The sequence below is a fragment of the Sphingobium psychrophilum genome, assembly GCF_012927105.1.
Lineage (GTDB): Bacteria > Pseudomonadota > Alphaproteobacteria > Sphingomonadales > Sphingomonadaceae > Sphingobium > Sphingobium psychrophilum.
Genome location: NZ_JABBFV010000023.1, coordinates 1 through 57,671, shown reverse-complemented (window position 1 = coordinate 57,671; position 57,671 = coordinate 1). Strand labels below are relative to the sequence as shown.

Sequence of the window (57,671 nt, the reverse complement as noted above, 5' to 3'; positions counted from 1 at the left end):
GAGGTGGAAGCCGATGAACAGCGCCAGCGCCGACATGGCGAGCAGGACGGTCAGTTCGCGGCCCTCTACGCCGATATTGCCGACATACATCATCAGCAACACGAGCGTCGCCAGCAGCGCCGAGGCGTTGAGGACGTGGCCGCCGGGCAGCTTTTTCGCCTTGCCGTCCAGCTTGCCCGCGAGCTTGCCGAAGGCGACGATCGACCCGGTGAAGGTCACCGCGCCGATGAAGATGCCCAGAAATTCCTCGACCTTGAGGATGTTGATTTCCACCGGCGTCTTGTGCGCAAGCAGGCCGGCAAAGCCGGTCAGCGATTCGCGGGCGGCAGGATCGAGCGCGTTCACCGTTTCCAGTTCGAAATGCGCGTTGAAGCCGATGAACACGGCCGCAAGCCCGACGAAGCTGTGTAGCGCGGCGACAAGCTGGGGCATTTCGGTCATCTGGACGCGCATCGCCACGATCCAGCCAATGACGGCGGCGACGGCGAAGGTGCCGGCCACGATCGGCAGATTGGCAACGCCAGGGCCAACGAGGGTCGCCAGCACGGCCAGGGCCATGCCGGCAATGCCGTACCATACGGCGCGCTTGGCGCTTTCCTGATTGGAAAGGCCGCCCAGCGACAGAATGAAAAGGACCGCGGCCGAGAGATAGGCTGCGGACACCACACCGGTATCGAACATGAAATCTACCCCCTTAGGACCGCTGGAACATGGCCAGCATCCGGCGCGTGACCAGGAAGCCGCCAACGATGTTGATCGACGCGATCAGGATCGAGATCGTCGCCAGAACCATCACGATGGTGCTGGACGACCCGACCTGGAGCATTGCGCCCACAACGACGATCCCCGAAATCGCGTTCGTCACCGCCATCAACGGCGTATGCAGCGAATGGCTGACATTCCAGATCACCTGGAAACCTATGAAACAGGCCAGCACGAAGACCGTGAAATGGGCCATGAAGCTGGCGGGCGCCACGGCGCCGACGGCGATCAGCACGACCGCGGCGACGATCAAATTCGTGACCTGCGACCGGGTCTGCGCCTTGAAGGTGGCGACGTCCTTCGCTCGCTTCTGTTCGGGCGTAAGTTCCTCCGCCTTGGGCTTGGGCTTTTGTGCCGCGATCGCCTTGATCTTGGGCGGGGGCGGCGGGAAGCTAACCTGGCCTTCAAAGGCGATGGTCGCGCCGCGGATCACGTCATCCTCCATATTATGGACGATCACGCCATCCTTGCCCGGCGTCAGGTCGAACAGCATGTGGCGGATATTGCTGGCATAAAGCGAACTGGACTGCGCCGCCATCCGGCTGGGAAAATCGGTATAGCCGATGATCGTGACGCCACCCGGCGAAACGATCTTCTCGTCCGTGACCGTCTGCTCGCAATTGCCGCCGCGTTCCGCCGCCAGATCGACGATGACCGATCCGGGGCGCATCGCCTCGACCATGTCCTTGGTCCACAGAACCGGGGCGTCGCGCCCCGGAATGAGCGCGGTGGAAATGACGATATCGACGGTAGGCGCCAGTTCGCGAAACTTCTTGAGCTGCGCGTCGCGAAATTCCGGGCTGGACGGGGCGGCATATCCGCCGGTCGCCGCGCCATCCTGCTGTTCCTCGGAAAAGTCGAGATAGACGAACTGCGCGCCCATCGATTCGATCTGTTCGGCGACTTCCGGCCGCACGTCGAAGGCCAGCGTGATCGCCCCCAGAGAGGTCGCCGCGCCGATCGCCGCCAGACCGGCGACACCCGCGCCGATTACCAGTACACGGGCCGGCGGCACCTTGCCCGCCGCGGTCACTTGGCCCGTGAAGAAACGGCCGAAATTGGCACCGGCTTCGATCACGGCGCGATAGCCGGCGATATTCGCCATGGACGACAGAGCGTCCATTTTCTGCGCGCGCGAGATACGGGGCACCATATCCATCGCGATGACATTGGCACCGGTCGCGCTGATCGCGGCCAACTCTTCGCCACGCTGGCCAGGATAGAAGAAGGAAATCAGCGTCTTGCCTGGCTTCAGCTGGGCGGCCTCGTCCGCTTCGGGTGGACGCACCTTGACGATGACGTCTAAAGCAGCCCACAATTCGGCAGCGGTTGGGACCACCGTCACGCCGGCCGCGCGATAGCTGTCATCGTCGAAGCCGGCCGCTTTGCCCGCGCCGCTTTCGACAAGACATATATGGCCCAGCTTCTGCAATTGCAGCGCGCTGTCGGGCGTCAGCGCAACGCGCGCTTCCCCCTGTGCCACTTCTCTGGGTGCACCGATCTTCAAATCTTCCTCCCCCCGGTTTATTTTTGCGTGGCATATGCATGCCGCAACGCCCTATTGATCGTTGCGGCGCGATAAATCTATCGCGAAAGACTTGTCGGGCGAAAAGCGTATATTTATGCTAGGCTGACAGCATGTCGCGCGCCATGGTAGGTTGATATCAACAACAATGAACGGCGACGCGCTTGTTCCCTGCGGTTTCCCGTGATGATGTTGCCTCGTCCGACCATCCCGGTTGGCCTGCGTTCCTAGCCTGCTTTAGGAAACGTCGCCGCTCACCGCCGGCGCAAGGCGATCGACCAGGATAGCGCTGGCCTGATTGAGGCCGATCACCTCAACCGATATGCCATGACGGCGCATCTTGCCGACCACTTCTTCCAACGCGCCAACGGCAGTAACGTCCCACAAGTGGCTCGCGGTGAGATCGATGCGAACATGCCCGGCTGTATCGCGCAAGTCGAACCGGTCCGCGAAAATATCCGCGCTGGCGAAGAATATCTGGCCGGAGATCGTATAGATTCGGGTGTCTGTCGCATCGTCATAGTCGGCGCTGATATGCATCAGGCGCGTCACTTTGAATGCGAAGAAGACGCCGCTCAACATGACGCCCACCGCGACCCCCGCCGACAGATCATGCGTGGCGACGGTGACGACGACAGTGGCGACCATGACGACGCCGGACATTTTGGGATGGCGCGCCAGGTCGCGGATCGATCCCCAGGAGAAAGTACTGATCGACACCATGATCATGATCGCGACGAGTGCGGCCACCGGCACTTGGCTGACCCATGGCCGCAGCGGCACCATGACGACAAGCAGGAACAGGCCCGCGACCAGGGTCGAGAGGCGCCCGCGCCCGCCATAGCGCACATTGCCGACCGTCTGGCCGATCATGCCGCAACCCGCGATACCGCCGAAAAGCCCCGCGGCGACATTGGCCAAGCCCAGGCCTGTACATTCGCGCGCCTTCGAACTGGTCGTGTCGGTCAGGTCGTCCACCACACTGGCCGTCATCATCGATTCAAGCAGGCCCACCATCGCCATGGCCAGCGCGTAAGGTGCCACGATGCGTAGGGTCTGCCAGACGAGCGGCACAGCGGGAAACGTCAAGGACGGTAGCGCGGAGGGCAGCCGGCCAAGGTCTGCGACGATAGGGATGGGCATGGGAAAGGCCATGCTGATCGCTGTCAGGACCAGGATGCAAATCAGCGGCGATGGAATGGCGGTCGTGATCCGCGGCATCAGGTAGATGATGGCGAGGCCACCGGCGATCATGGCGTAGCTGTGCCATGTCACCCCCAGCATCTGCGGCAATTGTGCCGAGAAGATCAAGATGGCGAGCGCATTGACGAAGCCCGTTCGCACGGATCGCGATACGAAACGCATCAATAGATGGAGTTTCATCAGGCCGAATGCGATCTGGAAAAGTCCGGCCAGGAGCGTGGCGGCGAGAAGATATTGCAGCCCATGCGCATGGACGAGTGCCGCGGCGACCAACGCGACCGATCCTGCCGCACCGGATATCATCGCGGGACGACCGCCGGCGAAGGCAATGACGATGCCGATCACGAAGGACGCGAAGAGGCCCACTTCCGGGTCGATGCCAGCCACGAAGGAGAAGGCGATGACTTCGGGGATCAAAGCGAAGGTGCCGACCATGCCGGCCATTATATCGCGCCGGGCACTGGCCGCGTCATGGAACCATTCGGCGCGGTAGCGCGAAAGACGGGTGCTGTTCATGAACAAAACCGACGTAAATCGCACAGGGGTATGAGCAAGCAGCGTAGGCCGGTCGCCATGCGATATGCGTTGTCCGGCGGATCGGCGGCCGGAATAGCCACCCGGAATTGCACCGGGTCCATGCGAATGTGGCCTCCTAACCCAACGGATCGCAGGCGGCAAGACGCGCGGGAATGATCGTCCGTCGACAGGATGTCGGACCAGCGATGGGCGACGGACAAAAAGGCGCTGGAATGACGTCCATATGTCCAAGCGTCCGGCGTTGACGGTTTGACGCATCTGCCTGTCGGCGCTACCGCAGCCGGGATGATCGCCCTGCTTTCCCCCGCCAAGACACTCGATTTTGAGCGCGCGCTGCCGCCGCTCGACGCTTCCAAGCCGCATTTCGCCGACGAAGCGCTCGGCCTTGCACGATCGGCGGCGAACTTGACGCAGAAACGCCTGTCCGAATTGATGCATATCTCGCCCCGCCTCGCCAAGCTGAATGCGGATCGCTTTCGCGACTTTGCCGACCTGCCGGAGCGACCGGCGCTGTTCGCCTTTGCCGGCGACGTCTATACCGGCTTTGAGGTGGACACGCTGGATCAGGCGGGGGTTTCATTCGCGCAGGATCATGTGCGCATCTTGTCGGGTCTTTACGGGTTGCTGCGGCCACTCGACGCCATCCGGCCCTATCGGCTCGAAATGGGTACGCGCTGGGCACCGCGGCGCAAATGCCTGACCGACTGGTGGGGCGACGATATTGCCCAGCGCATGTTGGCCGAACTGGCCGAAGAAGGGTCTGGCGTCGTCCTCAACCTTGCCAGCCAGGAATATTTTGCCGCGGTCAAAGGCCGATTGGCGGGCGTGCGGGTCATCGAAGTGGAATTTCGCGAACCCGGTCCGGACGGTCCGCGTTTCGTCAGCTTCAATGCCAAGCGCGCGCGCGGCATGATGGCCCGCTGGCTCTGCGAACATCATATCACCGACATAGACGCGATGCGCGGTTTCGACAGCGATGGATATCGCTTCGATGCGGATGATAGCGACGCGGATCGCTGGCGCTTCACCCGGACATGAGCCAGTCTGCTAAGACATCCGCCGTCATCATCGGCGCTTCCGGCGGAATCGGCGCGGCATTGGAGGCCGCGCTGGTCGAGGAAGCGGCGTTCGACGTCGTACATGGTTTCGCACGGTCGCGGGTCGGATCGCAATATCTCGACCTGCTCGATGAAAGCAGCATCGCCTCCGCCGCCGCGCATGTCGCCGGCGGCCCGCCACCGACCCTGGTCATTGTCGCTACCGGCCTGCTCCATGCGCCGGGTCGCGGCCCTGAAAAAGCGTTGCGCGATCTGGACCCGGATTGGCTGGCACAGGTCTATGCCGTCAACGCGATCGGTCCCACGCTGATCGCGAAACATTTCCTGCCGATCATGCCCAAGACCGGGCGCACGGTGTTCGCTGCCCTGTCAGCGCGCGTAGGTTCCATTAGCGACAATAGGTTGGGCGGATGGCATGGCTATCGAGCATCGAAGGCGGCGCTCAACATGCTGGTGTGCAACCTGGCCATTGAGGAACGCCGTCGCAACGATCGAGCGATCGTCGTGACGCTGCACCCCGGCACGGTGGATACCGCCTTGTCTCGGCCGTTCCAGGCCAATGTTCAGGCCAGTCGCCTGTTCGACCCGGAGCGCGCCGCGCTGCAATTGCTCGATGTGGTCGAGGGACTGAAAATATCCGACAGCGGGAAACTCTTCGATTTTCAGGGCGAGCTAATTCCGTTCTGACAATTTGAACGGCGATTTGCTTCGCCTTTCACACCATCACCTGACGTCGGATTGTGCCGTGTTGTCCGCCGTAACCTGATCCGCGCCCGTCCGATCCGTTTCGAAAAAGCCGAAGGCCAGACTGGCCACAAGCGCCACGATGACGAGAAACAGGCTTACCACCAGAATATTGCGGCTTACGCGGGACTTTGACCCACCTTTTGCCTCGACTGCGGAAACATGGGTTACCACGTCGCCATCCTGCTGTTCCTTATACATGTGCTCATCTCCTCTCCCATCAGAACAGGCGCATGGACGTGCTTGTTCCGTCGAAACCGCCAGCGGCAGGCTTGGACCGTGATGGGACAGGGTTCGGTTCGTCCCGTCGATAGGAAACTGTTAACCTTCCTGCTCAACAAAGACGGCATGGAGAGACGACACCAGACTGATGGCCGACGATCGGGGCTGGCGCTGTTCAATCGCGCCACTGTTCCCGTCGTGCCCAACGCGGTCTATCGTGACCTTGTCTCCACATTGTTCACCATGACGACGCCGATCATCGGTTTTGGCATCCTCTATGCGCTGGTCGGGTCGCTCATCTACCTCAAATGGCATGATGCCATGATATCCGCGCTGGTCGCTATGGCGGTCGTCGTGACGGCTGGGCGCGTGCTGTTGATCCGGGGTTATCACCGATCGGGTGGCGCATCTCAGGATATCGGGCAGCTGGCGCACTGGGAACGGCGCTACGCCGTCCTGACCTATATGTTCGCGATCCTGATCGCGACATTGAATGTGCGCGTGTTGATGGCGCATGAACCGCTGGTTCATCTCGCGACGGTCAGCCTCGTCTTCACTTTCGGCGCTGGCATCGTTTCCCGCAACGCCAGTCGCCCATGGCTTTGCGCGACCAGCCTGTCCCTGGCGGTTGGGCCGGTCGCCGCTGCGATGCTTGTCCACGCCGCAAGCGATTATGGCGAGAAACTGCACGCCGAGTTTTTCGCCCTCGAAGCGCTATTGCTGATCGTGGTGGGGTTGATGAGCATGGCATCGGCGCGACATCTCTATGCGTCGCTGGTCGAACATCTGACCGCCAAACATGATCTTGCAAAGCTGGCCCGCTTTGATTCCCTCACAGGCTTGCCCAATCGGCTGCTGCTGCGGGAATCCTTTCATGCAAGGCTGAGGTCCGCGGATGCCGCCGGTCAACTGGCCATTCATTATCTCGACCTGGACGGGTTCAAGGCGATTAATGACCAATATGGCCATCCCGTGGGTGACAGCATGCTGGTCGACGTCGCCCGCCGCCTGGCCTCCACCATCCGGGCGGAAGATGTTGCCGCGCGCCTCGGCGGCGACGAATTTCTGCTGATCCAGGCGGATGTGAAACATCCTGACCAGTGCGAACTGCTTGCCCGCCGGGTCATTCGGCAATTGAGCGAGCCTTATGTCATCGATGGCGTGGCGATGCGCATCTCCGTCAGCATCGGCATCGCGCTTTCCCCTGACCAGGGGCTAGACCTTGAACGATTGATGGCATGTGCGGACGCCGCGCTATATCGTGCGAAAGCCAAGGGGAAGGCGCAGGTGCAATTTTGTGGGCCGGACGATCTGCACCATGTTGGGCGGGCCGTCGCATAATCCATGTCCCGGCCGCTATGTTGCGGTCGATGTCCGACCTGCACGGCTTGACCTGAACGGCGAGGTGGAAGCGGGCGGCCACGCCGACGCGCTGCCGGGCCTTAACCTGCGCGCCGCCTTCTTCGTCGCGCAAAGCGTCGCGCGGCGGATGATCAGTGCTGGTGTGCGCGGCTCCATCATCCATATGGGGTCGCAGATGGGCCATGTCTGCGGTCCGCGGCGCACGCTTTATTGCAAGGCCAAATGGGGACTGGAGGGATTGAGCATCGGCCTTGGCGGATAGGCTGGGGGCAGCTATCGTCATGCTATGGACACGCATGACACCGCCCTGACATTGCATGGCTATTGGCGGTCCGGCACCAGCTATCGGACGCGGATCGCGCTCAACGCGAAGGGGCTGGCCTATCGCCAGGTAAGCCATGATTTGCGGACGGGCGAACAGCGCACGCCCGACTATCTGGCGCTCAATCCGCAGGGGCTGGTGCCCGCGCTGGAGGTGGGCGGGCATGTCCTGACCCAGTCCAGCGCGATCATCGAATGGCTCGACGAACGCTATCCCCATCCGCCGCTGTTGCCGACCGATGCCGATGACCGCGCGATGGTCCGCGCCATGGCGATGATCGTCGCCTGCGACATCCATCCGCTCAATAATGTGCGCGTGCTCAATCGGTTGCGTGATGAGCTGGGCACCGGATCGGACGCGATGCGCGGTTGGACCGGGCATTGGATCATGGAGGGATTCGGTGCGCTCGAATCGATGGTGGCGCGTTATGGCGGCCGCTTCTGCTTTGGCGACAGGCTGACCGTCGCGGATTGCCATATCGTGCCGCAACTCTATTCGGCGGAGCGCTTCGGCGTCGACCTGACGGCCTTCCCCCGTCTGCTCGAAACCGTTCGCCGCGTGCGTGAGCAGCCGTGCGTCGCCGCAGCCCATCCCGACAGGCAGGCCGACGCGGCCTGACGCCGACAGGCAAGCTGCGCCTGCGCGCTGCCGATCGGCGCGAACAGTAGCCAGATACGTTTGCCGAGCCAAGGCAGGCGGACGCCGGTTCGACAGCTTTGGAATAGCCTGACACGATCAGCGCGGCTGCATATTGATGCAGATCAGCTTTGCATGGGTGCCCGCCGCAATCCCGGCTGATCCGGCAAAACAATTGCTTGGCGGATGGCCTAGACCCCTTTACGCGAACGTCCATGGCAATCGGAAAAACAGCTTTTGCGGCCAGCCCGCTGTCGCGCGCATCGATCTGGGCAGCATTGGGGTTGGCCGTTGGATTGGCCTTTTTCGTCATCAGCGGCGCGGTCGCCTATCGCAACATACAGAGCCTGCGCGACAGCGACGGCGCGATCCGCCACACCCATAGCGTGTTGATGGCGCTGGACGAACTTCTATCGGCTACCCAGGATGCCGAAACGGGGCAGCGCGGCTATCTGTTGACAGGCAGCCAAGCTTATCTGGAACCTTATGACAGTGCGGTGAAAAATCTCAACGGACGGATGCAGGCGGTCGCCACCCTCACCCGCGACAATCCCACGCAGCAGGCCAATGTCGCCGCGCTGAAGCGGCATGTCGACGCCAAGCTGGCGGAACTGCGCGAAACCGTAGATCTGCGCCGGACCCAGGGAGTCGCCGCGTCGCTGGCCGTGGTGATGACTGACCGCGGCAAGATGGAAATGGATGCGATCCGGGCGGAACTGAACACCATGGCGCAGGAAGAGTTACGGTTGCGCCAGATCCGCATGGACGACATGGCCGCCGCGTCGCGCACCGCCATCATGACCGGGATCATATCCAGCCTGATCGGCGCGGGCCTGACCATCGCCATCTTCATCCTTATGCGCATCAGCAACCGCGCCCGCGCGCGGCAGCAATGGTTGCAGGCCGGCCAATTGGGCCTGGCCAAAGCGATGGGCGGTGAGAAATCGGTTGAAGAGGTGGGCGAAGCGATCCTTGTCTTCCTGGCCCGCTATCTCGGCTTTCAGGGCGGCGCGCTGTTCAAGGGCGAAGGGGGCCGTTTCCAGCGCGCCGCCACGCTCGGCATTCCCGCCGACGCCGATATGCCGTCCGGTTTCCTGGTCAAGGATGGGCTGCTTGGACAGGTTGCCGCGGAAGGCGCGCCGCTCGTCCTGCAAGATATTCCCGCTGGCTATATGACGATCGGATCGGCGCTGGGCAGGGACCGGCCCCGACATCTGGTCATTATCCCTGCCAAGGCGGACGAGGTCGTAAACGCCGTGCTGGAATTGGGCTTTTTCAGCCCGGTCAGCCCCGCCGTCCTCGACCTTCTGGACCAGGCGGCGCCCGCGATCGGCATCGCCCTGCGATCGGCCCGCTTCCGCGCGCGGTTGCAGGATGCGCTGGAGGAAACCCAGCGCCAGTCGGGCGAGTTGCAGGCGCAGAGCGAGGAATTGCGCGTTTCTAACGAGGAACTGGAAGAACAGGGGCGTGCGCTCAAGGAGTCTCAGGTTCGGCTGGAACAACAGCAGGTCGAACTGGAACAAACCAACAGCCAGTTGGAGGAACAGGCGCAGACGCTGGAGAACCAGCGCGATGAACTGGAACGCGTAGCCGTCACGCTACAGACGAAGGCGCGGGAGCTGGAGCAGGCGAGCCAGTATAAGTCGGATTTCCTGGCCAATATGTCGCATGAATTGCGCACGCCGCTCAATTCGCTGTTGATCCTGTCAAAGCTGCTCGGCGACAATCCCGATGGCAATCTGTCGCACGACCAGGTCAAATTCGCCCGCACGATCGAATCGTCGGGCAATGATCTCCTCACGCTCATCAACGATATTCTCGATCTGTCGAAGATCGAGGCGGGGCATATCCAGGTCCAGCCCGAAACCGTGCCGCTGCAACGGCTGGTCGGCGATTTGCGCCAGATGTTCCAGCCCGTTGCCGCAACCCGCAACCTGGCGTTCGAGATAGAGGTTGCGCCCGATTGCCCCCGCGCGATCGAAACCGACCGGATGCGGATCGAGCAGATCCTCAAGAACCTGTTGTCCAACGCCTTCAAATTCACCGAGCAGGGCAGCGTGCGCCTGACCCTGTCGCCGGTGGAGGGGAACCGGATCGCCATGGCCGTCACCGACACCGGCATCGGTATGTCGAAGGAACAGCAGGGGCATATCTTCGAGGCGTTCCATCAGGCGGACAGCACGATCAGCCGACGCTATGGCGGCACTGGCCTTGGCCTCTCCATCTCGCGGCAGCTTGCTCGCCTGCTTGGCGGCAGCATCAGTCTGGACAGCAAGCCCGGTGAAGGCAGCAGCTTCACCCTGATCGTGCCGCTTGCCTATGATCCGGCCACGGTTGCGTCCCGCGCCGCCACACCGCCCTCCCGCGTCGAACCTGCGCCGGTCGCGCCTGCAACGCCCGCGCCCACCAGAAGCGTGCCGAGCCAGCCCAAATGGATCGTGGAGGACGACCGCGCTTCTATCGCCGAAGGGCGCCGCCTGCTCCTGATCATCGAGGACGATGAGGTGTTCGCATCCATTGTGTGCGAATTGTCGCGCGACTTGGGCTTCCAATGCATCATCGCGGGCACCGCGGAAGAGGCGGTGAAGCTGGCTCGGGAATATAAGCCCAGCGCGGTCGTGCTGGACCTCGGCCTGCCCGACCAGTCCGGGCTGACCGTGCTCGACCGGCTCAAGCATGACGATGCGACGCGCCATATTCCGATCCATGTCGTGTCTGCATCCGATCATAGCCAGGCGGCGCTGTCGCTCGGCGCGGTCGGCTATCTGGTGAAGCCGGTGAAGCGCGAGCAACTGGCCGAAGTGCTGGAAAACCTGCACGCCAAGCTGGCGACGCGGGTGCGGCGCGTCCTGATCGTCGAAGATGACGCGGTCCAGCGCGACGCCGTCGCCCGGCTGCTGCTGACCGACGACGTTGAAACGGTGGGCGTGGGCACCGCGGCCGAATGTCTGGAGCAGCTGCGCCACCATACGTTCGACTGCATGGTGCTGGACCTCAGCCTGCCGGACACGTCGGGCTTTGCGCTGCTGGAGACGCTGAGCGAGGAGGGGGATCATGGCTTCCCGCCCGTCATCGTCTATACCGGCCACGACCTGTCGCCCGACGATGAGCAGCGCCTGCGCCGCTATTCCAGTTCGATCATCATCAAGGGCGCCAAGTCGCCCGAACGGCTGCTGGACGAAGTGTCGCTGTTCCTGCATCAGGTCGTGTCCGAACTGCCGCCCGAACAGCGCAAGATGATCCAGAAGGCGCGCAATCGCGACGCCGCGTTGGAAGGACGCCGCATCCTCATTGTCGAGGATGACGTGCGCAACGTCTATTCGCTGACCAGCGTACTGGAACCGCGCGGCGCGTCGGTCCAGATCGCGCGCAACGGGCAGGAGGCGATCGATGCGCTGGCGGCGTCTGTGGACGATCCCGCAAAGGGCATTGACCTTGTCCTCATGGACGTCATGATGCCGGTGATGGACGGGCTGACCGCCACCCGCGCGCTGCGCAGCGATCCGCGCTGGGCTGGGCTGCCGATCCTGATGCTGACCGCCAAGGCGATGCCCGACGATCAGCAGCGCTGTCTTGAGGCGGGCGCCAACGACTATATGGCAAAGCCCATCGACGTCGACAAACTGCTCTCGTTGGTGCGTGTATGGATGCCGCGATAATGCAGGGCCAGGTGCAACCAGGCGTCGAGGATATCGAAATCCAGCTGCTGCTGGAGGCGCTGTATCAACGCTATCATTATGACTTTCGGCATTATGCGCGCGCGTCGATCAAGCGCCGACTGGTCCAGGCGCGCGGGCAACTGGGCTTCGCCAGCTTTTCCGCCATGCAGGACCATCTGCTGCACGATCCCGCGACGTTACCGCGCCTGCTCAACTATCTGACGGTGCAAGTCAGCGAGATGTTCCGTGACCCCGGCTATTTCCGCGCCTTGCGGGAAAAGGTGATCCCGCATTTGCGGACCTATCCCTCGCTCAAGGTCTGGGTCGCAGGGTGCAGCAATGGGGAAGAACTTTATTCGCTGTCCATCCTGTTCCGCGAGGAGGGGCTGGACCAGCGCACGCTGTTCTACGCGACTGATATCAACCCCAATGCGCTTCAGGCGGCCGAAGCGGGGATCTATCCACTCGACCAGATCCGCAAGTTCACGCAAAACCATCAGCAATCGGGCGCTCGTTCGTCGCTGTCGGATTATTATACCGCGGATTATGGGCGCGCGGTGTTCGACAAAAGCCTGCGATCGCAGGTCGTTTTTTCCGATCACAGCCTGGTGACCGACGCGGTCTTTGCCGAAATGCATCTCATTTCGTGTCGCAACGTCCTCATCTATTTCGATCGCGACTTGCAGGACCGGGCGCTCGGCCTGTTTCGCGACTCGCTCGCGCGCAAGGGCTTTCTAGGGCTGGGGTCGAAGGAGAGCCTGCGCTTTTCCTGCCACGCGCCGTCCTTCGCTGATTTCGTGCGGGAAGAGAAAATCTACCAGAGGCGGGAGCCATGACGGCCCAGCCGATCCAGGCGATCGCGATTGGCGCGTCGGCCGGCGCGGTCCAGGCGTTGTTGCGGATATTGCCGGCGCTGCCCGTCGCCTATCCGCTGCCGGTGCTGATCGTGGTGCATGTGCCGCCTGATCGCCGCAATGCGCTGGTGGCTTTGTTTCAGTCCAAATGCCCGCTTCCGGTTCGGGAAGCGGAGGACAAGGAACCGATCGCGGCGGGAACGATCTATTTCGCGCCCTCGGACTATCATCTGCTGGTGGAGGCCGACCGCTCGCTCGCCTTGTCCTGGGACGAGCCGGTGAACCACAGCCGCCCGGCGATCGACGTGCTGCTGCAAAGCGCGGCGGACGCCTATGGCTCCGCGCTTGCAGGGATCGTCCTGACGGGCGCCAATCATGACGGCGCTGCCGGCCTTGCGGCGGTGGGTGAAGCCGGTGGTATCGCCATCGCGCAGGAACCCGGCGAAGCGCAGGTGGCGACCATGCCAGCAGCGGCGCTCGCCGCCTGTCCGTCGGCGCGTGCCATGACCTTGGACGACATCATTCTTTATCTTCTGACACTGGCGACGACATGACGAGCGACAACCAACCCCTCTATTGCCTGCTGGTCGACGACCTTGAGGAAAATCTGCTGGCGCTCGAAGCGCTGCTCAAGCGCGACGGCCTGATCTGCCTGAAGGCGCGGTCGGGTGAGGATGCGCTGGAATTGGTGCTGGTCCATGACGTCGCCCTAGCCTTGCTCGACGTTCAGATGCCGGGCATGGACGGGTTCGAACTGGCCGAATATATGCGGGGGAACGACCGTACCCGTCATGTCCCGATCATCTTCGTCACCGCGGGCAGCGCCGACCGGCAACGCCGCTTCCGCGGCTATGAGGCAGGTGCGGTGGACTTCATCCAGAAGCCGATCGAAGCGGATATCTTGCGGTCGAAGGTCGCCATCTTCTTCGACCTTCACGATCAACGGCGACAAATCACCGCGCAGCGCGACGAACTGGCCTCGCTCGCCGCTGCGTTGCAGGTGGCCGATCGGCGCAAGAATGAATTTCTTGCGATCCTGGGGCATGAATTGCGCAACCCGATCGCCGCGCTGGGTGCGGGCCTGCACCTGTTGGAAAAGCGAGAGGGGACGGATGCTGCGCGCGACATTCGGGCGCGGATGGGCCGGCATGTCCATCATCTGTCCCGCCTGATCGAAGATATCCTCGATATCGCCCGCATCGACCAGGGCAAGATTTCGCTCAAGACGCAGCATGTCTTGCTACAGGACGTCCTCGCCTTCGCCGTGGAAACCTGCCAGCCGACGATCGAGGCGGCGCAGCACCGGCTGGTCATCGATATCACCGACGATCCGATCTGGATCGACGCCGACTATGCCCGTGTAGTCCAGATCGCCAGCAACCTGCTGAACAATGCCGCCAAATATACGCCGCCTGGCGGTGAAGTGCGCCTGAGCGCGCGCGTCGTGGATGGCTGGGCGGAGATAGAGGTGGCGGACACCGGCATCGGTATTGCGCCGGACATGCAGGCGCGGATTTTCGATCTGTTCGCGCAGGTGAAGCGGCCGACCGGCGATGCGCAGGACGGCCTTGGCATCGGGCTGGCGCTGGTCCGGCAACTGGTGGCGCTGCACGGTGGCGCGCTGTCGCTTAAGCATAGCGTGCCTGGCGAAGGCAGCGTCTTCCAGGTCCGGTTGCCGACGGTCGGTGCGCTAGTGGCCTGATCCTTGGCCTGATCCCGCGCACGGCCGCCGTGGCCGTCGCGGGCAGACAATGATAGGGAGGCGGCATGCTCACCCTGCGCCAGATCGAAATATTCCGCGCCATCATGATCGCCAAGACGGTCAGCGCCGCCGCGCAGATGCTCGGCACGTCGCAGCCTGGCCTCAGCCGGATGCTCGGCCATATGGAGGACAAGCTGCATTTCCGCCTGTTCGACCGGACACGCGGCCGATTGGTGCCGACCCATGAAGCGCGCGTGCTGTTTCAGGAAATCGAGCATGTCTATAAGGGGTTCGAAGACCTCAACCATGTCATCAAGCGGCTGGCCAAGGGTGAGGACCGGACGTTTCGCGTCGGCGCGTCGCCCTCACTCGGTCATTCGGTAGTGCCCAAGATGCTGGCCCGGCTGACCGCCAACTATCCCGGCCTCACCATCCAGTTCGACATATTGTCGGTCGAGCAGGCGTCGGACTATCTGGCGTTGCAGCGTGGCGACTATGCGCTCAGCGTCTTCCCGATCGACCATCCCAATATCCTGTCGAGCCGGATCGGTGCGGGACGAATGGTGTGTGCGGTGCCCACCAGCCACCGACTGGCCGACCGCGCGCGGATCAGCGTCGCCGACATCGCCGATGAACAGTTGCAATCCTTCCGTCCCGACACGCCGCACGGTCGCATCATCGCCGACATGTTTGCGAGGGCGGGGCAGCAATTGGAGGTGGAAACCTATATCCGCTTTGCTGAAACCGCGGTCGCCTTCGTCGCCAACGGCATGGGCGTGGCGTTGGTGGACAGCTTCACAGCGATGCAGGCCCATGCCGAAACGGTGCGCTTTCTGGAGTTTGACGATCCGGGGACCCTGCCGGTCTATATCAATCGCAATCTGGAATCGCCGCGCGCGATCATCGGCGAGACGTTCGAAGAGATAGCCCGCACCATGTTGCTGGGCGTTCCCCGCCCAAAGCCATAACATAACAGCATGGATGACCGCATTTGAGGCTCTGGAAAGCAAGGATAAATCGCAACATGGTGACCAGACCCGCAGAATAGAACCGGAGACGGCACCGGGTTGGTTCGAGCTATGGGGCATGGTTCCCCCCGCGAGAGGATGAAAGGCGTTTCTTCAATGGCCAGCTATTCCGCCAGCGGCACTGTGTCCGTCCGGCCCTATGTGACGGTGGACAATCCCGCCACGCCCACATCGGCATTGGCATCGGACAGCGTCTGGACGGCGCGTCAGATACTGGTCGTTGCGACCTGCTTCATCCTCAACATGCTGGATGGCATGGACGTGCTGATCCTGTCCTATATCGCGCCGGCCCTGTCGAGCGACTGGCAGGTCAGCCCCGAAAGCCTGGGCGTCGTCTTCAGCGCGGGCCTGGCCGGCATGGCCGCGGGCGGTCTGCTGATCGCGCCGCTGGCGGATCGCTTCGGCCGTCGCAAGCTGATCCTCGCCTCGCTGGTCATGATGGCCGCCGCGATGTTCGCGTCCGGCATCGCCACGTCGATCGGCGAACTGATCGCCAGCCGCTTCATCGTCGGCATCGGCATCGGCACGGTGCTGGCCAGCATGGCGGCACTGACCGCCGAATATGCGCCGAGCAAGCATCGCACCTTCGCGGTCGGCTTCCTCCAGGCGGGCTATCCCGTCGGTGCGACACTCACCGGCTTCGTCGTCGCCAGCCATCTGGCCGACCATGGCTGGCAGGCGATGCTGCTCGCCGCCGCTGCACTGTGTGCGATCGCCATCCCGATCGTCTGGCTGGTGCTGCCCGAATCCATCGCCTTCCTGCTCAGCCGCCAGCCCAAAGGCGCGTTGCAGAAGGCCAACCGGCTGCTCGCCTCGATCGGCCAGCCGCAACTCGATGCGCTGCCGCCACAGGATGTCAGCGAAACCCGTCATGCCGGCGTGCGCGGTCTGCTAACCGAAGGCCGCGCGCGCAGCACCATCCTGCTGTGGCTGGCGATCACTTTCAGCTTCATGACCCTCTATTTCGTCATCAGCTGGATTCCCAAGCTGGCGGTCGAGGCCGGTCTGCCCGCAAAGGACGCCATCTATGCCGGCGCCGTCTACAATATCGGCGCCTTCATCGGCACCTCCTCCATCGGCCTGGTCGCCATGCGTTTCGACCTGCGCCGCCTGATCCTGGTCTATATGGCGCTGGCCGCCGCAGCGCTGACCGTCTTCGGATCGGTCGCGATGCCGCTCGCCGCTACGCTCGGCACCGCCTTCCTGATCGGCGTGTTCGTGCAGGGGGGCTTTAATGGCTGCTATCCGCTCGCCGCCAGCCTCTATCCGCCCGAAGCGCGCGGCACCGGCATCGGCTGGGCCATGGGCGTCGGCCGGATTGGCGCGGTGATCGGCCCGATGCTCGGCGGCTTCCTGCTCGCGGCCAAAGTGTCGCTGCCTGTCATTTTCGGCATCTTCGCGGTGCCGGTGGTGCTGGCCGGGATTTGCGCCTCGCTGATCCGCCTGCCCAAAGCCGCCTGACCCGCTTCATCCAAGGATCACTGCCATGTCCTTCGCTTCCCCCGCCGATGCGGGCTCATCCCGCGCGTCCATCCTCTGTGGCCTGATCGGCAGCGGCATCGCCGGATCGCGCAGCCCGGAGATGCATGAGGGAGAGGCCCGCGCGCTCGGCATCCCTATGGTGTATCGCATCCTCGACGGGGAAGTGATGGGCTATGATGCAGAGGGCCTGCCGCGCCTGCTCGCCATGCTGGTCGGCATGGGTTTCGACGGCATCAACGTCACCCATCCTTTCAAGCAGGCGGTGATGCCGTTGGTCGATAGCGTGTCCGACGCGGCAAGGGCCTTGGGCGCGGTCAACACCATCCTGTTCCGTGACGGCAAGCGTCATGGCGACAATACGGACTGGTCTGGCTATCGCGCGCATTTTCTGGCGGGCCTTGGCGATCGGCTGCGTGCCCATGTTGCGCTGATCGGTGCGGGCGGCGCGGCGGCGGCGATCGGTTATGCCCATCTCGACCTTGGCGCGCAGTGTGTGACGATCACGGACCCCGCGCCTGAACAGGCGAAAGCACTCGCCGATCGGCTTGGCACGCTGTTTCCGCAAGCTCAGGTGAAGGCGGCACTGTCGGCGGAAGACGCCATTCGCGGCGCGGACGGAATCGTGCAATGTTCGCCGATCGGGATGCTCAGCCATCCGGGCCTGCCTTTCGACCCTGCCTTGCTGACGCCCGATCAATGGGTGTCGGACATCATCTATTTCCCGCTGGAAACGCCATTAATCCAGGCGGCTTCGGCCAAAGGCTGCGCGACGCTAAATGGTGGCGGCATGGCGGTGATGCAGGCCGCCCACGCTTTTGCGCTGTTCACGGACATTGCGCCTGACGCCGCGCGGATGTTGCGTGCTTTCGACAGCCCCAGCGATCGAAAGGCCGCTGTATGATCGCTGACAGCCCGCCCGCCATGATCATCGCCGCGCCAAGCACCGCGGTCGCGCGGCAACTGCAAGGGCCGTCCGCCGGTCCCCAAACGCCGGTGCCGTCACCGCCGGCTGACAAGCCGGGCTGGCGCACCCGCCTGAAGGATAAGGGCGTCGAACTAACCTTCTCCTATGTCTCCGAAAGCGCTGCGTCCATCACGGGCGGGCGCGACGGCGGCGCGGCCTACACCCAGCAATTGCTCGCCTCTACCGCGATCGACACCGGCAAGGCGTTCGGCCTGGAGGGCGGCAAGATCATCGCCACGATCATCCACCGCAAGGGGGAGGATCTGACCGCGACGCGCCTTGGAAACCTGTTCGAGGTGCAGGAATTATTCGGTGGCGGGCAGGATTTGCGCCCGGCTGAACTCAGCTACGAACAGAAGCTCAATGGCGGCAAGACCGCGCTCAAATTCGGCCTTTATCATACGGGCGACGATTTCGCGACCTTGCCGAGTGGCTGCCAGTTCCAGAATTTCGCCTTCTGCCCGCGCCCAACCACGCTCTTCTATAATAGCGGCTTTTCGGGCTTTCCGATCCCGCGCTGGGGACTGCGCATCCGGCAGGAAATCGCGCCGAACCTGACCGTGACGGTCGCGGGGTTCGAAGTGAACGCCTTCCGCGCACAGACCGGGGCAGGCTGGAAGCTGGCACCGCGGTTCGACAGTTTCGTACTGCCGGTCGAACTGGGCTGGAAGACGGGGCAGGGGACAGGCGGCCTGCCCGGCCTGGTCCGCATAGGCGCGCTGGTGGACACAACCAACCGCGCCAACGTGCGCGACGATGTGAACGGGCAATCATATGTCCTGTCCGGGCTTGCTCCCGCGATGCGGCAGGAACGGTGGAGCGCCTGGGCGATGGCGGAAAAGATGGTGGTCCGATTCGGTCCGGGCGATCGCGGCCTCAGCCTGTTCGGCACGGCCACCCTGTCGGATCGCCACACGGCGCGAGTGCCCATTTTCGTCAGCGGCGGCTTCGTCGCGCGCGGGCTGTGGGACAGCCGGCCCAGGGATAATTTCGGCCTCGGCCTCGTCTATGCCCGCGTCAATCCCCGCATCACGGATCGGCAGCGCGATCAGGTTGCACTTGGTCAGAATGTCGCGGTGCAGACCTATGAGATCAGCGGCGAGATTTTCTATGGATGGCAGACGACCCGGCAATTGCTGCTGCGGCCCAACCTGCAATATGTCCACCGCGTCGGCGCAACGAACCTTTATCCCGACGCGCTGGTGGCGGGCGCAACCGTCAAGTTCATCTTCTGACGGATCGCGCCTCCGTCCGTTCGCTTCGACAAACAGACGGAGGTAAAGATTTATAGCGTGGCTGTCGGTGTCGCTTCGGGGCGAAACCGGTTCTGCGCGGCCAGCCGCACCCCGGCATTGGGCGCGCCATAACCGGCATAACCATCGGCGCGCTGCACGAATTCGAAGAAGAACAGCTTGTCGAAGGCGCGGCTGTAAAGCTGCCAGAAGCCTGCGCCGTCGCTATCCTCGTCATACAGGATGCCAAGGTCGGCCATGCGCGCAACCAGCGCGTCGTCCAGATCGAAGCGCACCGCCAGATCGGCATGATAGTTGGTCGGGATATCCAGCATCGCCGCGCCTTCGTCTCGCAGCGCTAGCGCCGTGCCAAAGATATCGTCGGTGGTCAGCGCGACATGCTGATAGCCGCCGCCAATGCCATGGTCCAGAAAGCGTGCGGACAATGTCTCGCGTGCATCGGTCGCGTTGATCGTTACCCGGAACGCGCCGTCCGCCGATTGCAGCGCCTGGCTGTGGACCAGGCCGGACGGGTCGATGACATCCTGCGCCGCGCGCGCTTCCAACCCGAACAAGGCGCGCCAGTAGAGCTGCCACGACAGAAATTCGTCATTATGGACGACGGCGGCGAGGTGATCGATGCCGCGGGCATCGGCACCGACCGCGCCCGCATCGCCATCAGCCGCGTGAAATTCGCGCGCCCACAATCCCTCGACCTCGTCCGCGTCGATCAGATAGACCAGGCTGCCGCCCACGCCGCGCAGCGCCGGCATGGCGAGGCGACCGGGGCGGCCTTCCGGGCTATAGGCTTTGATGCCCAGCGCCGCGGCGCGGGCCAGTACCGCCATCTTGTCCTTCACCCGCACGCCGATCGCACAGATCGCCGTGCCCTGCGCCGCGCGATAGGCGCTGGCAAAGCCCTTGGGTTCCGCATTGATGACCAGATTGACACCGCCCTGCCGCCAGCGCGTCACCTTCTTGTGGCGATGCTCGCCGACCAGGGTGAAGCCCAGCGTCGCGAAACTGCTGCCCAAGCGCGCGGCATCGCGGCCATCGGCGGTGAATTCTACGAACTCGGCACCCAGCACCGGTTGCGGCGCAGGCATATCGGTGGGTTGATCGATCAACCGCTTTGCCGCGTCACGCACATAGTCGAGCGACCGGCAGCCATCCTCGGCAACCAGCCGCGCGGCATTGGAGCGGAAACGGTCGTTGAAGATTTCCAGGCTGAGTGGCCCAGTATAGCCGGCGCGCAATATTTCCGCGACGAAGCCTTCGACATCCAGGCCGCCCTGGCCCGGCAGGTTGCGGAAATGGCGGCTCCAATAAAGCAGGTCCATGTCGAGCAGTGGCGCGTCCGCCAGTTGGACAAAGGCGATCTTGTCGCCCGGTATCGCGCGAATGCTGTCACTCGGGATCTTGCGCGACAGGGAATGGAAGCTGTCGAGGATGATGCCGACATGGGGATGGTCGACCGCTTCCACGATGGCCCAAGCGTCGCGATGGTCGTTGACATGCCGACCCCAGGCGAGCGCCTCATAGCCCAGGATGATGCCGCGTTGCTGCGCGATGTCGCCCAGTTCGCGGAAATCATCGACAATGCGCTGACGTTCGCCCAGCGCCGCGGGGTGGCAGTTGGAGCAGATGAGGATGCGGTCGGTGCCCAGTTCATCCATCAGGTCGAACTTGGCCTTCGCCCGGTCGAAGGCGCGGCGGCGCAGATCGCCCGGCATCCCTTCGAAATCGCGGAACGGCTGGTAGAGCATGCAGGCCAGGCCCAGATCGCCCAGCATCGCGCGGACCTCCCGCGGGGCGAGGGCGGAGCCGATCAGGTCATTCTCGAAAATCTCGACCCCGGCGAAACCGGCGGCGGCCGCGGCCTTCAGCTTTTCCTCCAGCGTTCCGCGCAGCGACACGGTGGCGATGGCGTTCTCAGACAGGGGGATGGACATGGCGGCTCCTTATCAAGCCGTCATAGTCGTGGCCCCGGTCAATATCCGCAATTGGGCCGAACTGACCGGGGCATAGCTTATGGTTATAGCATGGGACCGTGGCGACCTATTTGCGCTGGGTCGTCGTCGCATCGCGGGTCGCGCGAAATTCGCTGTCCGCCGACCAGTTCGGCCAGTCATGGCTGTCGGCCACCCGACGACCGACATTGTAGAGCAAAGTCAGGTCGCCCGCCCAACTGCTGGTATCCCAATGGGCGTCATATTCGTCGGCCGGCTGGTGATAGCGGTCCTTGGTGTAGGCGTCCTGCAAGATCTTGCCACGATCGGCGCCGCCATTGACCAGTTCGCGCCCCGGATTGAAGGAAATGGCGGGCACGCCGCGCTTGGCCATCGGGAAATGATCGGAGCGGTAGAAGCTGCCCGCCTCGGGCCGCGCGTCCGGCGTATAATGCCGCCCCAACTTCTCGCCTTCTTCGGTCAGCGTCGTCAGCAGGTCCAGCTTGGCCGCGCCGGAAATGCTGAAGTTCCTGGTTTTCTCGAACCCGAACGGCCCGTCCATATTGACCACGCCGGCGGTGGTCGCCAACGGCCGCAACGGATTGTCGGCATAATATTCGGACCCAAGCAGGCCCTTCTCCTCCGCCGTCACCGCCAGGAACAGGACGCTGCGTTCGGGCTTTGGCCCCTTGGCATAGGCGCGCGCCAGTTCCAGCAGCGCGGCGGTGCCCGATGCATTGTCCTTCGCGCCATTATAGATGGTGTCGCCCTTCGCATCGGGCGCGCCGATGCCCAGATGGTCCCAATGGGCGGAGTAGATCACCGTTTCGTCGGGATATGTGCTGCCTTGCACCAGGCCCGCGACATTGTGCGACGTGATGATGTCGGACGTGACCGCATAGCTGGCGCTCATCGTGGCCTTGAGCGGGATGGGCCGAAAATCCTTCTTGCGCGCCGCCGCCTTGGCCGCGTTGAAATCAATGCCTGATGCGGCCAGCAATTTGGCCGCCAGATCCTGCTGCATCCAGCCTTCCATCTGGGTATGCGCCGCCTTGGGATCGGCGCGGACGATGTCGAACATCGTGTTGGTGTTGCTGTTCTTGACCGTCGCCCAGCCATAGGAGGCGGGTTCGCTTTCATGCACCACCAGCACGCCGGCAGCGCCCTGCCGCGCGGCTTCCTCGTACTTATAGGTCCAGCGGCCATAATAGGTCATCAGCTTGCCGCCGAAATCGCCTTCACCGCCCTCGAAATCCGGGTCGTTGACCAGGACGACCATGATCTTGCCCTTCAGGTCCACGCCCTTGAAATCGTCCCATCCGCGTTCGGGCGCTTTCACGCCATAGCCAACGAAGACCAGCGGCAGGTCGGCGAAGCGGACCGAGGACTGACCCGTTTCCGCTGCACGCACGGCGATTTCGCCCCCTTGCGTCAGCGGCTGGGCCGCACCGCCGATCGTCATCGACAAAGTGGGCGTGCCGGTGATGTTCGACATGCGCAGCGGCACGTCCTGAAACCAGCTGCCTTTCGGCCCGGCAGGTTTCAGGCCCGCCGCCTTCATCTGCGCGGCGATATAGTCGATCGTCTTGACCTCCGCCCGCGTGGCCGGGCCGCGTCCTTCATATTCGTCGCTGGAGAGCGTCTTGATGTCGGCGCCCACGCGCGCCACGTCGAAACTGGGCGGCGCAGCCATGGCGATGGCGGATGTAGATAGCAGCCCGGCCAGCATGAACGGACGGAAGGGCGATAAAGAGGGCAGCATAATCAACTCCTTGGCGCAGGGCTGCGCAATGAGTCGGATCATGCCGATCAGGCCGCCAATGTCGACAGTCTTTATGCCAGACCGGGACCGGCGCGGTACGCTGGCATATCTTATGGAAACATTGTAGCGCCGGGTGCCTCATGGAAGAGGCCCATATGATGGATATATCCCGCCGCGAATTTTCGACCCGCGATGGATTGACGCTGGTCGCCGATGTCGGTGGTCCAATGCATGCCCCTACGATCATGTTACTGCATGGCGGTGGGCAGACGCGCCATAGCTGGTCGGGCGCGATGCGCCGCATGATCGCGGAGGGCTATCATGTCATCAATTTCGATGCGCGCGGGCATGGCGACAGCAGTTGGTCGGACGAGGGCGACTATTCGCTCGCGGCGCGCGGTGCGGACCTGCAGGCGGCGATTGGCGATCGCCGGCCGGTCGCGCTGGTCGGCGCATCGATGGGCGGCATGACCAGCTTCTACGCGGTCGGCATGGGGCAGGTGCCGCAGGCGACCGCGCTCGTGCTGGTGGACATCGTGCTGCGTCCGGCGACGGCCGGGGTGGAGAAAATCCAGAGCTTCATGCAGGCCCATGCGGGTGGTTTCGCCACGGCCGATGATGCGCTCGCCGCGGTCATCGCCTATAATCCGCAGCGCAAGGCGCAGCGTGATCCGTCGGGCCTGATGAAGAATCTGCGACGGCGCGACGATGGGCGACTTTACTGGCATTGGGACCCGCGCATGCTGGCGGCGCGACCGAGCGCCGAACCGCCGGCCTGGACCGAGGAGTTGCTGGCGGCGAGCAGCCGGGTGACGATCCCGACCTTGCTGGTGCGGGGCGGCAAGAGCGATATCGTGGATGACGCGGGCGTGGCCGAGCTAGTCAGCCTTGTGCCGCAGACGGAAGTCTATTGCGTGCCGGACGCCGGCCATATGGTCGCAGGCGACAGCAATGACATGTTCAACGATGGTGTGCTGGATTTCCTGCGCCGCATCCGTTTCGGGGCGGAATAGCTATCCATCCACGAATGTCGCGACCTGATCCAGCGGCACGCGGGCGACCGGCAATCGGTTGATCGCTGCCTCCGGGTCGCGATAGCTGACCGATATTCCGCAAAAGAGGGCCGCTGCATGCGGGCGTTTGCAACGATAGTGGCGGCATGGCCTGCCAACGATGTGCGACGGCGAGTTGGACAGCTGTACGCGATTGCGGCGATAGCGCGGATTTAACATAATCCTTATTATCGAACTTTCTGATTGTAAGCGCAATTTGGAGATGCCACTGCCCGCAATTTAGAGATGTCACAGCCGGGACGTCTCGCGGTTCCGGTGGCATGTTTCTCCTGCATGCGGGAGGACACGCTTATGACGGTGGTGGCAATGAGCCGTGGCGAGCTTTCCCGGTATGATACACTGCTTCGTTTCGACCGTGGTGAACTGAGGGTCGAGGATGCAGCGATGCTGCTTGGGGTCTGTCGCCGCCAGGTGTACCGGTTGCTCGACCGATTACATACAGATGGCCCTGAAGCACTTGTGTCTTGGAAGCGCGGCCGCCCGAGCAACCGCGCCTTCAAGGAGGACCTTCGCACACGCGTTCTCGACCTGGTGCGCCAGCACTATCATGATTTCGGTCCGACTCTAGCGACTGAATATCTCGCCGGGCGGCACCAGATCACGATTTCGCACGAGACTTTACGCCAGTGGATGATTCAGGCCGGATTCTGGAAGGACCGTGACGCTCGCCGTCCTCGCCCATATCAGCCGCGTTATCGTCGGGATTGTCGAGGTGAACTGATCCAGATCGACGGCTCAAAACATTGGTGGTTTGAAGATCGCGGCCCGCAATGCACCCTGCTGGTTTATATCGACGACGCGACCAGCGAACTGATGCACCTCAGGATGGTCGAGAGCAAGAGCACCTTTGCCTATATGGAGGCGACCCGCGCATATATCGAATGGCACGGCAAGCCGGTGGCCTTTTATTCCGATAAGCACAGCGTTTTCCGGAACGCGCGGGCCAGCGCCGCTCGTGGCGATGGCATGACGCATTTTGGTCGCGCGCTCGATGCTCTGAACATCGAGATCATCTGCGCCAACTCGCCGCAGGCCAAGGGCCGGGTCGAACGGGCCAATGCCACCTTGCAGGATCGCCTGCTCAAAACGATGCGCCTGGAATGCATCTCATCGATCGAGGACGCCAACACCTTCCTCGACAGCTATAGGACCAGGCACAACGAGCGGTTCGCCCGACCCGCCTTCGATGCCCGCGATATGCACCGTCCGCTTGCACCGCATGACGATCTGCGCTCAATCATGGTCTGGCGTGAGCAGCGGACCGTGACGGCGGCGCTGACGCTGCATTACAACAAGGCAATGTTCATTCTGGAGCCGAACGATGTCAGCCTAGATCTGGCGCGCAAGCGGGTGACGGTCTGTGAATATCCCGACGGTCGACTGGAGATCGAGCATGAGGGCCATGTCCTGCCCTATCGTCAGTTCGACAAGATGCGGCAGGTGAACCAGCCTGCCATTGTCGAGAACAAGCATCTGGACGCGGCGTTGCTGCTGGCCCGGCAGATGCAGGCGATCATGCCGCATCACCGCAAGCGCAACAACCACGCCCCTGCCCGCCGTGACCAGCCCATGCATATGTTCTCCGAGCCGGAACCGCCTGCGAAGATCGATCGCCGCACACTGGGCGGCTCGAAGCTCAAGCGTAGTCCCAGGCTCAGTGATGAGACGTTGCGCGAACGCGGCACGCTCAGGTTCGTGCAGAGGACATGACCGGGCCCACTGCAGGGCAGCGGGTCCATGGTGCACCACCCCAAAGTCAGCGCATCAGCAGGGGCTGCGCTGCGCTAGGCCGATGGCTCCGCGCAGCCCCTGCTGTCTTCAACGTGTGACATTTCTATATGGCGGAGATAGTGACTTCTCTAAATGGCAGGAACAGCAATGCCGATCCCGCCTACAGCCGGTCGCGCATCGTCCGCATCACGTCGTCGATGAAATCGATCGTGGCCCTGATCCGGGTCAGCCGTTGCAGATCGGCATGCATCACCAGCCAGTAGCTGCGCCATACCTCGATCTCCTGCGGTAATATCCGCACCAGTCGCTCATCTTCGCCCGCCGCAAAGACGTGCAGCACGCCGATGCCCACGCCCGCCACCACCGCGGCATGCTGCGCCGCGCTGGAGCTGGACCGGAAGCCGATCGGCGCGCCGGGCAAGATCTGGTCCAGGGCGATCATTTCGGGAAATCCGGCCAGTTCCTCGATATAGGATATGAAGGCATGGCGATTGAGGTCGGCGCGCACCGTCGGTTCGCCATGGCTGTCCAGATAGTCTCGCGACGCATAAAGACCGAGGCGATAGTCGACCAGCTTGCGGGTCACCAACCGCCCCTTGGGCGGCGGTTTCAGCATCACTGCGATATCAGCCTCGCGCTTGGACAGGCTGGCCACCCGGCTTTCCGACGCCAGTTCCAGCGTCAGCCGGGGATGCCGGGCGCGCAGGGCGGCGACATGGGGCGCAACCAGATAGCTGGCGCAGGCTTCGGGCGTCGCCAGGCGCACCGTCCCCTCGACCTCGCTGTCCCGGCCGGACACGCTTCCGACCGCCGCCAGCAATTCGCTCTCGATCCGTTCGGCATGACCCACGAGCGCGAAGGCGGCCTGGGTCGGCGTGACGCCGCGTGGCGACCGATCGAACAGGCGCGCGCCCAGTGTCGCCTCCAGGCTGGTGATCCGCCGGGCGACGGTGCTATGGTCGACACCGACGCGTCGCGAGGCCGCCAGCATATTGCCTTCGCGCATGACGGCCAGGAAGAGGCGGAGATCGTCGGAATTCAGCATAGGTATAACTGCACAACCAATGTGTCGCCATATGCATATCCCTGCCAAGCTGCCGCGTCTATAAGATGTTCGTTCCGATCAGGAGAGGATCAGTTATGAGAACCGTCACCCATTTCATCCATGGCACGTCCACGTCCCTGCCCGGCGCGCGCCTGTCCGACATACTCGATCCGTCGACCGGCGCGGTCCAGGCGCAGGTGGAACTGGGCGATGCCGCCCATCTCCAGAAGGCGATCGATTCCGCGCTGTCGGCCCAGCCCGACTGGGCCGCGACCAACCCGCAGCGCCGCGCGCGCGTGATGTTCCGCTACCGGGAACTGATCGAAGCGAATATGGACGAGCTGGCGCGGATGCTGTCGTCCGAACATGGCAAGGTGCTGGCCGACGCCAAGGGCGATATCCAGCGCGGTCTGGAAGTCGTGGAGTTCGCCTGCGGCATCCCGCATTTGCTGAAGGGCGATTATACGCAAGGCGCCGGCCCCGGCATCGACGTCTATTCGATGCGCCAGCCGCTGGGCATCGTGTCGGGCATCACCCCGTTCAACTTCCCGGCCATGATCCCGCTGTGGATGAGCGCGATGGCGATCGCGTGCGGTAACGCCTTCATTCTCAAGCCCTCGGAGCGTGATCCGTCCGTGCCGGTCCGCCTGGCGGAACTGGCGCTGGAAGCGGGCCTGCCCGCTGGCATCCTGAACGTCGTCCATGGCGACAAGGAAATGGTCGATGCCATTCTGGACCATCCTGATATCAAGGCAGTGAGCTTCGTCGGGTCGTCCGACATCGCCAATTATGTCTATCAGCGGGCCGCCGCGAACGGCAAACGGGCGCAATGCATGGGCGGCGCGAAAAATCACGGCATCATCCTGCCTGACGCGGACATGGACCAGGCGGTCGCCGATATCGTGGGCGCGGCCTATGGTTCGGCGGGCGAACGCTGCATGGCGTTGCCGGTCGTGACCCCGGTGGGCGAAGCGACGGCGGAAATCTTCCGCACCAAGCTGATCGCCGCAATCGAGACGCTGCGTCCCGGCATACCGACCGATCCCGACGCGCAATATGGTCCGCTCGTCACCGCCCAGCACAAGGCGCGGGTCGAATCCTATATCCAGATGGCGGCCGATGAAGGCGCGGAAATCGTGGTCGACGGCCGCGGCTTCCAGCTCCAGGGCTATGAGGAAGGCTTCTACCTCGCGCCCACGCTGATCGACCGGGTCACCCCGCAGATGAAAAGCTATCAGGACGAAATTTTCGGCCCGGTGCTCCAGATCCTGCGCGCAGAGACGTTCGAGGAAGCGCTGAGCTATCCGAGCAAGCATCAATATGGCAACGGCGTCGCCATCTTCACCCGCAACGGCGATTATGCCCGCAAGTTTGCCGCGGAGGTCGAAGTCGGCATGGTCGGCATCAACGTGCCGATCCCGGTGCCGGTCGCCTATCATAGCTTTGGTGGTTGGAAGCGTTCGGGCTTCGGCGATATGGACCAATATGGCGAGGATGGCGTGCGCTTCTACACCCGCAACAAGAAGATCACGCAGCGCTGGCCGACCGGCGGCGCGGTGGTGGACCAGAGCTTCGTCATCCCGACGATGAAGTAAGCGCTTTTGCGCGGATGTTAAGGGGACGGGCGATCGCTGCGGCCATTGCCCGTCCCTTCCCTTGCTTCCCGTCCAGCAGAAACCGCGTTATGCTGGGCGAATGACCACCATCTTCCTCGCAGGCGCTACGGGCCTGGTCGGCGGCATAGCGCTGACGCTGATGCTGGACGATGATCGCGTGACGCAGGTCGTGGCGCCCACGCGGCGGCCATTGGCGCCCCATTCCAAATTGCTCAATCCGCTGGTGGACAGCGGCACCCTGCCCCGTGATGCGCCATGGTGGGCGGCCGATGGCGCGATTTGCGCGCTGGGTACGACGCGCAAGAAGGCCGGGTCGGTGGCGGCTTTCCGCGCGGTCGATCATGACTATGTGCTGGCGATCGCCGCGGCGCTGCGGCGCGGTGGGGCGCTTCGCTTTGCACTGACCTCCTCCATGGGCGCGGACAGCCGCTCGCCCTTTCTCTACCCGCGGACCAAGGGCGAGGTGGAAGCGGCGGTGCGCCAGCTTGGCTTTCCATCGCTGACGATCCTGCGGCCGGGCCTGCTGGGCGGCGAGCGGGCGGAGCATCGGGCGATAGAACGGATCACGGGCAGCGTGCTGCGGATCGCCGGACCCATCCTGCCGGCCAGCGCCAGGATCAGCCCGGCGGTCACCGTGGCGCAGCTGTTGGTCGCGGCGGCACTAAGCGGGCAGCCCGGCACCCATGTCATAACGGCGGCGGATATTGCCCGCGCCGCCGCGCTCTAGATCAGCTTCAGCACCATGTCGGCATGTTCGGGCCGACAGATGAGCAGGTCCGGCAGATAGACATCGGCCTGATTGTAGATGAGCGGCGAGCCGTCGATGCGCGAGCAATGGAGGCCATGGGCGCGTGCGACCGCGACCGGGGCCATGCTGTCCCATTCATATTGGCCGCCGCTATGCAGGTAGATATCGGCCTGGCCCAGGATGATCGCCATCGCCTTGGCTCCCGCCGACCCCATCGGCACCAGTTCCGCGCCCAGATGCGCGGCCACTTCGATCGCTTCGGCCGCCGGGCGGGTGCGGCTGACGACCATGCGCAGCCGGTCGGGTGCGGAGGGCAAGGGGATGGGCTGGTCGGAGCGCAGGACGAGGCCACGCCCGCCCCCCACGCCGTCCATGCCCGGCAGCGCGACCGCGCCGATCACCGGCTGGCCATCGATCGCCATACCCACATGCACCGCCCAGTCGGCCCGCTCCTCGCCATATTCGCGCGTGCCATCGACCGGATCGACGACCCACACCCGGCTCTTGGCCAGGCGATCTTCATTATCCTTTTCCTCCTCGGACAACAGCCCGTCGTCGGGCCGCTGTTCGCGCAGGGCATGGACGAGGAACTGGTTGGCGGTCTGGTCGCCGGCCTTGCCCAGCGCCTTGGGGCTGAACAGGCCGGACGCCCGGACGTCGAGCAGCAACCTGCCCGCTATTTCGGCGAGATAGGCGGCCAGCTTCGCGTCGGACAGGTCCAGGCTCATGGGATCAGCCTCGCGACGATCGCCTCGGCCGCTTCCTCTGCGGTCATGTCCGCGGTGTCGATGCGGATCTCCGGGTCTTCGGGCGCTTCATAGGGGCTGTCGATGCCGGTGAAATTCTTGAGCTGGCCCGCCCGCGCCTTTTTATAGAGGCCCTTGACGTCGCGCGCCTCGGCATCGGCCAGCGTGGAATCGATATGCACCTCGATAAACTCGCCCGGCTGCATCATCTGCCGCACCATGTCGCGTTCGGCGCGGAAGGGGGAGATGAAGGCGGTGATGACGATCAGGCCCGCGTCGGTCATCAGCTTGGCGACCTCGCCCACGCGGCGGATATTTTCCACCCGGTCGGCGTCGGTGAAGCCCAGATCCTTGTTCAGGCCATGGCGGACATTGTCGCCGTCCAGCAGGAAGGTGTGGCGGTTCATGCGGGCGAGCCGCTTTTCGACCAGATTGGCGATGGTCGATTTGCCCGCCCCCGAAAGCCCGGTGAACCACAGCACGGCGGCTTTCTGATTCTTGAGGCCCGCATGGAAATCGCGGCTGACATCGGTCGCCTGCCAATGGACATTCTGGGCGCGGCGCAGGCTGAAATGCAGCATCCCGGCGGCTACCGTGGCGTTGGTGATCTTGTCGATCAGGATGAAGCCGCCCAATGTGCGGTTCGCTTCATAGGGTTCGAACACGATCTGCTTGTCCGTCGACAGATTGGCGACGCCGATGGCGTTCAGCTCCAGCGTCTTGGCCGCCAGCTGCTCCATCGTGTTGACGTTGACCTGATATTTGGGCTGCTGGACCGTGGCTGTGACAGTCTGGGTGCCGATCTTGAGCCAGTAGGAGCGGCCCGGCAGCATTTCCTCGTCCGCCATCCACACGATCGTCGCTTCGAACTGGTCCGCGACCTGGGGCGGATTGTCGCACACCGCGATCACATCGCCGCGCGAACAATCGACCTCGTCGGCGAAGCAGAGCGTGACCGACTGACCGGCGACGGCTTCGTTCAGGTCGCCATTAAGGGTTACGATGCGGGTGATCGTGCTGGTCTTGCCCGACGGCAGGACGCGGATGGCGTCGCCGGGCCGCACTGATCCAGTTGCGATCTGGCCGGAAAAGCCGCGGAAATCCAGATTGGGGCGGTTGACCCATTGCACCGCCATGCGGAACGGCTTGTCGGCGTCGGCTGCGCTGTTGACCTCGACCATCTCCAGATGCTCGATCAGCGCCGGGCCGGTGTACCAGGGCGTGTTGGCGCTGGGGCCGGTGATATTGTCGCCCTTGAAGCCGGAAATCGGCATCGGCGTGAAAGCGGTGATGCCGATCGAGCGGGCAAATTCGGTATAATCCTTGACGATCCGGTCGAACACCGCCTGATCATAGCCGACCAGATCCATCTTGTTGACGGCCAGCACGATGTTGCGGATGCCGATCAGGTGGGCGAGATAGCTGTGGCGGCGGGTTTGCGTCAGGATACCCTTGCGCGCGTCGATCAGGATGACGGCCAGGTCCGCCGTCGATGCGCCGGTCACCATGTTGCGGGTATATTGTTCGTGGCCGGGGGTGTCGGCGACGATGAACTTGCGCTTTTCGGTGCCGAAGAAACGATAGGCGACGTCGATCGTGATGCCCTGCTCCCGCTCGGCGGCCAGGCCATCGACCAGCAGGGCGAAGTCGATCTCCTGCCCTTGCGTACCGACCTTCTTGCTGTCCGCCTCCAGCGCGGCCAGCTGATCCTCGAAGATCATCTTGCTGTCATAGAGCAGCCGGCCGATCAGCGTCGATTTGCCATCGTCCACCGACCCGCAGGTGATGAAGCGCAGCATCGTCTTATACTCATGGACCTTGAGATAGGCGTCGATATCTTCGGCGATGAGGGCGTCGGTCTTGTAGATGGGGTCTGTGAGGGTGTCGGTCATAGCGTTCTAAATCCGTTCGCCCTGAGCCTGTCGAAGGGCTGTTCTTCTGAAGAAAAGTGTGGGGCTTCGACAGGCTCAGCCCGAACGGAAGGAAACTTCCTTAGAAGTAACCCTCCTGCTTCTTCTTCTCCATGCCCGCGCCGCCCGCATCCTTGTCGATCGCGCGGCCCTGCCGTTCCGACGTGGTCGTCAACAGCGTTTCCTGAATCACTTCGGGCAAAGTCTTGGCCGTGCTTTCGACCGCGCCGGTCAGCGGATAGCAGCCCAGCGTGCGGAATCGGATCGAGCGCATCACCGGCGTTTCGCCGGGCATCAACGGGAAACGGTCGTCATCGACCATCAGCAACATGCCGTCCCGCTCCACCGTGGGGCGTTCATCCGCGAAATAGAGCGGCACGATCGGCACGTCGTTCAAGTGGATATATTGCCAGATATCCAGCTCGGTCCAATTGCTGATCGGGAAGATGCGGATGCTCTCCCCCTTATTCTTGCGAGCGTTGTAGAGGTTCCACAGTTCGGGCCGCTGATTCTTGGGGTCCCAGCCGTGCGACGCGGTACGGAAGGAGAAGATGCGCTCCTTCGCCCGGCTCTTTTCCTCGTCGCGCCGCGCGCCGCCAAAGGCCGCGTCGAAGCCATAGAGGTTGAGCGCCTGCTTCAACCCCTCCGTCTTCCACATGTCGGTGTGCAGCGCGCCATGGTCGAACGGGTTGATGCCCCGGTCCATCGCTTCCTGATTATGATAGACCAGCAATTCCATGCCGCTTTCCTGCGCCATGCGGTCGCGCAGCTTGTACATTTCCTGAAATTTCCAGGTCGTGTCGACATGCAGCAGCGGAAAGGGCGGCGGCGAAGGATAGAAGGCCTTGCGCGCCAGATGCAGCATCACCGCGCTGTCCTTGCCGACCGAATAGAGCATGACCGGCTTTTCGGCCTCGGCGACCACTTCGCGCAGGATGTGGATGCTTTCGGCTTCGAGCCGCTCCAGATGAGTCAGGGTCTTCACGTCCGCCATAAATCCTCGCAATCGCCTTGCCACCGGTTTTGGCAGCAAGCAACTAACATTGGACCTCCCAAATGGGAGGGTGTAGTATCGCCTCATGCGATTGGACGATTCTGGTCTCCTGGTCAGCCTGAGCGAAGGCATGTTCCAACAACCTCTCTGGCATGATTTTCTCGAACGGCTGCGGAGCCGGACGCAGGTCCGTTATGTCAGCCTGGCCTTCCGTCCGATCGACGAGAAGAATATCGTCGAGCTTTATGCCGGCCCTGCGGCGCCGCCACATCTGGGCCGGCTGTTCGCCGAGAAATATGGGCACGATCCCCTGCCCTATCGCAACATGCGGGAGGGGCGGGTCTATGCGCTCGCCGAGCTGATCCCGCCGGACAATGCTGCGTTGCAATCCTATCGGCACGACTTCCTGCATGGCATGGGCGTGGAGGACATAAGATCCGTGCGGGTGACGGAGAGTAGCGGGGTCGACGCCTGGCTGAGCTGCGCGGGCGCGCGCATATCGTCGTCGGCCACAGCGTTGCTGACCGCGCTCGCCCCGCATCTGCGCACGGCATTGCGCGGTTTCGTGGCGTTAGAGCGCGAAAAGTTGCGATCGACCCTGACGTCCGAAGCTTTTGGGCGGCTGAATTTCGGCTGGCTGACGCTGGATGCCCAATGCCGCATCCTCGACATGACGCCCCATGTCGAACAGCTGTTCCAGCGAAACACCATCCTGCGGCGTGGGCGCTATGACCGATTGACCCCGACATCGCCGGGGCTGGACCGCGAACTGACGGCGCTGGCCAAGGCGTTCGCCCAGGATGCGGAGGCGCGGCCGCGCGCGATCAATTTGAGCCGCGATCCGTGGATGGACATGCTGGTCGCGCCGTTCCGCGGACAGTCGGTGGCGGCGGGCGGGACGCCGGTGGCGATCGTCTATCTGAGCGGTGACCGATCGTCGCAGGCGGACCGGTGCGAGCAGCTGGTCGATCTGTTCGGCCTGCTGCCCAGCGAGGCGCGGCTTGCCTGGGAAATGGGCCAGGGCATCCCGATCGCGCAGGCGGCCGCCAATCTCCATCTGACGGTCGAAACGGCGCGCAACTATTCCAAGAAAATCTACGCCAAGATGGGCGCGCGCGGCCAGGCCGAACTGGTGCGGATCATCTTGAGCAGCGTGCTGGCGATCGCCTGACCGCATCCGGCGAAGCTCATGTCGCGAGCATCTGCCCGATCGAACTGTCGAAATGTCGGTCGATCGCCGCAGCGGCGGCCACAGCGTCGCGGTCCACGATCGCCTGGGCCAGATCGAGATGGCAGGCGATGATATACCGCCGCTGTTCATCGGTCCGGCGCGTTTCCCAGGCGCGGGGCACCGCCGTTTCCATCAGCGGCGCGAAAGACCGCATGATCTGCGCAAAGAGCAGGTTAGACGCCGCCTCGGCGATCGCATTATGCAGCGCGATGTCGAGCCGGGTCACCTGCGCCATGTCTTCGCACCCTTTCGCCATGGCCTGCGCGATGGCCAGGATGGCGCCGGCCTGCGCGTCGGTGCGCCGCTCCGCTGCGAGCGCGGCGATCCGCAGTTCGAGCGTGCGCCGCACGTCCCACACATCGGCGACGCTGACCTGCTCGGTCGATACCGCATGGTCGATTGAGGCCCCCATCACCGACCCGTCGATCGCCCCCACCCTTGCGCGGCGGCCATTGCCGACGTCGATCAGGTGCAAGGCGGCGAGCGCGCCAAAGGCTTCGCGCATCACGGCCCGGCTGACGCCCAGGGTGGCGGCGAAGGCGCCTTCCCCCGGCAGCGTGTCGCCGACCCGCAGGCTATGGTCGCGGATATGGTCGCGCACTGCCTGGATGGCGCGTTCGACCAGCGACCCGCCATCGTCGATTGCCCGGCTCGTCATGCCGCCAGCCCCTCGGCGCGATAGAGCGTCGGCGCGACGCCGAAATGGCGCGCAAAAGCACGGGTGAAGCTGGCATTGTTGAGATAGCCGCAGCGATAGCCGATCGAGGATACCGGCAATTCGGTCGCAACCAGCATCTCCCCTGCCCGGTCGAGCCGCTGCGCCGTGATCGCATCGGCGACCGAACTGCCGAACATGTCGCGGAAGCCCCGCGTCAATTTGGCGCGATTGAGGCCACAGGCGCGGGCGATGCCGTCCAGCGTCAGTTTCTCGGCCCAGCGATCCTCGATCATGCGCCGCGCCGTCAACAGCCTTTCGCTGTCGGCGCGCGACAGCGAAGCATCCTGTCCGATCGGCACGAACCCGTCTTCGCGCCCGGTGCGCAATAATTCGCAGAAAAGCTCGATGCTCTTGGCCAGCCGATAGGGGGCCGCGGCCGCGTCGTGCAACCGGCAGTCGCGGATGGCGATCGCGATCGCGCGGAGCGGCGCGGGCAGATAATAAGCGACGCCCGGCGTCAGCGGCACCGCGCCGTCCGCCACGCGCGCGCAGGCGTCCGGCGCGACCAGGAGGATAAGGCGGCTGCCCGGATCGTCGTTCAGGTCGGCGAGCGTGGGTTGCTCGACCAGCCGGACCGACGCCGCCTGCCCCACCGCGCCGAAGCCCAGCAGGAAGGCGGCGGAAAGGCCCGCATCATTGGCGGGTGTGGCGATGCCCGGCCCGACCAGCGCGGTCATCTCCGGCGACACAATGATTCGGTCCATGGCCATCTTCTCCTTGGCTCCATCCTTACCTATCTGACAGCTTTTGGCAATAGCTATCAGATAGGTCTGGCGGGCGCGCGACGCATGGCCAGCCAGAAGGCGCCGACGGACACGATGCTGACCGAGACGCCGACGGTAGCGAGGCCCTCGCCCAGATGCGCTTCGCCGCCGAGAAGGCCACTGATCGCGGTCACCAATGTCGGTGCTACGCCGAAGCCGATCAGCCCGGCTATGGCGATGAAGGCGCCGATGCACAGGCCGCGCAACTCGTTGGGCAGCATTACCGTGAGCGCGACGGAGGTGATGAGGCCGGTGACGGTGCCGCACAGCATCAGCGCGCCCAGCGCCACGGCAAAGGATGGGATGCCGGGCATGATCGGGAAGAGCGCGGCCGGGATACCCAGCGCCGCCGCAATCACTGCGCCGATCAGCAGGCCGCCGCGCCGCCCGCTCTTCTGCCCGATATCGGCCGCGATGCCGCCCAGGACCGATCCCGCCACCCCGGTCAGGAAGATGAGGCTGCCCATCCAGCCGGCAAAGTCGGGCGGTGCCAGGCCATAGCTGCGCGACAAGACGGGCGAGGCCCAGATCGCGGCGGCGGCGTCGGCCATCACCACGCTGACTTGTCCGATGAACAGGGGGCCGAGAAAGGCGCGGCGTGACCATAGCTCGCCCATTACCACGCGCCAGGGCGCATGAATGCCCGCCGTCACTTCCCGCCGCGCCGGTTCGCGCAACAGGCATAGGGGCAGGATGAGCGCGGCGCTGATCGCCGCCAACGCGAAATGAGTGGCGCGCCAGGGTGTGACGTCCGCGAACAGGCCCGCCGCCCCCTGACGCAAAAACAGGCTGAGCAGCCAGCCCGCCAGCGCGAACGCCCCCGCCTGCCCCAGCGCCTTGCCCAAGGTCACGACCAGCAGCGCCCTGCCCCGCTGGTGCGGCGGGCACAGGTCCGCGCAGAGCGACAGCGCCGCCGTCAAGGCGCCGGTGGTGCCGATCCCGGCGAGCATCCGCGCCATGAACAGCGCGGGCACGCTCTGCGCCGTGGCGGTCAGGAAGGTGCCCAGCGTCCAGATCAGCGCCAGCCCGATGAACAGGCGCAGACGATTGGTCCGATCGACCAATAACCCAATGGGTATGGAAAAGAGCAGCAGCGGCACCGCGGCGGCCACGCCCTGAACCAGCGACAATTGGAAATCGCTCAGGCCCATTTCGGCCTTGGCGCCTTCCTGCACCATGCTGAACGATCCCATCATGGTGAAGCCGGCCGCCATCGCCAGCGCCAGGATCAGCAGCGGCGGCAACAGGCGCAGAAAGGATGGGGCGTGAGCGGATGGAGTGGCCATCGGGGTAAGCCTTTGCTTGGCGTCGCCGCAATGGCGCTGCCGGATATGGGATGCCCGGCCGCGCCAAGGGCAGTCGACGCGACCGGACAGTTTAGCCCCCGGCTAAACGGCGTATTAGAGCGCGAAAATCTTGCCCGGATTGAACAGGTTTTTGGGGTCGATTGCGCGTTTAATGACGCGCATCAGGTCGACCGCCTCGCCCAGTTCCTCGACCAGGCAATGTTGTTTGCCGATGCCGATGCCATGTTCGCCGGTGCAGGTGCCGTCCATCGCCAGCGCCCGGTCCACCAGCCGCTGGTTGAGCGCCTCCACCTGCGCCATCTCCTCCGGCGCGCCTGGGTCGATGGAGAAGATAACATGGAAATTGCCGTCGCCGACATGGCCCAATATCGTGCCGGGCACGCTGCTGGTCGCCAGGTCCGCCTTGGTCTGGGTGATACATTCGGCCAGCCGACTGATCGGCACGCAGACGTCCGTCGCCCAACCGATCGCGCCGGGGCGCTGGTTGACCGCGGCATAATAGGCCTCATGCCGCGCCTTCCACAATTTGGAGCGTTCCTCCGGCAAGTTCGACCAGCGGAATTGCCCGCCGCCGTTCGTCGCGGCGATCTCCTCCACCGTGCGCACCTGTTCCTCGACATAGGTTGGCGACCCATGAAATTCGAAAAAAAGCGTGGTCTGTTCGGGATAGTCGAGTTTCGACCAGCGGTTGACCGCGCGCATCTGCGCGTCGTCCAATATCTCGACCCGCGCGAGCGGAACGCCGATCTGGATCGACTGCACCACCGTATCGACCGCCCCTTCGAGACTGTCGAAACTACACACAGCGGACGATATCGCTTCGGGAATGGCATGAAGCCGCAGCGTGACTTCGGTGATGATGCCCAAAGTCCCCTCGCTACCGATCATCAACCGCGTGAGGTCATAGCCCGCCGCCGACTTGCGCGCGCGCCGCGCGGTGCGGACATCGCGGCCGTCGGGCGTCACGATGCGCAGCGACAGCACCGCCTCGCGCATCGTGCCGTAACGCACGGCATTGGTGCCCGACGCGCGGGTGGAGGCCATGCCGCCCAGCGTCGCATTGGCGCCCGGATCGATCGGGAAGAACAGGCCCTGGTCGCGCAGATATTCGTTCAACTGCTCACGCCGCACGCCCGCCTGGACGGTGCAGTCGAAATCCTCCATATTCACCTGGAGGATGGCGTCCATCCGGCTGAGATCGACCGTCACCCCGCCCTGCACCGGCAGGGTGTTGCCTTCGATCGACGTGCCCGCGCCATAGGGGATGATCGGCACGTCGGCGGCGACGCAGAGATTGACCAGCGTCACGACATCTTCGGTCGAACGGGCGAAGACGACGGCGTCGGGCAGGATGGGCGCGAAATGCGTTTCGCTCTGGCCATGCTGGCTGCGCACCGCCTCGCCCAGCGCCAGATTGTCGCCAAAGGCGGCGGCAAGCTGGTCGAGGAAGCCGTCCGGCAGGGCTTTGCGGGGTGGGAAGGCGAGTGCGCTCATCGGATCAGAACCGGAAGCTGGCGCGCACGCCATAGCGGCGCCGGTCGCCAATGATGCCCAGGTCCGATGCGGGCAGGCCAGCAAGGATGAGCGTCGTCTTCTCGATATAGGCGTCGAAATATTTCTTGTTGAACAGGTTGGTGCCGAAGACCGCCAGTTCGATCCCGCCGCTGCGGTAGGTGATCGACCCGTTGGCCAGGATATAGGATTTCAGGAATGTCGGCGTCGTCTCATTGAGCGTGCCGGCCAGCCGCTTGCCCTTGCCGGTCAGGCCTGCGTTGAATGTCAGGCTGTTGTCGTCGCCCAGCGGCACGACATAGTCGCTCGACAGGCTGAGCATCCAGTCGGGCTGGAAGGTCAGCCGGTCGCTCGACAGGGTGCGGCCGGTAATGGCGGTATAGGGGGAACTGTCGGTCAGGCGGGCGTGCATGTAAGTCAGGCCGCCCGATAGCGTCCATTGCTCCACCGGCTTGAAAGCAAATTCGACTTCCGCGCCATAGCTTTCGACGTCGCCGCTGTTGAGATCGACGGTGACAAGGCCGCCGGTCGAGGCCGGTGCGATCGAGTTGAGGCCGATATAATCCTTGTAATCGCTGTAGAATATGTCGCCCGACAGGGTCAGGCGGCGGTCGGCGGAGGCATATTTGGTCCCGATTTCATAGGTCCAGGCCGAATCGCCCTTATAGACGCGGACCGGCGCGGTTACGGCGTTAAAGCCGCCGCCACGATAGCCGCGCGCGACCGAGGCGTAGGACATCAACTCGCGGTTCCAGTGACGGGTGACCGACAGGCGCGGTTCGACCTCGTTGGATTTCAGCCCCACCGGCGACGGCGCGCCGCCATTGACGCTGCCGACGGAAGAGCGATCCTCATGGTCGTAACGCAGGCCGAGCGCGACTTCCCAATCCGCATTGGGTTTCCAGAAGGCGGTGCCGAAGGCGGCATAGGTGTCCGCCTTGGTCGCGTTCTGGGCGCGATTGTTGATCGCGACCGGGAACGGGCCGGTCGGCAGGGGCAAGGTCAGCTGGATATTGGTCAACTGGTTCGCCCGCGTCGTCTCGCGGCTGTAGAACAGGCCGACCAGGGTGGAGAACTGGTCGCTATATTCGGTGTCGAAACGCAGTTCGAGCGTCTTGGTGCGCAGGCGGTCGCTGCTGCTCTGCCGCACGGCGGGGACGGGCGTGGTCGCGTCGCTGGGACCAAAATCGCCGTCGGTGTCGGGCGCGCTGGTGTCGCGTGCGTCATAGGCGGCCAGCAACGACACTTTGGTGTTGATCGCGTCGATCGGCGTTTCGATGCGGGCGTTGACCCCGCGATATTTGTAGGTGGTGGTGCCCAGCGTATCGAACTGGTTGTTGCGCGAATAATCGGTCGGGCCGGCGACGCGGGCATAAGGGACGTTGGCGCCCTTCACCCAGTCATAATAGCCGTTTACGACGATGGTCAGCTCTTCGCCGGGGGTGGCGCGGATGGTGGTGCTGAGCGAATCTGTGTTGAAGCGGTTCGCCTTGCCGCCAATATTTATGTTGTTGATGAAGCCGTCCTGCTCACGATGCGAGCCGCCGACGCGGATCGCCAGCTTGTCCTGCACGATCGGGGCGGACACCGAACCAGACACCAACCAGCTATTATCAGGACCGGCATAGCTGGCCGCGCCCCGCGCCTCGAAATCATTGCCCGGCTGGCGGGTGATGACGTTGATCGCCCCGCCCAACGTATTCTTGCCATAGAGCGTACCCTGAGGCCCGCGCAGCACCTCGATCCGTTCGACGTCGAGCAGCGGGTTGTTGAGATAGGCGGTGTTGGGGCGATAGATGCCGTCGACGAAGAGGCCGACGCCCGGCTGCACCGACGACACCAGGGTGACGCCGACGCCGCGGATCGAAACAAAGGCCCGGCCAGCGCCGTCGCTGGAGATATTGAGGCCGGGCGACAAGGCGGCGGCTTCGCGCACCGAATTGATGTTGCGCCGGGCGAGCGTATCACCGCTGATCGCCGTCACCGCGACCGGCACGTCGAGCAGCGTTTCCTGCCGCTTGCGCGCGGTGACGATGATGTCGGACGATCGTGCGTCGGCGGCGGACACCTGCTGCGCCTGCGCCACAAAAGGAAAAGGCACCGCGATCGCGACACCGGCAAACAAGAGGGCCTTCAACGTCATCCTTTTTCTCCTCCCGACGTCCGGTGATATCATGTCCAGCGGATCGCCTATGGGCCTATCTGATAGGTAAAGCTTTCAGATAGGTTTGGCGAGATAGACCATTATGCCGTCCGGGTCGATCGCTTCGCCGATCGGATTCGGCATAGCGGAGAAGCTGTCTGACTCCCTGTCTCTTTTATGCGTCACCAGCAGCTATAGCCGCCGTCGGCCAGCACGATGCTGCCGGTCATCAGGCCGGCCGCGCCGGACGCGAGGAAGGCGACTTCCTCCAGCCAAATAAATGGGTTTCTGTCAGGGCAGGTACGGCGCGCAGGGCATGGGCGGTTCATAGGTCGCCTCCCCGTCTGCAAGTTGATAGACCAGCCGATTGTAGGGTGTGAACGCATCCCAGGGCAGGCGGCCGTCGGTGGCGAAATCGACCCAGATGCGATGCACCCGGTCGGCCAGCGATTGCGGCGGCGCGTCGCCGCATATGCCTTCGGGGCCGGTCGTGCTGGCGAGCGTGTCGAAGACGAACGGCAATTCCATCGCGTGCGCCGCGCCCAGGCCGATAGAAGTTGGGGTGGCGAACAGCGGCGATCGCCATGCGAACTCGTACATATGCCTGCGGCCGCGATGTTCCTCGGCAAAGCGGCGGGCGGGCCAGCGGAACACCAGATCGTGCAAGGCGTCGGTGAAGGCGTGGCCGGGCTTCACGCCCTTCGTCCCCATGCCATAGGCATTGAGCAGTTTGCGGGCCTGCGGCTGATGTTTGTGGACGAACCAGGTCGCGAGCCACCGGCCGAGCTTTTCCCGCACGCCCGTCGGCACGAAATAGAGGTTCATTTCCTCCGCATTGGTGCCGATCAGCAGGTCGATCTCCGCACCCGCCCCCGTCTTCAACGCGTCGAGCGGCTTTTGTGGCAGGACGTCGTCGCCATGGACGGGCACGAAGCGGCTGATGCCGAACACCGGCTCCCGCCCGTCAGCGTCGCGCAGGTCGAGCCGCGCGGTCGGCTTGCTGACTGCCTCCATCGCGTCCAGCATGTCGCCCGGCGCGACCGACCGGAAGCCGGCAGCGTCTGGCGTGATCTTCAGCCGCTTCGCCAGCGCCTTGACCAGTCGCTGCGCCACGCCGATGTCGCGGGTCATCGCGCCATGGCCGCTTTGCACGATGGCGCGGCGAAACAGCCCTTTGGCCAGCGGCGATGCAATCAGGTTCGCGACCGACATGGCCCCCGCCGATTCGCCGAAGACGGTGACGTTGGCGGGATCGCCGCCAAAGGCCGCGATAGTGTCCCGCACCCATTGAAGCGCGAAAATCTGGTCGCGCAGGCCCAGATTGGTCGGGATGCCGGGGATGGGCAGGAATCCTTCGACGCCGAGCCGATAGTTGATCGCCACCATCAGCACGCCGTCGCGGGCGAACGCGCTGCCGTCCTGCACCGGCGCATCCTTGCTGCCCAGCACGAAGCCGCCGCCATGGATGAAGACCATGACTGGCAGCGCGGTGCGATCGTCTGCGGGTTTCCAGATGTTGAGCGTCAGATAATCGTCACCGGGAAGCCAGCCCTTGCCCACCAGAGCCTCGACATCGACTCCTGGCACGCCGCGCACCCGCTGCGGCGCGCTGGCGCCGGGGTCCAGCGCATCGCGCACGCCATCCCAAGATTCGGGCGGTTGCGGCGGGGCGAAGCGGCGGTCGCCGGTCGGCGGCGCTGCATAGGGGACCCCGAGGAAGCGGGCGACGCCGTCCACCACGGTCCCGCGCACCAGGCCGGCCCCTGTCGGCACGATCATGTCCATCCCATCGGCTCCTCTCATTCTTGCGCGGCAGCATAGAGGGTGGACGATGCAAGCAGGAGGGAAAAGCCTTTGCCGTGCGGCACGGCCATGGTGCCGAACGGCTGGGCCTGCCGTTTCGAACAGGCTTTTGCATCGTGGAAAATTATGCGGGGATGCTGCTAATGCGATTGACTTGCATGATGCGCGTCGGATAATCCCGTCATCGTTTTGACGAGGAGTTTTCCGATGGCCGCGCCCATCCATTATCGGGCGAGCCGCTGGCGATACCGCGCCAATGTCGCTTTGCGTACCATCGCCGGGACGGTCGGTGCCTATGGCGTGGCCGCCCTGGGCGCCGCTGCGATGGCGCGCACCCTGCCGATGGCACGGGTGGAGGCGGTGACTCTTGCGACCATGATCGCCTATCTGATCGCGCCCGGCGTCACCATTTGGGCCTTTCTGGCGCGCGGGCCGTGGCGCGCGGTCGCGGGCGTGATGCTGGCGGCGTTGGCGCTGGGCGGCATCGCCTGGATCGCGGGGCAACCGGCATGACCGGGGCGAGCGCGATGGTGCGCGATGGCGCGCGGCAGGCGATGGCCTGGCTGCATGGCTGGACCGGGCTGCTGCTTGGCCACATCCTCTTCATCATCTGCCTTGCCGGGACGCTGACCGTGTTCAAGCCGGAAATCAGCCGCTGGATGCGCCCGGAAATCAGCGGGCAGGCCGATCCGGTGCGGGCGATCACAGCCGCGACCGACTGGCTGTCGGCCAATACGACGGGATCGGCAGGCTGGTATCTGTCCGCACCCGACGGCCGGTCCAACGTGGTCGAGGCGACCTATGACAGCGGCGGCGCCTATATGAGCCGCGCGCTCGATCCGGTGAGCGGCGCGCCGGTGGCGCGCGATACGCTGGGCGGGGAGTTTTTCTACCGCCTGCATTTCGAACTGGAACTGCCCTATCCCTGGGGGCGGTTGCTGGCGTCGCTGGCCGCGATGCTTATGCTGGTGGCGATCGTGACCGGCATCATCGCGCATAAACGCTTCTTCAAGGACATCTTCACCTTCCGCGCGGGCAAGGGGCAAAGATCGTGGCTGGACGGGCATAATGCGCTGGGCGTTTTGTCCCTGCCCTTCCACATCATGATCACTTTCACCGGGCTGCTGACGCTGGCGTCGCTCAACATGCCGTGGGGGATTGCGGCCGGCTATGGCGCGGATGTCGCGACGCTCTACAGCGATCTGACGCCCGGCACGGTCAGCCGGGCAGCTAGCGGGACCAAGGCGCCGCTCGCCCCGGTCGGGTCGATGCTGGCGCAGGCGCAGCGCTATTTCGGTGGCGCGCCGGTGAGCCGGATCTACATCTTCAACCCCGGCGACGCCGCTGCCGTCGTGACCATCTATCCGGTCGAGGCGGCGGCGATCGGCATGCTGCCCGCGGAGATCAGTTTCGACGGCGCGACCGGCAAGGTGCTGAAAGCCTGGACGGAAAAGCGTGCGGGCGTGCGCGCCTACCAGACCATCTATGGGCTGCACATGGCCCATTTCGCGCCGCTGCTGACGCGCTGGCTCTATTTTCTGGGCGGCGCGATGCTGACCTTGGCGATCGCGAGCGGGATGGTCCTGTGGATCGTCAAGCGGCGGGAACGCGCCCCTTTGTCGATCGGCAACCGGCTGCTGGAGCGGTTGAACGTCGGCGGGCTTGCAGGCGTGCCGATCGGCATGGCGGCCTTCCTGATCGCCAATCGCCTGCTACCGCTTGGCCTGGCGGAACGCGCGCAGCAGGAGGTGTCGGTCGCTTTGTGGAGCGCTGGCGCGGCGCTATTGCTGGGGCTGGTCCTGCGGCCTGCGCTGGGCTGGCCGCTCCTGCTTGGCCTGCTGGCGCTGCTATGCGCGCTGGCCGCTGCATTGGGGCCGATCTGGGCGGGAGACGGGGTGATCCTGTCCGGCAATATGCTGTTGACCGCGACCGCGGTCGCGCTAGGCCTGCTGGTCTGGAAGCAATGCCGCCGCCGCAGCGCGCCGACCCCGGTGCGCCGCCGGATGGCGCCGGCATGATGCTCACCATCGGCCTGCTTTACCTTTCCCTGTTCGCGCTGGCGGGGCGGATGCAGCGGCATAGGCCGGTGCTGCTCGATAGCTGGCAGCGTCGCCCGTGGGTCGCCCATCTGCAATTGGCGGGATGGACGCTGTTTGGGCTGTCGCTGCTCAGCCTGACATTGTGGGCGGATTTCGGCATAGCGCTGGTCGCCTGGATCGGACTGGTGCCGTTGTTGGGCGGAATCGTGGTGCTGGGCATGACCTATCGCCCCGTCGTGGCGCGGGCGGGCGTGCCGGTTGCGGCGGCGCTGACGTTTGCCGGATTGCTGGTTTAGGCCTTCATGTCGATGGTGGCAATCAGGCCGCCATCATCGGCATTGCGCAGGCGCACCGATGCCTCGAAGCTCATCGCCAGTGACCGGCTGATGGTCAGGCCAATGCCGGTGCCGTGGCGCCCGCCCGGCTGGCTGCTGACGCCGCGGGTAAAGGGTTCGAACATCTGGTCGAGCTGATCGACGGGGATGCCGGGGCCATGATCGCGCACATGAATGAGCAACCTGCCGCCCGATCGCACGCAGCTGATCTCTGCACTGCCGCCATAGCGCACGGCGTTGTCGACCAGATTGGCGATGCAGCGGGTCAGCGCATTGGGCTTGACCCGCACCGTGCCGCCGCAGCCGCTTAAGAAGCGGACGGGCGCGCCCAGTTCCTCGGCATCCTCGGCCATGCTGGTCAGCAGCGAATCGATGTCGAGCGCCGACCATAACTCGCGTGCCTCGATGCTGCTGGCCAGGTCCAGCCCCTCGCGCACCAGCGTCTGCATCGCCTGATGATCCTGTAGCAGCCGCGCACGCAGTTCCTCATTCTCGACCAGTTCCAGCCGCAGCCGCAGGCGGGTCAGCGGGGTCTGAAGATCATGGCTGATCGCGGCAAGCAATTGCGTCCGTTCGGCAAAGCCCGCCCGCGCGCGGCGCTGCATCAGGTTGAAGGTGGACAGGGCGGCGCGTACCTCCTCTGGCCCGCGTTCGGGAATCTCCTCCGGGTCGAGCGACACCGAAAAGGCTTCGGCTGCCCGCTCCAGGCGGCGCAGCGGCTTGGACACGAAGCGGGCGACCAGGATGGCAAGACCCGCCGACGCGGCGATGATGACGATCAGGTAGAGCGGATTGAAGATGGTGCTGGGCGGTTTGGCGATGCGCGGGAAGCTGAGCGCGATCGCCCGGCGCTGCCCGATTCCATCGGTATAGCGCACCACCCAGCAGTCCGGGCGGGGCGCGTCAATCAGCCCGGCGACCAGTTCCTTCGATCTGTAGCGGTCGGGAAAGCAGAGGCCGACCGGCACCTGCCCTGCTTCGGGCTGCGATTGCGCGCCGAGCCGCGCGCGCAGAAGGGATTGGAGGTCGTCATCCGGCTCGTTCAGACTGATGCCTTCGGGCGCAGGCGCCGCGCCGATGATGCTATGCGTCGCCATCATTTTTTCGATGCGCCGGGGATCGCGGCGGAAACGATCGGCGACGTCGATGGCGCTGGCAAGAACGCGCTGGCGGCGGACCCGCTCGAAATCGTGGCGGCGCGTCTGTTCCGCCACCAGCAGCGCGATGATCGCGGCGACCGACATGCCCAGCGTCAGGATCAGGAAAATCTGTCCCGCCATCGACCGGAAGAAGGAGTGGGTGCGGCCGGTGATCTTGCGGATCATGAATGATCGACCGAACAGGCAAGGACATAGCCTTCGCCGCGCACCGTCAGGATCAGATCCTCGCCGCCCGGCAGGCTCGACAGCTTGTGGCGCAGGCGGCTGATCTGAAGGTCGATCGATCGGTCGAAGGCGGCGGTGGCGCGGCGTTCGGGCAACAATGTCTCCCGGTCCAGAACGACATTGGGTTCGTCGATGAAGCGGCTGAGCAGCCGAAATTCGGCCGAGGACAGCATCACCAGCCGATCGTCGGGCGCGACGAGACGGCGTTGCACCAGATCGACGCGCCAGGGACCGATATGGGCGTAACGCATCGCACCGGTACGCGCGGCTGGCCCGCTGCGCGGCCGGCGCAGCAGGTTGCGGATGCGCACCAGCAGTTCGCGCGGCTCGAACGGCTTGGTCAGATAATCGTCCGCGCCCAGTTCCAGCCCCAGCACGCGGTCGATCGCGCTGCCGCGCGCGGTCACCATGATGATCTGCACGTCCGATCCCTCCGCCCGCAATTCGCGGCACAGCGACAGGCCGTCGCCATCGGGCAGGTTGAGGTCGAGCACGATCAGGTCGACCGCCTCGTCCCGCAATGTCTGGCGCAGGTCGGCCAGATTGGCGGCGGCCAGCAGGCGGTAATTTTCCTGCCGCAACTGGCCGACGATCAGGTCGCGGATATCGGCGTCGTCATCGACCACCAGCACCGTGGCGGGACGGAAGGATGCAGCATCGGCCATGACCCGTCCTAGCGCGCGGCGCGGTAAAAGTCTGCGCTTCTTCTTCGTCGATACAGGCCGATACACAGCGATACGAAGATGCGCGGTCATGCGACATATCGTCGCATTCCGAAAAACAGTCGCTCTACCATGAGACGGGCAAAGCCGCGAAGAGGGCCGGGTCGGCTCCCCTGCCGACGCTAACGGAGTCCTTGCGATGCCTAACCCTGCCATCCTGGCTGGAAACCCGATGCAACGGCCCGAATCGGTCGCGCACGTCCCTCCCCCCTCCCCCTCGTGCGCCCGGTCCGGTTTTTTCCATGCATCGGCGGGCATCGCAGGGGCCTGTCCGGCAGCGTTTCGAGGATAAGCGTCAGACCATGTTCCTTTCCGCCACCTTGCGCAGCCTTCGGGTCGCACCGATCGCTCTTGGCCTTTCGCTTGCAGCCTGTGGTCAGCAAAAGCCGCCGCAAAAAGGGCCGGTGGAAGTGGGCGTGGTTACGCTGAGCACGCAGGACGCCACGGTATCCAGCGAACTGCCGGGCCGCACCGTATCGACCATGATGTCGGAAGTGCGGCCGCAGGTGGTGGGGCTGATCCAGAAACGGCTGTTCACCGAAGGATCGATGGTCAGCGCAGGCCAGCCACTCTACCAGATCGACGCCCGCCTTTATCGTGCCTCGCGCGATGAAGCACAGGCCAGTCTGGCGAGCGCGCAGGCGACGGCGGTGGCGGCGCAGGCCAAGGCGCAGCGCTATCGCAGCCTGGGCGATACCGAGGCGGTCAGCGCGCAGGACCGCGACGATGTGATCGCCACCGCGCGGCAAGCGAGCGCCGCGGTGCAACAGGCGCGCGCCAGCCTCCAGACCAGCAGCGTCAACCTGGACTTCACGCTGGTTCGGGCACCCATCAGCGGGCGGATCGGCCGCACTCTGTTCACCCCCGGCGCGCTGGTGACGACCAGCCAGACCGACCCGCTGACCACGATCCAGCAGCTAGACCCCATCTATGTCGATGTGACGCAATCCAGTTCGCAGATATTGGCGCTGCGCCGGTCGCTGGCGGCAGGCAAGACGTTGGCGGCCAGCGCGACCATCCGGCTGAAGCTGGAGGACGGCACCGACTATCCCCAAGAAGGGCGAATCGAGTTCGCCGAGCCGATCGTCGACGTCAACAGCGGCACGGTGACGTTGCGGGCGCGCTTTCCCAATCCTGACGGGCTGTTGATGCCCGGCATGTTCGTGCGCGTGGTCGCGCCTCAATCGGTGGTGCCCGGCGCGATCCTGGCACCGCAACAGGGGATCAATCGCGATCCCAAGGGGAACGCCACGGCGCTGGTCGTGAACAAGGCGAACAAGGTGGAACGCCGCATCGTCACCGCCACCCAGGCGATCGGCGACAAATGGCTGATCACCGCGGGCCTCAAGGCCGGCGACCGCCTGATCGTCGAGGGCACCGACAAGGTGAAGGCCGACGACGTCGTGAAGCCTGTCGCCGTCAAGTCGACGAAGTAGGAGCCGACCTTTGCTCAGCCGCTATTTCATCGAACGGCCGATCTTCGCCTGGGTCATTGCCATCGGCATCATGCTGGCGGGCCTGGGCGCGATGTTGTCGCTCCCCATCGCACAATATCCCGACATCGCCCCGCCCGGCGTCGGCATCAGCGCCACCTATCCCGGCGCATCGGCCGAAACCGTCGAAACCAGCGTGACGCAGGTGCTGGAACAGCAGCTGACCGGCATCGACGGATTGATGTATTTTTCCTCCTCGTCCTCCGCAACGGGGCGTGCGTCGATCACCGTCACCTTCCAGAAGGGCACCAACCCCGACACCGCGCAGGTGCAGGTGCAGAACCGGGTGCAGCAGGCGCTGAGCCGCCTGCCCAATGCGGTGCAGCAGCAGGGCCTGTCCGTCACCAAGCAGCAGACCGACTTCCTGATGCTGGTCGGCTTGTATGACGAGACGGACACGGCGACGCAGGCGGATATCGCCGATTATCTGGTGAATAATTTCCAGGACCCGATCGCGCGCATCGACGGCATCGGCGCGACCCAGATATTCGGGTCGCAATATGCGATGCGGGTGTGGCTGGACCCCTATAAGCTGGCCGCCGTCAAATTGATGCCGTCCGACGTACAGAACGCAATTGCGGCGCAGAATGTCGAAGTGTCGGCCGGCCAGATCGGCGCCGATCCAGCGCCCGCCGGGCAGCAGATCAACGCGACGGTAACGGCGCGTGCGCGGTTGCAAACGCCCGAACAATTCCGCAACATCATCGTCAAGACCCAGACCGACGGATCGATCGTCCATCTGTCCGACGTGGCGCGGGTCGAACTGGGCAATGAAAGCTATACAACTGCGGCGCGGCTGAACGGCCATCCCGCATCCGGCGTCGCGCTGCAACTCGCGCCGGGCGCCGATGCGCTCAAGACCGCCGAACTGGTCAAGGCCAAGGTCGCCGAACTGTCCGGCAGCCTGCCCCCCGGATACAAGGTCGTCTATCCGCGCGACACCACGCCCTTCATTCAGCTATCGGTCGAGGAGGTCATCAAGACGCTAATCGAAGCGGTGGCGCTGGTCGTCGTGGTGATGTTCGTCTTCCTGCAGAGTTGGCGCGCGACGCTGATCCCCGCCATCGCGGTGCCGGTGGTGTTGCTGGGCACATTCGGCATTCTTGCCCTGTTCGGCTATTCCATCAACACGCTGACCCTGTTCGGCATGGTGCTGTCCATCGGTCTGCTGGTCGACGACGCGATCGTCGTGGTCGAAAATGTCGAGCGCATAATGGAGGAGGAAGGGCTTTCCCCGCGCGAGGCGACGATCAAGTCGATGGAGGAGATCGGCAGCGCGCTGGTCGGCATCGCCCTGGTCCTGTCGGCGGTGCTGCTGCCCATGGCCTTTTTCGGTGGATCGACCGGCGTCATCTATCGCCAGTTTTCCATAACCATCGTGTCATCGATGATGCTGTCGGTGGTGGTTGCGCTCATCCTCTCGCCAGCGCTTTGCGCCACCATCCTCAAATCCGCGAGCGAAGAGCATCGCGATAAGGGCTGGGCCGGCAAGTTCAACCGCTGGTTTGAGAAGCTGACGAACGGCTATGTCCGTCGCACGCAGCAGATGCTGGGTCGGCGCAAGCTGTTCTGGGGCCTGTATGTCGTGGTGCTGGCGCTGCTGGTGATCATCTTCGTCCGCTTGCCGTCCAGCTTCCTGCCGGTCGAGGACCAGGGCCAGGTGATGGTGCAGGTTACCCTGCCCGCCGGCGCCAAATCCAGCCGGACCAACGCCGTCATCGATCAGGTGCAGAATTATTTCCTGAACGATGAGAAGGACAATGTCGCCTACGCCTTCATCATGACCGGGTTCAGCTTCCAGGGTCAGGGCGAGAATGTCGGGCAGGGCTTCATCAACCTGGCGCCATGGGATGAGCGCAAGGGGACGGCGAACACGGCCGGGACCATTGCCGGACGCGCGACCAAAGAATTGGCGGCGATCCGCGACGCCAAGGTGCTGGGCATGACGCCGCCCGCCATCCGGGGCCTCGGCCAATCGAACGGCTTCACCTTCGAATTGCTCAACAATGGCAGCCTCAGCCGCGCGCGCTTCCTTGAATTGCGCGATCAGTTGATCGACGCGGCGTCCAAAGACCCCGTGCTGGCAGGCGTGCGCGCCGCATCGCTGGAGGATACGCCACAGCTCAAGGTCGATATCGACAATGAGAAATTGGCCGTGCTGGGCCTGACGCAGAGCGATGTGGACGATGTGCTCAGTTCCGCCTGGGGCAGCACCTATATCAACGATTTCGTCGATCGCGGCCGGGTCAAGCGCGTCTACATGCAGGCAGATGCCGCCTATCGCGCGTTGCCGACGGACATCGACAATTGGATGGTGCGGTCCAGCAGCACGGGCCAAATGGTGCCCTTCTCCGCCTTTGCGACGACGCATTGGACGATGGGACCTAGTACCATGGCACGCTTCAATGGCCTGTCGTCGTTCGAAATTCAGGGCCAGGCCGGGAGCGGCGCCAGTTCGGGCGACGCGATGGACCGGATGGTCGAGTTGCAAAAGCAACTGCCCGCCGGCACCAGCTATGCGTGGAGCGGCCTGTCCTATCAGGAGCAATTGTCCGGCGGACAGGCGCCCCTGCTCTATGGCCTGTCGGTGCTGGTCGTGTTCCTCTGCCTTGCTGCGCTCTATGAAAGCTGGTCGATCCCATTGGCGGTGCTGCTGGTCATCCCGCTCGGCCTGGTCGGCGCGGTGATCGCGGTGTGGGCGCGCGGGCTGGAGAATAATATCTTCTTCCAGGTCGGCTTGCTGACCACCATGGGGCTGGCAGCCAAGAACGCGATCCTGATCGTCGAGTTTGCCGAATTGGCGCACAAGCAGGGCAAGGATCCGCTGACCGCGGCGCTGGAGGCCGCGCGGCTGCGCTTCCGTCCGATCCTGATGACCAGCCTCGCCTTCATCGCCGGCGTCATTCCGCTGGCGATCGCGACGGGTGCAGGCGCACAGAGCCGCGTTGCCATCGGCACGGCAGTCGTCGGCGGCATGACGACTGCAACGGTGCTGGCGATATTCTACGTGCCGCTGTTCTTCGTCACGATTGCGGGCCTGTTCGCCGGTAAAAACAATGCCGCGCCGCCGGCCCCGGCACCCGACGCAGGAGTCCCGGCATGATCCGCCTATCACTGTCAGCCGTATCGCTGCTGGCGTTGGCCGGGTGCAACATGGCGCCGACCTATGTGCGACCGGCCGCGCCCGTGCCCGCCGCCCTGCCGATCGGCGAGGCCTATGCGCCGGGCCAAGCGGGGCAAAAAGCAGGCCTGGCCTGGACCGAACTGGTCGGCGACGCAAAGCTGCGCAACGTGATCGAGCGCGCGCTGGCGAACAATCGCGACCTGCGCGCCGCGATCGCCAACATCCAGTCGGCGCGGGCGCAATATAAGGTGCAACGCGCCGCCCAGTTGCCGACCGTCACGGCCGACGGCGGGGCCAGCTTCACCCGACAGAATGACAATCGGCAGAATAGTTACAGCGCCGACATCGGTTTCAGCGCGTTCGAGATCGACCTGTTCGGCCGGGTGCGCAGCCTGACCCAGTCGGCGCTGGAAACCTATCTGGCGACCGAGGAAGGCGCGCGGTCGACACGGATCGCACTGATCGCCGAAACGGCGACCGCTTATGCGACGCTGGCCGCCGATCAGGAACTGCTGGCGGTTTCGCGCCAGACCCAGGCGAGCGCCCAGCGCACGCTGGACATCACCCGCCGGCTTAATGCCGCCGGTTTGATCGGAAAGCTCGACGTCCATCAGGCCGAAACGACGGTCGAGCAGGCAGCGTCCGACGTCGCCGCCACCGTCACGCAGGTCGCGCAGGATCGTAACGCGCTCGACCTGCTGGTGGGCGCGCCGGTGGAGCAGGCGTTGCTGCCCGCCTCGCTCGACAGCCTGATCGCGGGCGTGGCGAAGGTGCCGGCCGGCCTGTCATCGGACGTGCTGCTCCAGCGGCCCGACGTGCTACAGGCGGAACATCAGCTCAAGGCCGCCAATGCAGATATCGGCGCGGCGCGCGCGGCGATGTTCCCCACGATCAGCCTGACATCGGCGATCGGCGTGGCGAGTTCGGCTCTGTCCTCGCTCTTCACCGGCAACGGCTTTGCCTGGTCGGCCAGCCCGTCCGCCAGCCTGCCGATCTTCGGCGGCCCGAACCGCGGGAATCTGGAGTATAGCAAGGCGCAGCGCGACCTCTCTGTCGCCCAATATGAAAAGGCGGTGCAGACCGCCTTCCGCGAAGTCGCCGACGGACTGGCGCGCGAGGGGACGATCGATGCGCAGCAGGCGGCGCAACGTCGGCTGGTGATCGCCAGCCAGCGCGCCTTTGACCTGGCGGATCAGCGCTATCGGTCGGGGATCGACACATTCCTGACCGCACTGACCAGCCAGCGCACCCTTTACAGCGCGCAGCAGTCGGCCATCGCCACCGACCTCGCGCTGGTCAGCAACCGCGTGCTGCTTTATCGCGTCGTCGGGGCGGATCAGTAACCCGACACTGCGATTTCTCCCCCTTCTCCTGCGGCGCGAATCTGTTATCATGCCGGGATAATAAGGGAGAGGAACCATGCTGTTATTGGCAAGGTGTCTGGATTGGCTCTGCCAATTATTTGCGTCGGGCGCGCAGGATGAAGTGCGTCTGAACCAGTTAATCTCGCGCTGCGGCGCGCGCGACCATAGACCGCGCCGACCCTGACGGGGGCAGCTTGGGATGCGCAGCACTCAATCGGTTTAGGTGGAGCCGACTGGCTTATCCAAAGCCGGCTCCCGGCCTTTACCACATGATGAGTTAGCGCGTTCCGCTCGGCCGTTCCGCCAATGCCAGCCGCTTGGCCGTCGTCAGCGTCTGGCCGATGAACAGCAGCACCAGGATGGCGCCGATCACGCCCACGAACAGATCGAACCCCGAGACCGCACCGAACCAGCCGGGGGCATAGCCCAACAACATCATCGCGATCGTCAGGCCGATCAGCAGCAGCCGCAATTCAGTGGGTCCGGCGGCAAGATAGGATAGTTTGAACTCCCCCAATACCCGCGCCGACAGGTAAGCGTGGATCGACAGCAGCAGATAGCCGGCCAGCGCCACCAGCGCGACGTCCATGCGAATATAGGGACTGGCCCCCATGCCGGCGAGGATCAACAGGGTCGCCAGACCATCGCAGCTATGGTCTATGAAATAGCCATAAGACGGCCGCTCGATATGGCGGAACCGGGCCAGGCTGCCGTCCAGGGAATCGCCGAACCATTGCAGCGCATAGCCCGCGATCGCCAGCCACAGCCAGTCGACGCCCCAATTGCTGGCGGCATAACCCGCGAAAATAGCGAAGGCGCCGACCATGCCCAGCGCGGTGAGCATGTCTGGCGTGACCCAGCGCGGCATATGCGCGCACAGCCAGTTGAGCAGGCGCCTTTCTGCTACGGCGAGAATATTCTGTTGGATACGGGCGATGGGTGGGGCCGATTGGCCGGAAGGCAATGACATGGCGCTTTATGACGGAAGGATGACAAATAGACAATATTCGTTGCACCGCACGTCACAAGGTCATTGCCTGTCCGCCGCCTTCCGGGCCAAAGGCGGCGACCGGGCGGGATGCCCCGTGGAGGAGCATATGAGCAAGGACCGGCCCCAGGATGTGCGCGATATCGTGGTGCGGATGGAGCAGCGACCCTCCAACCCAGTGCGCCGCGCGCGGCTGATGGTGGAGCAGGAAGTGCCCCCCGCCCGCCGCGGGCCGGGATGGGACCGGCATTGGCGCGAGCTGGAAGCCTATCTGGACGAGGGCATCGCCTGGACGATGCCGCAGGGTCTGGACGACACGCAGTCCGAAGACGACAAAAAAAGGGCCGATCCGAAGACCAGCCCGTAAAGTTTTAGGAGAGGATGCCTGAAAGGCACGATCTTTGTGTACCAACCGGTGAGTTGCCGCAAGTGCGAACGACTGCTTTGCGATTGCAAAAATTGCATCCGTAGCGATACGCAACGCTTTCCGTAGGGGAAGACCTTATTATGGTCGGACCAAATTAGGGTGGTTGCCGCCGCCACAGGACGCCCGAATCGCTGCGTCGGCTCACGCCCTGATTCGCAGCGTCGCCAGCGCTGCCAGCAATAGCGTGGCTGCCGCGAAGGCCATGGTCCAGATTGGGTCACCGGGGAAGAAAGCCTTCATGATCGATCCCATAGCTGTCGCCACCAGCAATTGCGGCAACACCACGAAGATGTTGAACACGCCCATATAGACCCCCAACTTCGCCTGCGGCAGGCTGGAGGCGAGCATGGCATAGGGCATGGCGAGAATGGAGGCCCAGGCGATGCCGATGCCTACTTCGCTCAACAGCAGCAGGTCGGGATCGCGCACGACCAGGAAGCTGCCGAAGCCCGCCGCGCCCGCGACTAGGCACAAAGCATGGGTTCGCGCCTTACCGATCCGCGCCGCCACCCAGGGCAGAAGCGTCAAGGCAGCGACTGCGGCGACGCCGTTATAGACCGAGAAGAGCACCCCGACCCAGTTGCCACCAGCCTGATAGGCGGCGCTGGCGGGATCGGCCGACCCGAACATATATTGGGCGACGACCGGCGTGGTGTGAATCCACATGATGAAGAGCGCCGACCAACTGAAGAACTGGATCCATGCCAGCTGTCGCATGATCGGCGGCATGCCGCCGATATCGGCGACGATATGCGCCAGCATGTGCGCGCTTCGTCCCGCACGGGCCAGCAGGATCGCGATCAGGCGGGCCAGGCCGTAGCCCGTTAGAAGCCCGGCGAGCAGATAGACTTCCTTTTCCATCGCCCAAAGCGCGACGAACAGAGCGATAACCGCGCCGACACCAATCCAGGCAAAGCAGGGGCCGATGGCGCGGCCTGCCAGATCGGGCGCCGTGGCGGCTGCGTCGTCAGCATCGGCAAAGGCGCGCATCTGGTCCGGCGTATATTCGCGCGTCGTCAACACCGTCCAGAGCACCGCGGCCAGCAACGCTGCGCCCCCCGCCCAGAAGCTGTAGCGGACGGTATCGGGCACCTGCCCCGCCGCCGCGACGTTGGGGACCCCCAGATGGTCGAGCATATAGGGGAAGAGCGATCCCACCACCGCGCCCGCGCCGATGAAGGCGGTTTGCACCGCATAGCCGATGATATGCTGGTCCTTGCGCAGCATATCGCCGACAAAGGCGCGGAACGGCTCCATCGAGATATTGAGGCTGGCGTCGAGCATCCATAGCAGCAACGCGGCCATCAGCAGCCCGTCACTCTGTGGCATCCCCAGCAACGCCAGCGCGGAGAGGGTCGCGCCCGCCAGAAAATAAGGGCGGCGGCGGCCGAGACGGCCGAGCCAGGTTCGATCGGAAAGATGCCCGACGATCGGCTGGACCAGCAATCCGGTCAGCGGGGCGGCGACCCATAGAGCGGACAGATCGTCGATGCTGGAACCAAGCGACTGGAAGACCCGGCTCATATTGGCGTTTTGCAGCGCGAAGCCGATCTGGATGCCGAAAAAGCCGAAGCTGATATTCCACAATCCGGCAAAGCCCTGTTTCGGCTTGTCCATGCCCATCCCTTCCCGTCGCGACGCGGCCGGCCTGTCGCCCGCCTGCATCAAACCGTGACCGCTCGCATGGCGTGGTGGGCAGGGCAAGCTACGCATACGAATTCATACAGAATCGGCATGACACATTGGGGATAAGCTACGGAATTGCTGGCCAGATTCTCAAATAGGGCGTGACTGCAGTGGGTTAGATGGGATTGTGAAGACTGGATGCCTAGACCGAGCTAGTCTCGGCTAGGCGAGTTTGGACACCCCTTTTATCGCGGTTTTTATCGCGATTATCCTCTGTGGCCACGCCGTGAAGGTGCCAACAGATGAAAGCTAAGACTGGTTTCTCTCCCTCGCTCATCGATTCTCTGAGAAACGGGAGTCTGAATGATCCCCTTTCTCTAGGTCTATCGGTAAAGGTGCTATCGAGCGGAAAATTGGCTTGGAAGTATATGCGATGGCTGCCGTTCAAGCGTCTGTTTTTGAGGCGCACATTAGGACTGTACCCGCATGTCTCAATTGCTCAGGCTCGCGAGGCCGCGGCTATGCTCAACCAACAAATCGATGCCGGAGTCGATCCCCGAGAGATTGAGAAGGAGAAAAACCTTAGGGAAAGCATGACGGTAAATCGGGCCCATGTTCTGTACATGACTGCGGTCAGAGAGGGTCGGCACCTGAAAAGGGCTCGGCTGTGCAAACCAGTCACTATAGACGACAAGATTTGGCGCTACGAAAAATATATCAAACCGAAGATCGGATCTCAAATAATATATAATATAACAGAGGATCAACTGATAAGAATTATTAAAGATGTTCAATTAACAGCAAAAATTCAATCTAATAGAGTTATATCAGAAGTTAGGGTATTTTTTAGATGGGCTTCCTCGCTCAGGGGGCTTGAGATTGGACTTGAGAAAGATCCCGCTTGTCGACTTGGCGATCTGCAGGTTCCTGAGTATCCTAAAAGCAGAATATTGAATCTAGACGAAATAGAATGGCTTCTCCATTCGATTTCGGATGAAGCAGAATACTTGCGACGCGCAATATTGCTGTATCTGCTCACAGCAGTTCGTCGATCCGAACTTGAGTATGCGCGATTTGACGAACTTCAGGACGATGTGTGGATCATTCCTGGAGGGCGAACGAAGAATGCAAAAGAACACAAGATTCCGCTCGGGCCATGGGGTCTGAAGCTGTTTCTAGCAGAAGTCGATATGGACGCAGAGTGGGTTTTCCCTTCAGAAAAAATCGCTGGGCCTAGAAAAAATGATTGGAGCGCCACACTCCGACGCATAATAGGGAAAATGTCCACTGTTGGATGTCAGAATGTACCAATGTTCACTCTGCATGATTTGAGAAGAACATTTAGGTCAAATACTAAAAGAGTTGGAATTGATTATGAAACAGCAGAAGCTATGCTGAACCATTCAAAAACTGGACTCGATAAAGTTTACGACCTTTACGATCATGATAATGAAAAGCGTAGCGCATTCTTAGCGTGGGAGAATGAGATATTAAGGATTGCAAAAAAGGCAGGTATTGAGCAGCTACTCGACGCCCCTCGGGAGCGAATCCCTTCACCACCAGAGGGCTCGAGTGTCAAACCATCGTTGGACATTTGACAGGCGAAATCGGGGGCAGCGGCGAAATTTACTGCTGCCTTCACTTGGCTTACACTCTCGAGGAAAGTTGGGCGGCCGCCGACCTCGCAGCCTGTCAATCTAACCCAAGTTGAACAGTGCTGGCGGAACACGCGGGGAACGCGAGATCGTAAGTATCTGATTTTGCTTGGGGTGAGTTTCGCGGCAAAATCGGATGTGCTAACAACATTTTGCCTCTGACTGGCGG

At 63.6% G+C, this 57,671-nt stretch carries 46 protein-coding genes and 1 other annotated feature (1 of these 47 running past the window's edge); of the genes, 26 read left to right on the top strand and 20 right to left on the bottom strand.

Features of this window, described 5'->3' with window-relative positions:
• From HHL08_RS21385 to HHL08_RS21375, 3 genes are all read right to left on the bottom strand, one after another.
• Positions 1-681: the 5' portion of an NAD(P)(+) transhydrogenase (Re/Si-specific) subunit beta gene (locus HHL08_RS21385; protein WP_169574983.1), read on the bottom strand. Its footprint begins 771 nt before the window's first position; 681 of the gene's 1,452 nt are visible here — the first part of the coding sequence; it begins with the start codon at positions 679-681; its stop codon lies beyond the left edge, outside the window.
• 13 nt (positions 682-694) lie between these two features.
• The gene (locus HHL08_RS21380) at positions 695-2,269 is read right to left on the bottom strand and encodes a Re/Si-specific NAD(P)(+) transhydrogenase subunit alpha (protein ID WP_169574982.1); all 1,575 of its coding nucleotides are present in this window, start codon (positions 2,267-2,269) and stop codon (positions 695-697) included.
• Positions 2,270-2,524: 255 nt separating this feature from the next.
• The gene (locus HHL08_RS21375) at positions 2,525-4,006 is read right to left on the bottom strand and encodes a SulP family inorganic anion transporter (protein ID WP_169574981.1); all 1,482 of its coding nucleotides are present in this window, start codon (positions 4,004-4,006) and stop codon (positions 2,525-2,527) included.
• Between the two features lie 67 nt (positions 4,007-4,073).
• Positions 4,074-4,129: a sequence feature (sul1 is cis-regulatory element that is thought to sense ions involved in sulfur or methionine metabolism; They are found in Alphaproteobacteria), on the bottom strand.
• A gap of 183 nt (positions 4,130-4,312) precedes the next feature.
• On the opposite strand from HHL08_RS21375, the gene yaaA reads away from it, so the two are divergent.
• Positions 4,313-5,065, top strand: a complete 753-nt coding sequence (gene yaaA / locus HHL08_RS21370; RefSeq protein WP_169574980.1) for a peroxide stress protein YaaA — start codon at positions 4,313-4,315, stop codon at positions 5,063-5,065.
• Positions 5,062-5,772: an SDR family NAD(P)-dependent oxidoreductase gene (locus HHL08_RS21365; protein ID WP_169574979.1), complete on the top strand. Its 711-nt coding sequence runs from the start codon at positions 5,062-5,064 to the stop codon at positions 5,770-5,772. The genes yaaA and HHL08_RS21365 overlap by 4 nt, the downstream gene beginning before the upstream one ends.
• A 36-nt stretch (positions 5,773-5,808) precedes the next feature.
• Here the strand turns inward: HHL08_RS21365 and HHL08_RS21360 are convergent, their stop codons facing one another.
• Positions 5,809-6,030: a hypothetical protein gene (locus tag HHL08_RS21360; RefSeq protein WP_169574978.1), complete on the bottom strand. Its 222-nt coding sequence runs from the start codon at positions 6,028-6,030 to the stop codon at positions 5,809-5,811.
• A gap of 147 nt (positions 6,031-6,177) precedes the next feature.
• Here HHL08_RS21360 and HHL08_RS21355 point away from each other — a divergent pair, with 147 nt between their 5' ends.
• The 11 genes from HHL08_RS21355 to HHL08_RS21305 all read left to right on the top strand — a co-directional run bounded on the left by HHL08_RS21355 (position 6,178) and on the right by HHL08_RS21305 (position 19,295).
• A complete protein-coding gene (locus HHL08_RS21355; RefSeq protein ID WP_235955208.1) occupies positions 6,178-7,392 on the top strand; it encodes a GGDEF domain-containing protein in 1,215 nt (404 codons plus the stop codon).
• Complete coding sequence (locus HHL08_RS26005) at positions 7,349-7,675, top strand: SDR family NAD(P)-dependent oxidoreductase (RefSeq protein WP_328804721.1); 327 nt, start codon at positions 7,349-7,351, stop codon at positions 7,673-7,675. The genes HHL08_RS21355 and HHL08_RS26005 overlap by 44 nt, the downstream gene beginning before the upstream one ends.
• A 24-nt stretch (positions 7,676-7,699) precedes the next feature.
• Positions 7,700-8,353, top strand: coding sequence for a maleylacetoacetate isomerase (gene maiA, locus HHL08_RS21345; RefSeq protein ID WP_206378030.1), 654 nt, complete (start codon positions 7,700-7,702; stop codon positions 8,351-8,353).
• Between the two features lie 233 nt (positions 8,354-8,586).
• Complete coding sequence (locus tag HHL08_RS21340) at positions 8,587-12,030, top strand: response regulator (RefSeq protein WP_169574977.1); 3,444 nt, start codon at positions 8,587-8,589, stop codon at positions 12,028-12,030.
• Positions 12,015-12,866, top strand: a complete 852-nt coding sequence (locus tag HHL08_RS21335; RefSeq protein ID WP_169574976.1) for a CheR family methyltransferase — start codon at positions 12,015-12,017, stop codon at positions 12,864-12,866. The genes HHL08_RS21340 and HHL08_RS21335 overlap by 16 nt, the downstream gene beginning before the upstream one ends.
• The gene (locus HHL08_RS21330; RefSeq protein WP_169574975.1) at positions 12,863-13,438 is read left to right on the top strand and encodes a chemotaxis protein CheB; all 576 of its coding nucleotides are present in this window, start codon (positions 12,863-12,865) and stop codon (positions 13,436-13,438) included. Before HHL08_RS21335 ends, HHL08_RS21330 begins: the two co-directional genes overlap by 4 nt.
• Complete coding sequence (locus HHL08_RS21325; RefSeq protein WP_169574974.1) at positions 13,435-14,586, top strand: hybrid sensor histidine kinase/response regulator; 1,152 nt, start codon at positions 13,435-13,437, stop codon at positions 14,584-14,586. The genes HHL08_RS21330 and HHL08_RS21325 overlap by 4 nt, the downstream gene beginning before the upstream one ends.
• A gap of 65 nt (positions 14,587-14,651) precedes the next feature.
• On the top strand, positions 14,652-15,554 hold the full coding sequence (locus tag HHL08_RS21320; RefSeq protein WP_169574973.1) for a LysR substrate-binding domain-containing protein: 903 nt from the start codon (positions 14,652-14,654) through the stop codon (positions 15,552-15,554).
• Positions 15,555-15,710: 156 nt separating this feature from the next.
• A complete protein-coding gene (locus HHL08_RS21315; RefSeq protein WP_169574972.1) occupies positions 15,711-17,075 on the top strand; it encodes an MFS transporter in 1,365 nt (454 codons plus the stop codon).
• 25 nt (positions 17,076-17,100) lie between these two features.
• Positions 17,101-17,997: a shikimate dehydrogenase gene (locus tag HHL08_RS21310; protein ID WP_169574971.1), complete on the top strand. Its 897-nt coding sequence runs from the start codon at positions 17,101-17,103 to the stop codon at positions 17,995-17,997.
• On the top strand, positions 17,994-19,295 hold the full coding sequence (locus tag HHL08_RS21305) for a carbohydrate porin (RefSeq protein WP_169574970.1): 1,302 nt from the start codon (positions 17,994-17,996) through the stop codon (positions 19,293-19,295). Before HHL08_RS21310 ends, HHL08_RS21305 begins: the two co-directional genes overlap by 4 nt.
• A 50-nt stretch (positions 19,296-19,345) precedes the next feature.
• Here HHL08_RS21305 and HHL08_RS21300 read toward each other — a convergent pair whose 3' ends face one another.
• Positions 19,346-21,244 (bottom strand): bifunctional sugar phosphate isomerase/epimerase/4-hydroxyphenylpyruvate dioxygenase family protein, encoded by a 1,899-nt coding sequence (locus HHL08_RS21300; RefSeq protein WP_169574969.1) that lies wholly within the window; start codon positions 21,242-21,244, stop codon positions 19,346-19,348.
• A gap of 106 nt (positions 21,245-21,350) precedes the next feature.
• Positions 21,351-23,003, bottom strand: a complete 1,653-nt coding sequence (locus HHL08_RS21295; RefSeq protein WP_206378029.1) for a M28 family peptidase — start codon at positions 23,001-23,003, stop codon at positions 21,351-21,353.
• Positions 23,004-23,158: 155 nt separating this feature from the next.
• Here HHL08_RS21295 and HHL08_RS21290 point away from each other — a divergent pair, with 155 nt between their 5' ends.
• Complete coding sequence (locus tag HHL08_RS21290) at positions 23,159-24,016, top strand: alpha/beta fold hydrolase (RefSeq protein ID WP_169574968.1); 858 nt, start codon at positions 23,159-23,161, stop codon at positions 24,014-24,016.
• A 351-nt stretch (positions 24,017-24,367) separates the two neighbouring features.
• Positions 24,368-25,786, top strand: coding sequence for an ISNCY family transposase (locus HHL08_RS21285; RefSeq protein ID WP_169574967.1), 1,419 nt, complete (start codon positions 24,368-24,370; stop codon positions 25,784-25,786).
• 181 nt (positions 25,787-25,967) lie between these two features.
• Here the strand turns inward: HHL08_RS21285 and HHL08_RS21280 are convergent, their stop codons facing one another.
• Positions 25,968-26,852, bottom strand: a complete 885-nt coding sequence (locus HHL08_RS21280; protein ID WP_169574966.1) for a LysR family transcriptional regulator — start codon at positions 26,850-26,852, stop codon at positions 25,968-25,970.
• A 95-nt stretch (positions 26,853-26,947) separates the two neighbouring features.
• Here HHL08_RS21280 and HHL08_RS21275 point away from each other — a divergent pair, with 95 nt between their 5' ends.
• Positions 26,948-28,447, top strand: coding sequence for a CoA-acylating methylmalonate-semialdehyde dehydrogenase (locus HHL08_RS21275; RefSeq protein ID WP_169574965.1), 1,500 nt, complete (start codon positions 26,948-26,950; stop codon positions 28,445-28,447).
• 100 nt (positions 28,448-28,547) lie between these two features.
• Positions 28,548-29,195, top strand: a complete 648-nt coding sequence (locus HHL08_RS21270) for a Rossmann-fold NAD(P)-binding domain-containing protein (RefSeq protein WP_169574964.1) — start codon at positions 28,548-28,550, stop codon at positions 29,193-29,195.
• On the opposite strand, the gene HHL08_RS21265 is transcribed toward HHL08_RS21270, so the two are convergent.
• The 3 genes from HHL08_RS21265 to cysD all read right to left on the bottom strand — a co-directional run bounded on the left by HHL08_RS21265 (position 29,192) and on the right by cysD (position 32,866).
• Positions 29,192-29,944 (bottom strand): 3'(2'),5'-bisphosphate nucleotidase CysQ, encoded by a 753-nt coding sequence (locus tag HHL08_RS21265; RefSeq protein ID WP_169574963.1) that lies wholly within the window; start codon positions 29,942-29,944, stop codon positions 29,192-29,194. The two genes, HHL08_RS21270 and HHL08_RS21265, sit on opposite strands and share 4 nt — an antisense overlap.
• Positions 29,941-31,854: a sulfate adenylyltransferase subunit CysN gene (cysN, locus tag HHL08_RS21260; protein WP_169574962.1), complete on the bottom strand. Its 1,914-nt coding sequence runs from the start codon at positions 31,852-31,854 to the stop codon at positions 29,941-29,943. Before cysN ends, HHL08_RS21265 begins: the two co-directional genes overlap by 4 nt.
• Before the next feature lie 100 nt (positions 31,855-31,954).
• Positions 31,955-32,866: a sulfate adenylyltransferase subunit CysD gene (cysD, locus tag HHL08_RS21255; protein WP_169574961.1), complete on the bottom strand. Its 912-nt coding sequence runs from the start codon at positions 32,864-32,866 to the stop codon at positions 31,955-31,957.
• 85 nt (positions 32,867-32,951) lie between these two features.
• On the opposite strand from cysD, the gene HHL08_RS21250 reads away from it, so the two are divergent.
• Positions 32,952-34,037, top strand: a complete 1,086-nt coding sequence (locus tag HHL08_RS21250; RefSeq protein ID WP_169574960.1) for a helix-turn-helix transcriptional regulator — start codon at positions 32,952-32,954, stop codon at positions 34,035-34,037.
• Between the two features lie 16 nt (positions 34,038-34,053).
• Here the strand turns inward: HHL08_RS21250 and HHL08_RS21245 are convergent, their stop codons facing one another.
• The 6 genes from HHL08_RS21245 to HHL08_RS21215 form a co-directional block, all read right to left on the bottom strand.
• Complete coding sequence (locus HHL08_RS21245) at positions 34,054-34,755, bottom strand: FadR/GntR family transcriptional regulator (protein WP_169574959.1); 702 nt, start codon at positions 34,753-34,755, stop codon at positions 34,054-34,056.
• A complete protein-coding gene (locus HHL08_RS21240) occupies positions 34,752-35,519 on the bottom strand; it encodes a helix-turn-helix domain-containing protein (RefSeq protein ID WP_169574958.1) in 768 nt (255 codons plus the stop codon). Before HHL08_RS21240 ends, HHL08_RS21245 begins: the two co-directional genes overlap by 4 nt.
• A gap of 56 nt (positions 35,520-35,575) precedes the next feature.
• Positions 35,576-36,865, bottom strand: coding sequence for an MFS transporter (locus tag HHL08_RS21235; RefSeq protein ID WP_169574957.1), 1,290 nt, complete (start codon positions 36,863-36,865; stop codon positions 35,576-35,578).
• Positions 36,866-36,979: 114 nt separating this feature from the next.
• Positions 36,980-38,380: an FAD-binding oxidoreductase gene (locus tag HHL08_RS21230; protein WP_169574956.1), complete on the bottom strand. Its 1,401-nt coding sequence runs from the start codon at positions 38,378-38,380 to the stop codon at positions 36,980-36,982.
• A 4-nt stretch (positions 38,381-38,384) separates the two neighbouring features.
• On the bottom strand, positions 38,385-40,541 hold the full coding sequence (locus tag HHL08_RS21225; RefSeq protein WP_169574955.1) for a TonB-dependent receptor: 2,157 nt from the start codon (positions 40,539-40,541) through the stop codon (positions 38,385-38,387).
• A 291-nt stretch (positions 40,542-40,832) separates the two neighbouring features.
• Positions 40,833-42,326 (bottom strand): carboxylesterase/lipase family protein, encoded by a 1,494-nt coding sequence (locus tag HHL08_RS21215; RefSeq protein WP_169574954.1) that lies wholly within the window; start codon positions 42,324-42,326, stop codon positions 40,833-40,835.
• A gap of 225 nt (positions 42,327-42,551) precedes the next feature.
• Between HHL08_RS21215 and HHL08_RS21210 the strand changes: the two genes are divergently transcribed.
• From HHL08_RS21210 to HHL08_RS21200, 3 genes are read left to right on the top strand one after another with little or no spacing between them, the layout of a single operon-like run.
• A complete protein-coding gene (locus HHL08_RS21210) occupies positions 42,552-42,857 on the top strand; it encodes a ketohydroxyglutarate aldolase (protein ID WP_169574953.1) in 306 nt (101 codons plus the stop codon).
• Positions 42,854-44,362, top strand: coding sequence for a PepSY-associated TM helix domain-containing protein (locus HHL08_RS21205; RefSeq protein ID WP_169574952.1), 1,509 nt, complete (start codon positions 42,854-42,856; stop codon positions 44,360-44,362). Before HHL08_RS21210 ends, HHL08_RS21205 begins: the two co-directional genes overlap by 4 nt.
• Positions 44,359-44,679, top strand: coding sequence for a DUF3325 family protein (locus HHL08_RS21200; protein WP_235955207.1), 321 nt, complete (start codon positions 44,359-44,361; stop codon positions 44,677-44,679). The genes HHL08_RS21205 and HHL08_RS21200 overlap by 4 nt, the downstream gene beginning before the upstream one ends.
• Here the strand turns inward: HHL08_RS21200 and HHL08_RS21195 are convergent.
• Positions 44,676-46,043: an ATP-binding protein gene (locus HHL08_RS21195; RefSeq protein ID WP_169574951.1), complete on the bottom strand. Its 1,368-nt coding sequence runs from the start codon at positions 46,041-46,043 to the stop codon at positions 44,676-44,678. The two genes, HHL08_RS21200 and HHL08_RS21195, sit on opposite strands and share 4 nt — an antisense overlap.
• Positions 46,040-46,768, bottom strand: coding sequence for a response regulator (locus tag HHL08_RS21190; protein WP_169574950.1), 729 nt, complete (start codon positions 46,766-46,768; stop codon positions 46,040-46,042). The genes HHL08_RS21195 and HHL08_RS21190 overlap by 4 nt, the downstream gene beginning before the upstream one ends.
• Before the next feature lie 359 nt (positions 46,769-47,127).
• On the opposite strand from HHL08_RS21190, the gene HHL08_RS21185 reads away from it, so the two are divergent.
• Genes HHL08_RS21185 through HHL08_RS21175 form a run of 3 tightly spaced genes read left to right on the top strand, consistent with a single transcriptional unit; the run spans position 47,128 to position 52,785 of the window.
• Entirely contained in the window at positions 47,128-48,261 is a 1,134-nt protein-coding gene (locus tag HHL08_RS21185; protein WP_328804719.1) for an efflux RND transporter periplasmic adaptor subunit, read from the top strand.
• A 10-nt stretch (positions 48,262-48,271) separates the two neighbouring features.
• Positions 48,272-51,421, top strand: a complete 3,150-nt coding sequence (locus HHL08_RS21180) for an efflux RND transporter permease subunit (protein ID WP_169574949.1) — start codon at positions 48,272-48,274, stop codon at positions 51,419-51,421.
• Positions 51,418-52,785, top strand: coding sequence for an efflux transporter outer membrane subunit (locus tag HHL08_RS21175; protein WP_169574948.1), 1,368 nt, complete (start codon positions 51,418-51,420; stop codon positions 52,783-52,785). Before HHL08_RS21180 ends, HHL08_RS21175 begins: the two co-directional genes overlap by 4 nt.
• Before the next feature lie 298 nt (positions 52,786-53,083).
• Here the strand turns inward: HHL08_RS21175 and HHL08_RS21170 are convergent, their stop codons facing one another.
• Entirely contained in the window at positions 53,084-53,776 is a 693-nt protein-coding gene (locus HHL08_RS21170) for a CDP-alcohol phosphatidyltransferase family protein (RefSeq protein ID WP_169574947.1), read from the bottom strand.
• 19 nt (positions 53,777-53,795) lie between these two features.
• On the opposite strand from HHL08_RS21170, the gene HHL08_RS21165 reads away from it, so the two are divergent.
• Positions 53,796-54,161 (top strand): hypothetical protein, encoded by a 366-nt coding sequence (locus HHL08_RS21165; RefSeq protein WP_169574945.1) that lies wholly within the window; start codon positions 53,796-53,798, stop codon positions 54,159-54,161.
• A 201-nt stretch (positions 54,162-54,362) separates the two neighbouring features.
• On the opposite strand, the gene HHL08_RS21160 is transcribed toward HHL08_RS21165, so the two are convergent.
• Positions 54,363-55,838, bottom strand: coding sequence for an MFS transporter (locus HHL08_RS21160; protein WP_206378027.1), 1,476 nt, complete (start codon positions 55,836-55,838; stop codon positions 54,363-54,365).
• 311 nt (positions 55,839-56,149) lie between these two features.
• Here HHL08_RS21160 and HHL08_RS21155 point away from each other — a divergent pair, with 311 nt between their 5' ends.
• Positions 56,150-57,445 carry a tyrosine-type recombinase/integrase gene (locus HHL08_RS21155; RefSeq protein WP_169574946.1) on the top strand — a complete coding sequence of 432 codons (1,296 nt, stop codon included), beginning with the start codon at positions 56,150-56,152 and terminating at the stop codon, positions 57,443-57,445.
• The last annotated feature ends 226 nt before the right edge of the window (positions 57,446-57,671 follow it).

Bases quoted from the DNA above. Each gene is read 5' to 3' on its own strand.
- HHL08_RS21375 (WP_169574981.1), bottom strand. From the start codon at position 4,006: ATGAACAGCACCCGTCTTTCGCGCTACCGCGCCGAATGGTTCCATGAC.
- yaaA (WP_169574980.1), top strand. From the start codon at position 4,313: ATGATCGCCCTGCTTTCCCCCGCCAAGACACTCGATTTTGAGCGCGCG.
- HHL08_RS21365 (WP_169574979.1), top strand. From the start codon at position 5,062: ATGAGCCAGTCTGCTAAGACATCCGCCGTCATCATCGGCGCTTCCGGC.
- HHL08_RS21360 (WP_169574978.1), bottom strand. From the start codon at position 6,030: ATGTATAAGGAACAGCAGGATGGCGACGTGGTAACCCATGTTTCCGCA.
- HHL08_RS21355 (WP_235955208.1), top strand. From the start codon at position 6,178: ATGGAGAGACGACACCAGACTGATGGCCGACGATCGGGGCTGGCGCTG.
- maiA (WP_206378030.1), top strand. From the start codon at position 7,700: ATGGACACGCATGACACCGCCCTGACATTGCATGGCTATTGGCGGTCC.
- HHL08_RS21340 (WP_169574977.1), top strand. From the start codon at position 8,587: ATGGCAATCGGAAAAACAGCTTTTGCGGCCAGCCCGCTGTCGCGCGCA.
- HHL08_RS21335 (WP_169574976.1), top strand. From the start codon at position 12,015: ATGGATGCCGCGATAATGCAGGGCCAGGTGCAACCAGGCGTCGAGGAT.
- HHL08_RS21330 (WP_169574975.1), top strand. From the start codon at position 12,863: ATGACGGCCCAGCCGATCCAGGCGATCGCGATTGGCGCGTCGGCCGGC.
- HHL08_RS21325 (WP_169574974.1), top strand. From the start codon at position 13,435: ATGACGAGCGACAACCAACCCCTCTATTGCCTGCTGGTCGACGACCTT.
- HHL08_RS21320 (WP_169574973.1), top strand. From the start codon at position 14,652: ATGCTCACCCTGCGCCAGATCGAAATATTCCGCGCCATCATGATCGCC.
- HHL08_RS21315 (WP_169574972.1), top strand. From the start codon at position 15,711: ATGGCCAGCTATTCCGCCAGCGGCACTGTGTCCGTCCGGCCCTATGTG.
- HHL08_RS21310 (WP_169574971.1), top strand. From the start codon at position 17,101: ATGTCCTTCGCTTCCCCCGCCGATGCGGGCTCATCCCGCGCGTCCATC.
- HHL08_RS21305 (WP_169574970.1), top strand. From the start codon at position 17,994: ATGATCGCTGACAGCCCGCCCGCCATGATCATCGCCGCGCCAAGCACC.
- HHL08_RS21300 (WP_169574969.1), bottom strand. From the start codon at position 21,244: ATGTCCATCCCCCTGTCTGAGAACGCCATCGCCACCGTGTCGCTGCGC.
- HHL08_RS21295 (WP_206378029.1), bottom strand. From the start codon at position 23,003: ATGCTGCCCTCTTTATCGCCCTTCCGTCCGTTCATGCTGGCCGGGCTG.
- HHL08_RS21290 (WP_169574968.1), top strand. From the start codon at position 23,159: ATGATGGATATATCCCGCCGCGAATTTTCGACCCGCGATGGATTGACG.
- HHL08_RS21285 (WP_169574967.1), top strand. From the start codon at position 24,368: ATGACGGTGGTGGCAATGAGCCGTGGCGAGCTTTCCCGGTATGATACA.
- HHL08_RS21280 (WP_169574966.1), bottom strand. From the start codon at position 26,852: ATGCTGAATTCCGACGATCTCCGCCTCTTCCTGGCCGTCATGCGCGAA.
- HHL08_RS21275 (WP_169574965.1), top strand. From the start codon at position 26,948: ATGAGAACCGTCACCCATTTCATCCATGGCACGTCCACGTCCCTGCCC.
- HHL08_RS21270 (WP_169574964.1), top strand. From the start codon at position 28,548: ATGACCACCATCTTCCTCGCAGGCGCTACGGGCCTGGTCGGCGGCATA.
- HHL08_RS21265 (WP_169574963.1), bottom strand. From the start codon at position 29,944: ATGAGCCTGGACCTGTCCGACGCGAAGCTGGCCGCCTATCTCGCCGAA.
- cysN (WP_169574962.1), bottom strand. From the start codon at position 31,854: ATGACCGACACCCTCACAGACCCCATCTACAAGACCGACGCCCTCATC.
- cysD (WP_169574961.1), bottom strand. From the start codon at position 32,866: ATGGCGGACGTGAAGACCCTGACTCATCTGGAGCGGCTCGAAGCCGAA.
- HHL08_RS21250 (WP_169574960.1), top strand. From the start codon at position 32,952: ATGCGATTGGACGATTCTGGTCTCCTGGTCAGCCTGAGCGAAGGCATG.
- HHL08_RS21245 (WP_169574959.1), bottom strand. From the start codon at position 34,755: ATGACGAGCCGGGCAATCGACGATGGCGGGTCGCTGGTCGAACGCGCC.
- HHL08_RS21240 (WP_169574958.1), bottom strand. From the start codon at position 35,519: ATGGACCGAATCATTGTGTCGCCGGAGATGACCGCGCTGGTCGGGCCG.
- HHL08_RS21235 (WP_169574957.1), bottom strand. From the start codon at position 36,865: ATGGCCACTCCATCCGCTCACGCCCCATCCTTTCTGCGCCTGTTGCCG.
- HHL08_RS21230 (WP_169574956.1), bottom strand. From the start codon at position 38,380: ATGAGCGCACTCGCCTTCCCACCCCGCAAAGCCCTGCCGGACGGCTTC.
- HHL08_RS21225 (WP_169574955.1), bottom strand. From the start codon at position 40,541: ATGACGTTGAAGGCCCTCTTGTTTGCCGGTGTCGCGATCGCGGTGCCT.
- HHL08_RS21215 (WP_169574954.1), bottom strand. From the start codon at position 42,326: ATGGACATGATCGTGCCGACAGGGGCCGGCCTGGTGCGCGGGACCGTG.
- HHL08_RS21210 (WP_169574953.1), top strand. From the start codon at position 42,552: ATGGCCGCGCCCATCCATTATCGGGCGAGCCGCTGGCGATACCGCGCC.
- HHL08_RS21205 (WP_169574952.1), top strand. From the start codon at position 42,854: ATGACCGGGGCGAGCGCGATGGTGCGCGATGGCGCGCGGCAGGCGATG.
- HHL08_RS21200 (WP_235955207.1), top strand. From the start codon at position 44,359: ATGATGCTCACCATCGGCCTGCTTTACCTTTCCCTGTTCGCGCTGGCG.
- HHL08_RS21195 (WP_169574951.1), bottom strand. From the start codon at position 46,043: ATGATCCGCAAGATCACCGGCCGCACCCACTCCTTCTTCCGGTCGATG.
- HHL08_RS21190 (WP_169574950.1), bottom strand. From the start codon at position 46,768: ATGGCCGATGCTGCATCCTTCCGTCCCGCCACGGTGCTGGTGGTCGAT.
- HHL08_RS21185 (WP_328804719.1), top strand. From the start codon at position 47,128: ATGTTCCTTTCCGCCACCTTGCGCAGCCTTCGGGTCGCACCGATCGCT.
- HHL08_RS21175 (WP_169574948.1), top strand. From the start codon at position 51,418: ATGATCCGCCTATCACTGTCAGCCGTATCGCTGCTGGCGTTGGCCGGG.
- HHL08_RS21170 (WP_169574947.1), bottom strand. From the start codon at position 53,776: ATGTCATTGCCTTCCGGCCAATCGGCCCCACCCATCGCCCGTATCCAA.
- HHL08_RS21165 (WP_169574945.1), top strand. From the start codon at position 53,796: ATGACAAATAGACAATATTCGTTGCACCGCACGTCACAAGGTCATTGC.
- HHL08_RS21160 (WP_206378027.1), bottom strand. From the start codon at position 55,838: ATGGACAAGCCGAAACAGGGCTTTGCCGGATTGTGGAATATCAGCTTC.
- HHL08_RS21155 (WP_169574946.1), top strand. From the start codon at position 56,150: ATGAAAGCTAAGACTGGTTTCTCTCCCTCGCTCATCGATTCTCTGAGA.